Genomic DNA, 57,352 nt, shown 5'->3' with positions numbered 1-57,352 from the left:
AGGCGATCCAGTCAATTGTGTAATCAGTGATTACATTCACGATACGGTGATGCTATGCTGGCGCATGTCCAAGTCCGCAAAGCCGCCGTCCAGATCGGCATCGAAGCTGCCTGCGCGAAAACGAGCCGCCCGGCCATCGGTCGTGCCACGTGCCGCGAAGGGGCGAACGGCAACATCGCCGAAGACCTATCATCACGGCGATCTGCGCCGTGTGCTGATTGCGGCGGCGCTTGAACTGGCCGAGGAGGGCGGCGCGGATGCCGTCAGCGTGCGCGAGGCTGCGCGCCGTGCCGGAGTTTCGCCGGGAGCGCCGTTCCGGCACTTCCCCAGCCGCAATGACCTGATGAGCGCGGTGGCCGAAGAGGCTCAGCGCCGCTTCCGAGTCTCGATCGCCGCGGCCATCGCCGGCACGTCCGCCGACGATCCGCTGGCGCGGTTTCGCGCCTTTGGCATGGCCTATATGCGCTGGGCGATGACAAACCCGGCGCATTTCGAAGTGATCTCGAGCGGCAAGTATTTTTCCCACGACCAGTCGGAAGCGTTACGCGAGGACAATGATGAGCTGATCGCCATGACCGAGCAATTGCTAATGGATGCCCTGGCGCAGGGACAACTGCGCTCCTCCGATCTGCGCGTGATAAAGATTGCCGGCCGTGCCTTGGTCTATGGGTTTGCCCGCATGAATATCGACGGGCATTTTCCGCGCTGGGGCATCGCGGATGCCGAGGCCGATCAGATGGCAGAGGCGATCATCACGCTGTTCGTTGATGGGATCGCAAGGCCTGTCTGAGCGGCGAAATCCGTTCGGATACTTATCAAACCTGGCGGCTTGCTGTCGCAGATAGACAAGAGCGCGCCGATCGTCAAAAACCAATGAGGCCACGATCCGTAACTTTCGCCGTGAGCGCGGCTATGCGGTCTCGGTCCCGGCCGAATTTACGGGCCGTCACATCTCAGGTGCTTTTCATGCGATCCATCGTCATCACCGGCGTCTCCACGGGCATCGGCCACGCCACGGCGAAGCTTCTGCTCGCGCGCGGCTTTCGCGTATTCGGCAGTGTCCGCAGCAAGGTCGATGCTGAGCGGTTGCAAGCCGAGTTCGGCGCGAACTTCGTCCCGCTGCCGTTCGATGTCACGGACGAGGCCGCTGTGTTGGCCGCCGCTGCGCAGGTCCGTGCCGAGCTGAACGGCGAGACGCTTGCAGGGCTCGTCAACAATGCCGGCGTTGCGGTGCCTGGCGCGCTGCTCGATCTGGCGGTGGACGAGTTTCGCCTGCAGATCGAGATCAATGTGATGGGGCCGGTGATCGTCACCAAGGCCTTCGCGCCGCTGCTCGGCGCCGATCCGGCGATGACGGGCGCGCCCGGGCGCATCGTGATGATGAGTTCGGTGTCCGGCCAGTTCGGCAATCCACTGCTGTCGCCCTATAGCGCGTCGAAATTCGCACTGGAGGGGCTGGCCGAGAGCCTGCGGCGCGAATTCATGCTGTTCGGTATCGACGTGCTGGTGATCGCGCCGGGGGCCGTGCGCACGCCGATCTGGGACAAGGCCGAGGCGATCGATATGGCGCGCTTCGATGCGTCGCCGTTTGTGCCGGCGCTAACGAAGCTGCGCGAGATGCTGATGAAGCTGGCGAAGAACGGGCTGCCGCCGGAGCGGATCGGCGAGCTGGTGCACCGAGCGCTGACCGCATCCCGGCCGAAGCTGCGCGTGGTGGCGTCGCCGCAGCCGGTGCAGACGTGGATCGCTGGTTGGCTGCCGCGACGCTGGCTGGACCTGATCATGGCGAAGCAGTTGGGGCTGCGGCCCAAATAGCGGGGCCATTTGTAGCCTCGACAGGGCCGCTAAAGTTGGCTAACTGGTACTACCAGATTGGTAGGGTCAGCCCATGCTCGCTGCGGTCAGCACTGATACGTCCGACGCCGTTCGGAAAACGCTCCAATTCGTTCGGCACCACCGGCTGTCGAAGGGCGACCGGCTGCCGTCCGAGCGGGACCTGTCTGAGCGGTTCGGGGTGACGCGCAGTTCGGTTCGCGAGGCGCTGGCGGTGCTCGATGCCATGCGCATCACCGAGCGGAAGCCCAAATCCGGCATCTATCTGCGCAACACGCTGGAGGACAGCGGCCTCGATGCACTGGTGCTGCAGGCCGATCTGGGTGTCACGTTCGATGCGCAGGTGACGCGCGATGCCATCGAGGCGCGGATCATCTGCGAGGAGCAGGCGTTCCGGCTCGCTTGCCAGCGCCGCACCGATGCCGATCTCTCAAAGCTGCACGGACTGCTGGACACCTATGCGGCGCTGGCCGCCAACGGCCGCAACATGGCCGACGAAGACGTTGAGTTTCATCTTGCCGTGGCTGCCGCGAGCCAGAACCGCATCCTCGTGCGCACGATTACGCCTTTGATGCTGATGAGCACGCGCGGGCGTCGCCGTTATTTCGAGTCGGCGGCGCTACGCCAGCGCTCGCTCGACGATCACCGCGCATTCGTCGCCGCCATCGCGGCGCGTGACGAAGTCGCTGTCACCGCGCTCGTCCATAGCCATGTGCAGATCGCTGCCGCCGACATTCAGGCGCTGGCTGATCAGGCCGCGACCGACCTCGATCATTCCGACACCGACCGCAAGGACTGAGGTTCACGAACAACACACGCACCTGACGAGCCGCTCGACAATCCCGACCAACGGGAAGGCTCGGATCGAATACGGCAACGGCCGTAGCGGCACCACCGCACGCACTGGAAACGCAAAAGAAGGACGTATGATGCGTATGAAGACAACTGCCATGACTGCAACTTCGATGGCCGCTTGGGCGGTCGCCGTCGCGATGGTCGCAAGCCCGGCGCTGGCGCAGAAGAAGTATGGCCCCGGCGCCAGCGATACCGAAATCAAGATCGGCAACACCGTGCCCTATAGCGGCCCGGCGTCTGCTTACGGCATTCTCGGAAAGTCCTATGCCGCCTATTTCAAGAAGATCAATGACGAGGGCGGCATCAACGGCCGCAAGATCGTCTTCATCAGCTATGACGACGCCTATTCGCCGCCGAAGACCGTGGAACAGACGCGCAAGCTGGTCGAGAGTGACGAGGTGATGGCGATCGTCGGCAATGTCGGCACCGCCGCGAATGCCGCGATCCAGAAATACGTCAATGCCAAGAAGACGCCGCAACTCTTCCTCGCAACCGGCGCCACGCGCTGGAACGATCCGAAGCAGTTCCCGTGGACCATGGGCTGGCTGCCGAGCTACCACGCCGAGGCTGCGGCCTATGCGAAGTATCTCCTGAAGGAAAAGCCAGATGCCAAGATCGGCGTGCTCTATCAGAATGACGATTTCGGCAAGGACTATCTGAAGGGACTGAAGGAAGGTTTCGGCGACAAGGCGGCGTCAAGGATCGTGGCTGAAGCGAGCTACGAGGTTTCCGAGCCGACCATCGACTCGCAGATCGTCAAGCTGAAGGCCGCCGGCGTCGATACGCTGTTCTCCTTTGCTGTCGGAAAATTCGCCGCACAGTCGATCAAGAAAGTCGCCGAGCTCGGCTGGAAGCCGCTGCACATCGTGCCGAATGCGAGTTCGTCGGTGGGCAGCGTGATCCGTCCGGCAGGCTTCGAGAATGCGCAGGACGTTTTGTCCGCGACCTTCGCCAAGGATCCGACCGATCCGCAGTGGAAGGACGATCCGGGCATGCAGAAGTTCTACGCCTATGTCGAGAAGTACATTCCGGAAGGCAAGGCGATGGAGAGCACTGTGCTGTCCGGCTACAGCATCGCCCAGACCATGGTCGAGGCGCTGAAGCAGTGCGGCGACGATCTCACCCATGAGAACCTGATGAAGCAGGCGGCCAACCTCAAGAACGTGCAGCTCGACGGGTTGCTGCCAGGGGTGACCGTCAACACCAGCCCGACCGACTTCTCGCCCATCGACCAGTTCCAGATGATGAGCTTCAAGGGCGAGCGCTGGCAGCGCTTCGGCGAGATCATCAAGGGCGAGACGCCGACCGCGGTGCGGTAGACGAGGTCATCAAGGGCGAGTTTGCCGCGACGGCTGAGCGCTGACATCCAAAACTCCGTCGTGCCCGGCCTTGTGCCGGGCATCTACGCCTTGGCCAAGAAAGAAGACGTGGATGGCCGGGACAAGCCCGGCCATGACGCGTTTATCTTTCATCTTTCCGGAGCACGTCGCCCCGGACCGGCACCACCTGCGTCGAAAGGTTCATTGTCCGTTCATGACGTCTGTATTACGATTTTGTGACATTCCGCAGGGTCCGGGCGCGGCGTGAGCCGGCTGGCCGTTGCCAGACAGGGCAGTTGTCTTGCCGGGTGTTCGCAGGCAAGTCATGCTGCCGTCGCCGATCTCAGTCTCTCCGGCGCAAGCCGGCCGCCGCTTCAAGGAGCGATTGGCGGCGGCTTGGCAGTATGTTCGGCAGTGGCCGCTGCGCACGGCGCTGATCGCTGCGATCCATACGCTCGGGATCTATGTTCTCGCCTCGGTCGAATATGGCCCGTTCGCCATCACGCTGGCGCTGTTCACCTGGGGTTTGCTGAATTTCCTGTTCCTCGCGCTGTTCAAGCGGCCGGGGATCAGCGCGGTGCTGTCGCTGCTGCTGGTCACGACGCTGATCGTGCTGTCGCAGTTCAAGTTCGGCATCACGCAGCTCACGCTGACCTTCCTGGATTTCCTGATCATCGATCGCGACACGATCTCGTTCCTGCATTCGATCTTCCCGCAGCTGCGGACCTGGCTCCTTATCGCCGCTGCCGTCGCGCTCCCGATCCTGTGGCTGATCTGGCGCGCCGATCCGTTCCGCCTGCGCCGCCGCAGTGCGCTGGCCGGTGCGGGTGTCTGCCTGGCGGGGATCGTCGGCCTGTCGGCAGCCAATCCTGAAAAGCCATGGGAGCCGTTCCAGGGCGTCAATCACATTTCCAATCTGGCGCGCTCGGGCGTGGTTTCGGTGTCGCATCTGACGGCAACCGGCTGGATCGAGGCGGACTCCAAGAGCCTCGTGAGTTCGGCGCAGGCCTCGCCGATGACCACCTGCGAGCCGGGCGTGAAGCGGCCGAACATCGTGATGGTGCTGGACGAGTCGTCATTCGACATCTCGGCGGCGCCGGGCATCAAGGTGCCGGCCGGCTATCACGATAACTTCAAGTCGGCGGATGGCCAGCAGCGCGCGCTGATCACCGAATCCAGCGGCGGTCCGACCTGGTACACCGAGTTCAATATCTTCACCGGGCTGTCGGCGCGCTCCTTCGGTGCGCTGAAGTTCTATGTCACCCGCATTGCCGCCGGGAAGATCTCGCGCGGCCTGCCGCAGGCGCTGCAGCGCTGCGGCTACAAGACCTTCTCGCTGTATCCGACCTACGGCAATTTCCTCAGCGCCCGCAGTTTCCAAGAGGGCGCGGGCATCGACGGCTTCATCGACATGGCGGCGATGGGCGTCAGCGAGGACATGCAGCCCGACAGGTTCTATTTCGACCAGGCCAGGGATCTCATCGCGCGCGAGAGCAAGACCGACCAGCCGGTCTTCGTGTTGGTCTATCTCACTGCCAATCATTTCCCGTGGACCACGACCTATCGCGACGACCTGACGCCCGCCGGCTGGCAGGCGCCGGGCAATACGGCGGAGGTGGATGAGTATATCCGCCGCCAGGCCATGACGGCTGCGGACTACAAGGCCTTCGTCGCGCAGCTCCAGAAGGACCATCCGACCGAGCCGTTCCTGCTGGTGCGGTTCGGCGACCATCAGCCCGCGATCGCGCAGAAACTGCTCGAACCCGATCTGCCGCAGCCGAAGCGCGCCGACCGGATCATGACGCATGATGTCAGATACTACACGACCTATTACGCCATCGACGCGCTGAACTACCGCCCCGAACTGACATCGGCACTGTCGACACTGGATGCTGCCTATCTGCCTGTGATGGTGCAGGAGGCCGCACGCGTCCCGCTCGATCCGTCCTTTGTCGAGCAGAAGAAGATCATGCTTCGCTGCAAGGGCGTGTTCTACGGCTGCAAGGGCGGCGATGAAGCCAGCCGATTCAATCGGTGGCTGATTGATGCGGGGCTGATCAAAGATCTCTGACCCGGCCGGTTGCAGCAGTGAGGGCAGGGTGTCTGTCCATCCCGTTCAGGCCAAGGTCATTGCCCGTTCATGACGATTACATTACAAATTAATGACATATCGCAGTTTCCGGCTGCGACATGCGCCCTCTGGCCGTCGCCAGCCCAGGCCCGAGGCCTCGCCGGTGGTGTTGCGTGCCGCCATGGCGCCTCCGCTCAATCCAGTACCCAGCGTCTCGCCAACTGCTGTCGCCGCGCCGACCAGCGTGTGGCGGCTGTTGGCCGTGGCTGCGCCGCATTTTGGCGCGCTGCTGGTAATGGTCCAGACCGAGACCGATCTGGTGGGCCGGATCGGCTTCGTGCTGGCCTGGGCCATCCTCAACTTCTTCTGGATTGCGCTCTTGCGCCGTCCCGCGCTGTCGGGGGCGCTGTCGCTGACCCTGGTCGTCATCTTGGTGCTGCTGTCGCGGCTGAAGCACGACGTAGTCCAGATGACCGCGAACTTCGTCGACCTGATGGTGATCGACCGCGACACCGCGGCCTTCCTGTTCACGATCTTTCCGAACCTGCGCTGGTCCGCCATTGGCGCCGCCGTCGTGGTGGTGCCACTGATGTATGCGCTGTGGTGGCTCGATCCGTTCCGCATCCGACGGCTGCCGGCGCTGGCCGCGCTGACGGCCTGCCTCGCCGCATTGACAGGCTATGCGTTGGCGTGGCCCGATGAAGCCTGGCGCGGCTATTACGATGACGGCTATCTGTCGAAATTCGCGCGCTCCGGCGTCACCGCCGTGTCGGACTTCAGCAGCCACGGTTTCATGGAGTCCGACGCGGTCATCACCGAGCGGCTGAAGTTGCCGCTGGAGGATTCCTGCCATCCGGCGGGACGTCGTCCGCACATCATCATGGTGCATGACGAGTCGTCCTTCGACATCCGTCAGGCCGCCGGCGTGAAGACGCCGAAAGGCTATGGCAGCCACTTCGATTCATGGGACGGCAAGGCGCGCAAATTTCTCGCCGAGAGCAATGGCGGGCCGAGCTGGTTCACCGAATACAACGTACTGGCCGGACTGTCGTCGCGCTCGTTCGGGCCGTTCTCCTATTTCGTCACGCGCATCGCTTCAGGCCGCGTCGAGCGCGGATTGCCGTTGGCGCTGCGCCGCTGTGGCTACAGCACCATCTCGCTCTATCCGGCCTTCGGCGCCTTCATGAGCGCGCGCGGCTTCCAGACCACCACCGGCGTCGAGCGCTTCTATGACGCCAAGGATCTCGGCGCCAAGGGCGTCGAGCCCGACAGCTTCTTCTACGATTCAGCGGCGCGCCTGATGGCCGAGCAGCCGCCGGCCAATCCGCTGTTCATGTTCGTCTACCTCGCCGCCAATCACTTTCCGTGGGAAACCAGATTTCGCCCCGACATGACGCCGGGCTGGCGTGCGCCCGGCAACGTGCCGGTGGTTGATGAATATCTGCGCCGGCAAGCGATGAGCGTCGATCACTATGGTGCGTTCGTCGCGAAGCTGAAGAAGCAGTTTCCAGCGCAGCCGTTCCTGATCGTACGCTATGGCGATCATCAGCCGGAATTCGCGCCGGGCATTCTCGATCCCAACATGGATGAAGCGGGCCTCGGCAAGAAGCTGCAGAGTTACGACCCGCGCTACTACGCGACCTACTACGCCATCGACGCGATCAATTTCGAACCGGTGAAGAGCGCGACGGTGATGGACACGATCGACGGGCCCTATCTGCCGCTGGTCATCCAGGAAGCTGCAGGCATTCCGCTGGACCCGTCCTTCGAGGAGCAAAAGAAGATCATGCTTCGCTGCAAGGGACTGTTTTACGCCTGCAAGGACGGCGCGGAAGCGCGACGATTCAATCGCCTGCTGATCGATGCGGGGATGATCAAGAATTTGTAGTCTCTCTTTCTTCCCCTCTCCCCCGCGAAGCGAAGCTTCGCAAGGTGGGAGAGGGTGGATCGACCGCTCTAGCGAAGCTTTGCTTCGCGCGGGCGGTCGAGACGGGAGGGGGGCGCCACGCGCGGCGCACCTTGCGGCTACCCCTCTCCCGCAAGGGGAGAGGGGAAGAAGAACACTCTACTTCGTCCCCATCTTCTCCCACATCCACCGCGCCACGCTCTCCGGCGAACTCGTCGCATCATTGCCTGCCGCGCGCAGGTTTGCCTCGCGCATCAGCGGTAGATCGATCCTGCCAAGCAACGGCTGCAACGCGCTGCGCAGCTTCTCATCGTCCGCGCGTTTCGGCGCCAGCAGCATGATCGCGTCATAGGGAGGGATGGCGTGTTTGGGATCGGCGAGCGCCACGAGATCGTATTTCGCGATCAGCCCGTCACTGGTGTAGCCGGCGATGACATCGACCTCGCCGGAGGCGACGGCGGCATACATGAAGTCCGGCTGCATGGTGCGCTGGGCCTTGAACGACAGGCCATAGGCTGCCTTCAGCCCCGCCCATTCCGGCCGCGAAAAGAACTCGTAATCGCCGGCAATGGTCATGTTGCCGCTCCGCGCCGCGAGATCGGTGGCGGTCCTGATGCCCAGCGCTTGGGCCTTCATACGCGGCATCACCAGCGCATAGGCATTGGCGAAACCGAGCTCGCCGAATAGCGTGATGCCCTGCTTGGCAAGCGCCGTCTTCAGCTCGGTGAGTAGTTGTTCGCGCGGCAGGATCTCGGTGCGGTGAAACTGGTTGGCCCACAGCGTGCCCGAATAGTCGATGTAGACATCGATATCGCCGGAGGCCAGCGCATCGTAGATCACGCTGGAGCCGAGACCCTGCCGCGTCGTGGCGGGCAGGCCGGCCGCTTGCAGCCGCTGCGACATCAGCGCGGCCAGCACATATTGTTCGGTGAAGGTCTTGGCGCCGACCACGATGCGTGTGCCGGAGCGGGCGAATGACGGCGCGAGTGTGACGATCACCAGCGCCGCGATACCGAGCACGCCGATGGCGGTGCGGATACGGCTGCGCAGGCGGATGCCGGTTTCGATCAGCGCCAGCAATTGATCGACGGCCAGCGCAAGAATTGCCGCGGCGACGCAGCCGAAGATCACCAGCACCCAGTTCTGCGTCTGCAGTCCCGCGAAGATGTAGTTGCCGAGTGAGGTCTGGCCGATCGGCGTGGAGAGTGTGGCAGTGCCAATCACCCACACTGCGGAGGTGCGGATGCCGGCCATCATGACGGGCAATGCCAGCGGCAGTTCGACCATGGTCAGCGATTGCCGCGGCGTCATGCCGACGCCTTGCGCGGCCTCGGTCAATGCGGGATCGATGCCGTTCAATCCGGTGATGGTGTTGCGCAGCACCGGCAGCATCGAATACAGCGCCAGCGCCAGCATCGCGGGCAGGAAGCCGAAGGCCGAGAAGTTGAAGCCGAGCCACTGCGCCGACAATGCCGCGAGCGCCAGCAGCAGCGGATAGAACAAGGCCAGCAATGCCAGACCCGGAATGGTCTGCACGATGCTGGCGACGCCGAGCAGCGCGCTGCGCAGCACCGGCCGTTGCCGTGCCATGATGGCTAGCGGCAGGCTGATGATGAGGCCGAGCGCCAGCGCGGCGAGACTGACGCGCACGTGGCTACCAAGATAGTCCGGCAGATGCCCGAGCGCGTCGCTCCAGCGCGGATCGGTGAACAGGCTCATGCCGCACCGTCCTGCGGCGCCGCACCATCCTTCGGCAGCAGCATCTGAAGTCGTTCCGCTTGCCGGCGCGGTGTGCCCAGCAACTCGCCGACATATGGATCGGTGCTTTCGGACAACTCAGTGGGCGTACCCTCCGCGAGCAGTTTGCCGGAGCGCATCACCGCGATACGATCAGCGAGCAGGATCGCCTCCGTCATGTCGTGGGTGATCATGATGGTGGTGAGGCCCAGGCTGCGATGCAGCGCGCGGTAGTCGTCGCCAAGCGCATCGCGGGTCAGCGGATCGAGCGCGCCGAACGGTTCATCCATCAGTACGATGCGCGGCTTCGCAGCCAATGCTCGCGCGACGCCGACGCGCTGGCGTTGGCCGCCGGAGAGTTCGTGCGGGAAGCGGTCGCGATGCTGTGTGCGGTCGAGGCGCACGAGATCGAGCAATTCATCGACGCGCCCGGCGATCTCCTTAGGGGGGGTGCCAAGCAGTCTGGGCGTGATGCCGATGTTGTCTTTGATGCTCATATGCGGAAACAACCCGCCGCTTTGGAACACATAGCCGATGCGCCGGCGCAGTTCGATGGGATCGACCTGCGCGACGTCCTCGCCGGCGATGGTGATGTGTCCCGCGTCCGGCGCGATCAGCCGGTTGGCCAGCCGCATCAGCGTGGTCTTGCCTGAGCCGGAGCTTCCGACCACCGCGAGGAACTCGCCCTCGGCAACATCGAGCGAGACACCGTCGACGGCGTGAATGCGGCCGCCGTCGAAGCTCTTGCTGATATGGGAGAAGCGGATGAGGGGACTCATGCGCCGGATATCTTACGCGGTGCGTCGTCGCTTACCCTCCCCTGGAGGGGGAGGGTCGCCACGTGCGAAGCACGTGGCGGGGTGGGGTGAATGGGAAGCTCCATGGATGAACATGTCACCCCACCCCGGACAACGCGACCGCTGCTGCGCATCGTTCGCGTCGCCCGACCCTCCCCCTCCAGGGGAGGGTGAAGATGGGGCGCCATCGATGTACCGAGTTCTGAAATCATCGCTGCAAAGCTATCATGCAGCATCTGGCCCACCAACCCGGCCCCACCGTTGAATTATCAACCCTGCAGCGCTAAGCCAGTCCCGGAACAAAAACACTCTGGGGGACGCGCGTGCAGGCAGGTGGGGCCGCGGCATCGATGGCGGTGGCGCTTGATGACGCGACAGTGGCGTTCGGTATTGCCGACAATCGCATCTATACGGCGGTAGAGAAGGCGACGCTCCGGGTCGCGGATGGCGAGTTCGTTGCCATTGTCGGGCCGACCGGCTGTGGCAAATCTACACTGCTCAATGTCGCTGCCGGTCTGCTGGCGCCAGCCTCCGGCGCTGTCCGGATCTTCGGTCAGCCGCTGGGCGGACTGAACGCACAGGCGGGTTACCTGTTTCAGGCCGACGCGCTGTTTCCCTGGAAGACCGCGCTCGACAATGTCGCCATCGGACTGGAGATCGCCGGCATAGCACGCGACGAGGCGCTAACGCGGGCGCAGGACTGGTTGACCTCGGTGGGTCTCGGCGCCTTCGCCGGGCGCTATCCGCATATGCTGTCGGGCGGCCAGCGCAAGCGCGTCGGTCTTGCGCAGGTGCTGATCCGCAATCCGAAAATTCTGCTGATGGATGAGCCGTTCGGGCCGCTTGACGCACAGACCCGGCAGGTGATGGGCAACCTGTTGCTGGACCTGTGGAGCAGGGATCGCAAGGCGGTGCTGTTCGTCACCCACGATCTCGAAGAGGCAATCGCGCTGGCGGACCGCGTCGTCATCATGTCGGCGGGGCCTAGTTCGCGCATCATCGGCGACTGGAAAGTGCCATTGCCGCGGCCGCGCGATATTTTCGAAGTGCGGCTCGACAAGGAATTTCACGCGCTTCACCGCGAGATCTGGAGCGTGCTGAAGGACGAAGTGATGAAGGGCTATGCGCAGTCCGCTGGTATGGGAGCCGCGTCATGACGCGTCCTGTATTGCTGCTGTGTCAGGTACTCGTCGCCGTGGTCGTCATCGGGCTGTGGCACCTGCTCACCACCGTGCCGGTGTTCGGCCGCATGCTGCTGCCGCCGTTCTTCTTCTCTAACCCCTGGGATGTCGGCAGCCAGATTGTTAGCTGGTTCGCGTCAGGCATTATCTGGAAGCATCTCGGAATCACGCTGCTTGAGTCGGTATTAGCCTTTGTCATCGGCTCGACGCTGGGCGTGCTGATCGGCTTCTGGTTTGCGCGCCAGCCGCGGCTCGCCGCGATCTTCGATCCCTATGTGAAGATGGCCAATGCGCTGCCGCGCGTGGTGCTGGCGCCCATTTTTGCGCTTTGGCTCGGGCTCGGCATCTGGTCGAAGGTGGCGCTCGGCGTCACGCTGGTATTCTTCATCGTCTTCTTCAACGTCTATCAGGGCGTCAAGGAAGTCTCGCCCACGGTGCTCGCCAATGGCCGCATGCTGGGCATGAGCGAGCGGCAATTGATGCGCCATGTGTTCTGGCCATCGGCACTGTCATGGATGTTCTCGTCGCTGCACACCGCGGTGGGCTTTGCCGTGGTCGGCGCCGTGGTCGGTGAATATCTCGGATCGGCGGCCGGGCTCGGTTACGTCATCCAGCAGGCGGAGGGCACGTTCGATGTGGCCGGCGTGTTTGCCGGCATGTTCGTGCTGTCGGCCTTTGTCATCGCCATCGATGTGCTGGTGTCGGTGGTAGAGAAGCGCTTGCTGGTGTGGAAGCCGGTGGCGAGCGAAGGGCGGAGCTGAGACGATTCCCTCGCCCCGCTTGCGGGGCGAGGTTAAGCAGAGCCCGTGGCTTACGGCAGCGGCTTGGTGTCGTCCGGCGCCTGCGGCGGGGTCTTGATGGCGATGGCGCGGAACGGCTTGCCGTCGGGCTTGGTGCCGCCATGGGGCGTGCCCTTCGGGATGATGATGAGGTCGCCGGCCTTGACCTGAACTTCCTTGTCGCCCAGCCACACGGTGCCGGTGCCTTCCAGGATGTACTGGATCTCGTTGGTGTTGGGATGCATGTGCTTCACCACATTGCCGTCCTGCACCGAAATGGTGGCGCCGTCGGCGGACATGAACATCTTGGAGCGGAAGCCGGTGGGCGAGGCGGGGCCGAGTGCGTCGCCGACGAGTTCGGGGACGTGGATGACCTGGGCGGTGATGTTTTCCGCGGCCTGTGCCGGCGTGATGCCCTCGGGCACGAGATGCGTGATGAGACAACCGGCGGCGAAGGCTGCGGTGATCGAGAGTGTCGCAGTGATGCGCTTCATGAACGTTCCCCCTGGATGACAATGATTTGCCGCGCGGATGCTATGTCGCGGAATGTGCGTTGACCAGTGCCGCCTTTCCAACCGGCGGAGGCTCCTCTATCCTCCGCGCCTGATAGCAGCGGAGGAAACAATGACAACAAACATAAAAACCGGCTTGAACCGTTTATTCCCCACACGTCTTTTCCTTGCGGGTCTTCTGTCGCTGTTTCTCGTTCATCCCGCTGCAGCGCAAACCAAAGTGACCATCGCGATCGGCGGCGGGGCGTGCCTGTGCTATCTGCCGACCGTGCTGGCCAAGCAGCTCGGCGAATATGAGAAAGCGGGTCTCGCGGTCGAACTGGTCGATCTCAAGGGCGGCTCCGATGCGTTGAAAGCCGTGCTCGGCGGCAGTGCCGATGTGGTCTCCGGCTATTTCGATCATTGCGTCAATCTCGCTGCCAAGAAGCAGGAGCTGCAGAGCTTCGTGGTCTATGACCGCTATCCCGGTCTCGTGCTGGTGGTGTCGCCGAAGCACACCGGCAAGATCACGTCGATCAAGGATCTCGCCGGCAAGAAAGTCGGCGTCAGCGCGCCGGGCTCGTCGACAGACTTCTTCCTGAAGTATCAGCTCAAGAAAAACGGTCTCGATCCGGCCGGTACCGCTGTGATCGGCGTCGGCCTCGGCGCGACGGCAGTGGCGGCGATGGAGCAGGGGCAGATCGAAGCCGCCGTCATGCTCGATCCCGCCGTCACCGTGCTGCAGGGCAGCCACAAAGATCTCACGATTCTCAGCGATACCCGCACGCAGAAGGACACGTTGGCGGTGTTCTCCGGCGAATATCCCGGTGGCGCGCTGTATTCGACGACCGCATGGGTCAAGGGACACGAGAAGGAAGTGCAGGGTCTGACCAACGCGATCATGAACACGCTGAAGTGGATCCACAGTCATACGCCGGAAGAGATCATGGCGAAGATGCCCGAAGGCATCGTCGGCAAGGACAAGGAGCTCTATCTCGCGGCGCTGAAGAACACGCTCCCGATGTATTCGGAGACGGGGCTGATGGATCCGAAGGGCGCGGCTGCCGTGCTCGCCGTGTTCAGCGAGGGCTCGCCGGAGGTGGCGAAAGCCAATATCGATGTCAGCAAGACTTACACCAATAAATATGTCGAACAGTTCGCCAAGACGATGGGGACGAATGCGAAGTAGGTTTTGCGCATGATGACGCCGGTCATTCACCGCGTCACGCAACTCGACCTCACACGCAGCGATTGGCAGTGGCCATTCGCGCGTGAGCGGCGGGAGGAGATCGACGCTCACTTCGCAAGCAAGCGCGCCGAGAAGCCGCAACTGTTCAATGGGCGCGTGTTGCTGGCGCGCAATGCGCAGTTCACTGGCAACCAGTTTAGCGCGGAATATTTCGAGACCGATTTTGCGAGCTTTCTGGCGTGGCGGGATTGGCGTTGTCCCGATCCGGATGTGTTCAATGGCTTTGGTATGGGCGCGCTGCGTGCCAGCGACGGCGCCTTCGTGCTCGGCGAGATGGGGCAGCATACATCCAATGCCGGACGCATCTATTTTGCGGCGGGCACGCCCGATCTGGACGACCTGCGCGGCGACGTGGTCGATATTGCCGGCAGTGTGACCCGTGAAGTCGAGGAAGAACTCGGTCTGACGGAAGCCGATTACCGCGCTGACGCTGGCTGGTCCTGCGTCGTGACGGATTTCTCGGTGGCGATGATGCGTCTTCTGGATGCGGATCAGCCGGGTGAGACGCTGCGCAGCACCATCGAAGCCAATCTTGCCGGTCAGGCGTCGCCTGAGCTGAGCGGAATTCATCTGGTGCGCAGCGAAGCTGACTTCACCCCGACGATGCCGCTGTTTGTGACAGCGTTTATGACAGCGCAGCTGACGCCAGCGACGTGATCTGCTGGTATTGCCGGGATCGGCACGCTACGCTTGCAATCCCCGTGTCCCGGAGTTGCCGATCTCATGTCTGCCAAGCCAGTTGTGTCCGCGTTGAAGTCCTATATCGACCCGTATCGGGTCGACGGTTCGAAAGCTTTCCACCTCAAGGCGCATGACACCAATGGCAGCGGCGGGCTGCACAAGGAAACCGGCAAGAAGATCATCGAGGCCAACCGACGCCGGCTGCAGGAACTGCAGGAAAAGCTCTATGCACAGGATCGCTGGTCGTTGCTGCTGATCTTCCAGGGCATGGATGCCGCCGGCAAGGACAGCGCCATCGAGAGCGTGTTCGACGGCATCAATCCGCAGGGCTGCGAGGTGCATTCGTTCAAGACGCCGTCGTCGAACGAACTCGATCACGATTTCATGTGGCGCCATACCATCGCGCTGCCGCAGCGCGGACGTATCGGTATCTTCAATCGCTCTTATTACGAGGAATGTCTTGTCGTCCGTGTGCATCCGGAGATTCTCGCCAAGCAGAAAATTCCGGCGGAGCTGGTGACAAAAGATATCTGGCGCGAGCGCTTCGAGGACATCACCGCCTTCGAGAAATATCTCGCGCGCAACGGCACCGTGGTGCTGAAGTTCTTTCTCAACGTCTCCAAGGAAGAACAGCGCGAGCGCTTCCTCGATCGTCTCGAGCAGCCGGCGAAGAACTGGAAGTTCTCATCGGCCGATATCGCCGAGCGCGCGTTGTGGGACAAGTATCAGGAGGCCTATGAGGACCTGATCAAGCATACGTCCTGCGAGGAAGCGCCATGGCATGTGGTGCCGGCGGATCGCAAATGGTTCTCGCGCGTGGTGATCGGCTCGGCCATCGTCAACGCGCTGGAGAAGCTGGACCTGCACTTCCCCACCGTGGACGGCGAGGCGAAGAAGGACTTTACGCTGATCCGCGAGGCGCTGGAGAAGGAAGGGCCGCCGCGGGAAGGCAAGCCTGTGGTGAAGAAGGTCGCGAAGAAGAAGGTGGCCAAGAAGAAAGCGGCGAAGAAAACGTGATATTTTCTGGCTGTCATCCCCGCGAAGGCGGGGATCCATACACGCCGAAGAGGCCGTTCGTACGTTGTCGTCGCGACTTTGCCGTTTTGATTAGTTCGACCGTGGCTATGGGTCCCCGCCTTCGCGGGGACGACAGCTACGGCGGGCTAGTTTAACTCAACTTCAATTCCTTCAACACCGCGGCGACCTTCTCTTGCGCCGCATCCGTCAGCGGCAGCACCGGGCGCGGTGGTTTCGCATCCGTCAGCCCGATCTGCTCGGCAGCGGCATACATCACGCGCAGGCTGGAGAACTGCTTGAACAGATCCCACAGCGGTTGCATCGCGCTGTTGAGGCGGCGCGCTTCGTCGGCATTGCCGGCCTGCGCGGCGCGGGTGATGGCCAGACAACTCCTTGGAAACAGGCCCGCCGCCACGCAATACCAGGCGTCGCCGCCGGCCAGCAGCGTCTCCATCGAATTCCAGTCACCGGCATAGCCGACCGAGAAGCCTGATGGCACGGCAGCGCGCATCTGCTTCAGGTGATCGGCGGCGAGGCTGGCTTCGGGGGAGGTGCCTTTCACCGCGACGACGCCGGGAATACGTGCGATGCGGCCGACGAGGTCGGGCGTGAACTTGAAATGCGTGGTGGCGAAATTGTCGTAGATCACGATCGGCAGTTTGCTTGTCTCGGCAACCGTCCTGAAATGTTCGAATACCTCGTCCTCGGTGAGCGGCGTATAGGACACCGGCGCCAGCAGGCCTGCGGCAGCGCCGGCCGCCTTGGCATCGCGGGCGAGTTCGATCGTCTCGTCGGTGCGTAGCGCGCCGATGCCGACCAGCACGGGGACGCGGCCGTTGACCTCCGCAATGGCGGCTTCAGTGGCGCGCCGGCGCTCGTCACGGCTGAGAAACGGGTACGATCCGGTGCTGCCGAGCAGCCCGATGGAATCGACCTTGGCCGCCGCCAGCGGCGCCACCAGCCGCCGCAGCGCGGGCGTATCGACCCTGCCATTCGTATTCATCGGCGTGATCGGGAAAGCGGATAATCCCTTGGCGAAAGTCATCGTCCTGTCCTCGCAATTGCCGTTCGGTCTTAGGGCAAAAGGATTGCTGCGAAAACGTCCAGTTGGCGATGTTCTGGCTAGGCCAGTCGGCCACGCACCTCAGCTTCTCCCAGGAGGATTTAGGTCAGCATTCCTGACCCTCTTAGCCGTTGCAGCCTCCCGCAATTGTCGTCTAGAACGACCGCAGGCCCTCGTCGGCAACGAACCATCAAGGGTTTTCCTTGAGACTGGTTTTGGCCGAGGATGTGGGCCTGAAGGTGTGGCAATGCTGATTCGCAGCGACATGGTTGGAGTTTCCGGGGGAGTGGCTGTTGCCGCTGGTCCCGACGCGATTCCGGCTGCGCTGCGCTCGAACCTCCTTCTTGGCGGGCTGCTTCTGCTTATCTGCCCCTGAGCGCCGTCTGGGCCGTTTGGCCTGGGTACTCAGGGGATCATGACATTCAGAACCATCAGCTCCCTCTGGCGCCCAGACAGATGCGCCCCGACCTAAGGAATATCTCATGACTTCGACCACCCCGTCCGTTCAGGACAAGTCCGACAAGGACCGCGTCATCATTTTCGACACCACCTTGCGCGACGGCGAGCAGTGCCCCGGCGCCACCATGACCTTCGAGGAAAAGCTGGAGATCGCCGCGATGCTCGACACCATGGGTGTTGACGTCATCGAGGCCGGCTTCCCGATCGCCTCCGACGGCGACTTCGAAGCCGTCAACGAGATTGCCAAGCGCACCAAGAATGCCGTGGTCTGCGGCCTGTCCCGCGCCGGGCAGAAGGACATCGACCGTTGCGCCGAGGCGATCCGTCCCGCCAAGCGCGGCCGCATCCATTCCTTCCTGTCCACCTCGCCGGTGCACATGAAGTACAAGCTGCAGATGGAGCCCGACGCGGTCCATGATCTGGTGATCTCGTCAGTGACCCGTGCCCGCAACCACACCGATGACGTCGAGTGGTCGTCGGAAGACGGCACCCGCACCGAATTCGACTTCCTGTGCCGCTGCGTCGAGTCGGCGATCAAGGCCGGCGCGACCACCATCAATATCCCCGACACCGTCGGCTATTCGGTGCCCGAGGAGTATTACGACCTGTTCAAGCGCGTGCGCGAGAACGTGCCGAATTCCGACAAGGCGATCTTCTCGGTTCACTGCCACAACGACCTCGGCATGGCCGTCGCCAATTCGATGGCCGGCATCCGCGGCGGTGCGCGGCAGATCGAATGCACCATCAACGGCATCGGCGAGCGTGCCGGCAATGCTGCGCTGGAAGAAATTGTGATGGCGATGAAGGTGCGCAATGACAGATTGCCGTACTGGAACAACATCGACACCACGATGCTGATGCGCGCCTCGAAGGAAGTCTCCGCCGCAACCTCGTTCCCGGTGCAGTACAACAAGGCGATCGTCGGCCGTAATGCCTTCGCCCATGAGAGCGGCATCCATCAGGACGGCATGCTGAAGAACGCGCAGACCTACGAGATCATGCTGCCGGAGACGGTGGGCGTGAAGCAGACCTCGCTGGTGATGGGCAAGCATTCCGGCCGTCATGCCTTCATCCACAAGCTGGAGGAGATGGGCTACAAGCTGGGTCAGAACCAGTTGGAAGACGCCTTCGTGCGCTTCAAGGCCTTGGCCGATCGCAAGAAGGACATCTACGACGAGGATCTGGAAGCGCTGGTCGATCAGGAAATGACCGCCGCCCATGATCGCATCAAGCTGGTGTCGCTGACGGTGATCGCCGGCACCCACGGTCCGCAGCGCGCCACCATGAAGCTGAACATCGACGGCGTAGTGAAGATCGAGGAGGCCGAGGGCAATGGTCCGGTCGATGCGGTGTTCAACTGCATCAAGGCGCTGGTCCCGCACGAGGCCAAGCTGGAACTGTATCAGGTCCACGCCGTCACCGAAGGCACCGACGCACAGGCGGAAGTGTCGGTGCGTCTGGCCCATGAGGGCCGCTCGATGACCTCGCGCGCCGCCGATCCGGATACGCTGGTCGCTTCGGCCAAGGCCTATCTCGGCGGGCTGAACAAGATCGTCATGAAGCGCGCGCGCGACATGCCGACAGCGGTTGCTGCCGCGAGCTGATCTGGGATAACCTCTCCCCGCTCTGCGCGGGGAGAGGTCGCGCGCTCTTACGCGCGGGTGAGGGGCGGTTCGTTGTCCTCTCATCCCTCACTTACTGACGGGTCGCACCCGCACGATTCCCCACGCTGTTAGGCCATTGCCTCGCCCCTCACCCCGCCCCTCTCCCCGTGCAGAACGGGGAGAGGGAGCAGGCGCTCCGCGTTTTGCGTTGCAGCATCGATTTCATGTTGCACCCCTGCGAAGGGGCAATGGCGTTTGCGCATTGATCTCTGTATTGCTGCAACGGCATACAAGCGGGGGGCCGCTCAATGAGCTCCCACGTCATACGGGAGAAACACATGCGCAAATTGATTTTCGCAGCAGCATCGGTTGCCGCGCTTGCATTGATAGGACCGGCCGCCGCGCAGGCGCCTATCATCATCAAATTCAGCCATGTCGTCGCGCCGAACACGCCGAAGGGCCTCGCTGCGGAGAAGTTCAAGGAACTCGCCGAGAAATACACCGACGGCAAGGTCAAGGTTGAAGTCTATCCGAACTCGCAGCTCTACAAGGACAAGGAAGAGCTGGAAGCATTGCAGCTCGGCGCGGTGCAAATGCTGGCGCCGTCGAACTCGAAGTTCGGGCCGATCGGCGTCAAGGAGTTCGAGGTTTTCGATCTCCCCTACATCCTTCCGGACCTCGCCACCCTGCGCAAGGTGACTGACGGCCCGCTCGGCGCGCGGTTGCTCAAGCTGCTGGATTCCAAAGGCATGACCGGCCTTGCCTATTGGGACAACGGCTTCAAGCAGATGACCGCGAACAAGAAGTTGCTCACTCCCGCGGACTACAAGGGCATGAAGTTCCGCATTCAGTCGTCAAAGGTGCTGGAAGCTCAATTCCGGACGCTTGGCGCGATTCCGCAGGTGATGGCGTTCTCCGAAGTGTACCAGGCGCTGCAGACGGGCGTGGTCGATGGTCAGGAGAATACGCCGTCGAACATCTACACCCAGAAAATGCATGAGGTGCAGAAGTACACTACGCTGACCAACCACGGTTACATCGGTTACGTGGTGGTGGTGAACAAGAAATTCTGGGATGGCATTCCGGCGGATACTCGCGGTCTTCTGGAAAAGGCCATGAAGGAAGCCACCGCCTATGGCAACGGCCAGTCGGCGAAGGAAAACGACGACGCACTCGCCGAGATGAAGAAGAGCGGCAAGACCGAATTTGTTACACTGACGCCGGAGCAGGATGCCGGCATGCGCAAGGCGGTGGAGTCGGTTTATACCGATGTGGCAGGCCGGGTAGGCAAGCCACTGATCGACGAATTTCTCAAGGAAACGCGCGGCGCCACCAACTAGGATTGACGATGTCAGCTTCCGCGCCCTCGGGTGCGGAAGCCACTGACGCCCCGGGGGCCGCAGTTGCCTGACTGCGGAATGGGGTTAGCGCAAGGTCACGCCGCGATCAGATCAATTGCCGGTTGACCCGCACTGGGGGACTAAATGTTTCTTCGCATCCTCGATCGGCTTGAGGAACTGCTGATCATGACATTGATCGCGGCCGCGACCGTGATCATTTTCATTGCTGTGGCACATCGCTACCTCGTCGGCATCCCGTTCTTCTATCCGTTTTTGTTCCCGATCCACCTGTCGTGGGCGCAGGAGCTGTGCATCTTGATGTTTGTGTGGATGGCGAAGTTCGGCGCCGCCTACGGCGTGCGGACCGGCATCCATGTCGGCGTCGATGTGTTGGTGAACCAACTCGACCCGCCCTGGCGCAAGACGGTGGTGATGTTCGGTCTGCTCTGCGGCGCGCTCTTCACATTTGTGGTCGGCAGCATGGGCGCGAAATTCGTCTACGGGCTGATGTACACCGATCAGGTGACGCCCGATCTCGAACTGCCGAGCTGGATCATCTATCTCTGTGTTCCGCTCGGCTCCTATCTGATGTGCTTCCGCTTCCTGCAGGTTGCTCGCAAGTTCTGGCGCACCGGCGAACTCCCACATCATGACGAGACCGACGTGGAGGGGATCGATCCCGAAGCCGCCGCCGCCAGCGCCGCGAGGATCATCCGATGATCGCTGCCATTATTTTCGGACTGCTTGTTGTGCTGATGCTGACGGGCATGCCGATCTCGATCGCGCTCGGTCTCACGGTGCTGACGTTCCTGTTTTTCATGACCAACGTGCCGATCGAATCCGTCGCGCTGAAGCTGTTTACCGGCATCGAGAAGTTCGAGATCATGGCGATCCCGTTCTTCATCCTCGCCGGAAATTTCCTCACGCATGGCGGGGTCGCCCGGCGAATGATCGAATTCGCGCGGACGATGATCGGCCATTGGGCCGGCGGACTGGGCATTGCAGCCACGATGGCCGCCGCGCTGTTTTCAGCGGTGTCGGGGTCGTCGCCGGCAACCGTGGTGGCCATCGGCTCGATCATGCTGCCGGCCATGCTTTCGGTCGGTTACCCGAAGCGCTTTGCCGCGGGCGTCATCGTCACCGGCGGCGCGCTCGGTAACCTGATTCCGCCTTCGATCATCATGGTGATCTACGCAGTATCGACCAGCGGCGCGGTTTACTTCGGTCCCGCCGGCGAGAAGGTCTCTTCCGCCTCGGTCGGACAATTGTTCATGGCCGGAATGGTACCGGGTGTGATCCTTGCCATCATGCTCTCCGCCACCACCTGGTATCGCGCGTGGAAGAACAACTATCCGCGCATACCGAAGGCAACCTGGGCCGAGAGCTGGCACGCCTTTCGGGAATCAGCCTGGGGCATTTCGCTGATCGTTATCGTGCTGGGAGGCATCTATCTCGGCTGGTTCACGCCGACGGAAGCCGCCGCCATGAGCGCCGTCTACGCGTTCCTGATCGAGATGTTCATCTACAAGGACATGAAATGGAAGGACGTGCCCAAGGTTCTTCTGATCTCGGCCAGCATGAGCGCGATGATCCTCTACATCGTCACCAACGCGGTGCTGTTCTCGTTCCTGATGACCAGCGAGCAGATCCCGCAGGCGATGTCGAACTGGATCACGAACAGCGGCATCAACTGGATCACGTTCCTGCTGGTGGTGAACCTGCTGCTGCTGCTCGCCGGCAATGTGATGGAGCCATCCTCGATCGTTCTGATCATGGCGCCGATCCTGTACCCGATCGCAGTCAAGCTCGGCATTCATCCGGTGCACTTCGGCATCATCATCGTGGTCAATATGGAAATCGGCATGTGTCATCCGCCGGTGGGGCTCAATCTCTACGTCGCCTCCGGTATCGCGAAGATGGGGATCACCGAACTCTCCATTGCCGTGCTGCCGTGGCTGATCACGCTGCTGATTTTCCTCGGCCTCATCACCTACATTCCGGAACTCTCGCTGTGGCTGCCGCGATTGCTCGGGATGCTGTGACAAAAGAATTCTGAAGTGTGTTCCATCGTGAATGCATATTCAGAAACCGAACACATCCGGAAAATATATGGCCAAAGCGTAAGTTGAAGCCGCGGCAGCGCAGGATCATCTTCAGGTGACTTTCCAAAGGAGGTTGCCATGAAGAAGATCTTGCTCGCCGGTGCCGCTGTCGCCGTGATCGCCGGTTCCACCGCGGTCTATGCCCAGCACCGTCCATGGATGCATCATCACGCCCGGATGAATCCGGAAGACCGCGCTGCGTTCGCCGATGCGCGGATCGCCGCGGTCAAGGCCGGGCTCAAGTTGACGCCGGACCAGGAGAAGATGTGGCCGGCGGTAGAGAGCGCAGTGCGCGATTTCGCCAAGCTGCGGATCGACCGCGCCAATGCGCGCATGGAAGAGCACAAGAACCGCGACGACGACGCGAAGCGGACCGACGCGCCGGACAATCCGGTCGCCCGCCTGCAGCAGCGCGCCGGCGACATGGCCACCACGGCCGCCGCGCTGAAGAAGATCGCCGATGCCGCCGACCCGCTCTACAAGACCCTCGATGATGGCCAGAAGCGCCGACTGGCGGTGCTGACCCATATGGACCGTCGCTTTGGCGGCGGGGAGGGCGGCTGGCGTCATCGCGGCCCGCGGCCGGGCTATGAGCGCGGCAGCTTCGAAGGCGAGGGATTCGGCCCTCCCGGCGTCGATCGCCCGCGTTTCGGCGATGACGACGATCGCGGTCCCGGCGGCCCCGGCGACAGATTCGACCACGACGCCGCACCGGGCGCCGAACGGCTCTGATCCGGAGCAGTTTTCCACGGTCGCAATGACGAAGAAGCCGCTGAAATCCAGCGGCTTTTTCGCATTTTTGCGATTGCGAAAAACGGTGCAATTTTTGTGACAGCGTCGCTGGACATCCCCGGATCGCTTTGCTAAACGACGCCGTCCCCACGGGGATATCCGGATCTGGATCCGGGCGCATAGCTCAGTTGGTAGAGCAGGTGACTCTTAATCACCGGGTCCTAGGTTCGAGCCCTAGTGCGCCCACCAATCAAATCAAACACTTAGCCTTTTCGCGAAGTGTCATTCCGACACCAGCTTTGTGGCCTATTCCGACAAATTCCCCTTCTTTGTTCTCAATGCCAATCGCTTACGTGCACCTTCGCGTTGTTGATCAGGCGTTTCTTGCGCATATCTGATCATGGTGCCCGCGTTCTTGTGACCGCTCAATGAGCGCAGCTGCGCTTCGGTCAGTCCAGCATTTGCACCTTCAACATTCCCGCCGTGGCGAACGCCCATAAATGTTATGGTTGAATCCAGCCCTGCCTTTTCTCGTACCTCGGCGATGCAGTGACGAAAGTAGTCCTGCTTCCATGGCAAAAAAATCTTCCTGTTGCGATCAGGCTCGTCACGGGTGACGATTAACAGCCCATTTCTTGGTGTAGAATCCAGCCTTGCCGTCAACTCCGGATAAAGCGGCGATCCGTCATCATCAAACAAAGGCAGATCGTGAAGTACCTTTGTCTTATGGTGGAAAATCCGAACGCATTCTGGTGCGTCGGCTGGCTTGTAGTGGCTCCAACTGAACCGCGTAAGAATGTCCACTTGGCGCTGGAGCCAATGAAACGCGATCATCGCAGCCGTGCCGATAGAAGGCATTTTCAGTTCGTCGGCGGCTTTGACAAAGGCTTTGAGCTCTTCGTATTTGACGGGACGCGTACGCTTCGGTGTGTATGAAATCTCCATCTTGGTGAACGGATTCTCGGCCGGCACTAAGTTTGGCGTTGAGCGGTAAGCAACTCCCCACGCGCGTCGAGCAGCAACCATGACTCCTTTCGCGGTTCGCGTTCGTTCGGATCCGTCGGCGTTGGTCTTGATGCGATCGAACAACGCGTCAGCTGTTCCCGGTTTAATGCTTGGAAGCTTCAAGTCACCGAAGCATCGGCCATCTTTGAGAGGGTGCGCTGACGCAATCTTCAGCATCCGATCTTGATACTTGCGATACTCGGCCGATTTGCCGGTATATTGTGGAGACTTCTTGAAGCTTGATACCATCCAATCAAATGTTCCGACTTGCAAAGCCGATTGTTTCTCAGTCGGTGTTTCCCGACCGCGCCAGGCGTCGAACTGAGGATTTAGCACTTCATCGCAACGCTTCTTGGCAGCGCCGTAATCTTGCCCGAGGGCCTCTGGCTTCACATTACAACCTGCGTTCTTAGCCCATGTTGGTATAGCCCAATAATAGGCGACACCCTTATTCCCTAACGGTTTGCCTCTCATCAACTTGGGCCATCCAGCTGGTTTGCGCGGTTTCATGCGATAAGATCCGTTGCGTCTTCAACAATTTCAGAAATTTCGAATTTGAGATTGTGCCTGCGGGCGATGTCCGCTGCGAGTTTCAATTGGTGCCATTTGGGAAGGCAGCCGGGCGTTTCTGCCGGCGCGCAATAGATTCTTCGGCGCACCTTTGTGAGAAATGCTTCAACGCTCGGCTCGCCGCAAAACGCGGCAGCCATGTCAGACATCATCTCAAGTGGCCAACCACCTGGAGGAAAGCGAACGGGACGAGTCATTCTTTTTCACAAACATTCGGTTCGAAATAGGCAGCCCAGCGGATGAAGGGTCGCTAAGCCAAACGATCGCACTTGCTTGAGGTCGGGCTTCACGCGACCGCCCGGCGCGCCCTCAAAGTCCTGCAGTGACGCAACGAATTCCTTGGCAGTGTCTATCGTCGGCACATAGTCTATTGTCGTTTGATGAAGTAATTCTCGGATGGGCTCGAACACCGGATTTAGAAGGTCCCGACCTGGAACAAGTTCGGCCCGTTCTTGAAATGCGCTGATGGTTACCCGCGCCTCCGGAAATGGAAATCTCATTTCGATTGAAACTTCGATGACGTCATCCTGTGGATCAAAGCGCGTGTCGACCGAAGTCCTTCCAGCCTTCCAGATGTCTTGAACTCTTTCAAAGCGACCACGCGCAATTTTATCAATTAGCGCGGCTGTGGCATCTTGCAGCGAATGGCCTTCGGCAAGTTGGTCTAAATCCCACAGTTCAGGGTAGCTCACGGGGTAGATTTGGTCGGTGGCCTGCAAGTCAGCGTATCGACGATAGTGAATGACGGTTTCGGCGATCGCAGGTCCCGAGATCGGCGTCGCCGCTACGGCGAGCAGCACCGCTGCCGCATCGTTGCAACTCACACTGGCGGCCCGGCCGCGGCCGGAGAGCTGCCGATATCCCTCTTTAACTAACAGCCTATCCTGCATCGCAACCGTCGCCCTGGGTATGCCTAGATGGCGGGAAACCATGTCGATGACTGAGGCAGGGGGGATAGGCATGCATTTTGACTCCGTTTATCTGCTTTTTAATCAGATAAAACGGCCTGTCAAGTTCATCTGATTAAAATTCAGATGAACGTCTTAGAGCTCGGTGACGGTGCTCTGCGATGCTGTGAGCGGCGAACGACCGATAAGGCAACATTATCACTCGTTTTTATTAACCATAACCTGGGGCGGTTTGGGCAGATTCTATGGCGCAAAGCGCCGCGGCGACCTACGCTGCGGCATGTCCTCCCGCGTCCGCATGATTCCCGCATCGCCCCGCCGCTTCCCGCCGATGCCGGGCTGGGCGCGGCTGCGCGATGTCCCGGGCGGTGCCGACGATGCGCCATTTGTGGCCGGCGCAGCGCTGGCGGCGCTGCATCCGATCGCGCGCGACGAGCATCTGCTCGGCGCGTTGTGGCGTCAGCGCCTCGCGCTGACATGCGCTGCCAGGCTGGCCGGGCAGGGCGGTCGCAGCGAAGACGAAGCGATGCTGCGGGATCACTGGTATCTGCGCCAGAGCAGCGATGATCCGGGTCCCGCCGGCCGGCTGCTCGACGCCTGGCGCCGACTCGGGACCGGCAAGGCGCTCACGCTGAAGGAGACTTGGCCAACGATGCTGCCGGCGCTGCTGGCGTGCCGCGACGACGAAGCGCTGCAGGAGGGGATTGCATGTGCCCTGGCGCAGTGCATCGGCGGCGGCAATCCGGTGCAGGCCGCCGCGGCAACGGCGGCGATGAGCTTGCGGCTGCGACCGGATTGCCGGCCGCTGGCGCTGTGGCTGGCCGATGCCGTGCTCGCCCATCACCTCAGCTGGCCGGCGCCGGTGCCGCTGCTGGCGGCGCATCTCACCGGCAATGGTCTGCGCCGGGCAACAATTGACGGCGATGATCAAGGCTGGATGCAGGTCTGCAGCCTGGCTTATGCGCGCGCCGCCGCGGCCGCATGGGATCGCTATGCCGAGCTCGGACACCGCGCCGATCGCCTGCTCGGCGCGGCGCCGAAACTGCGCGGCAAGGATGCCGACACCATGGTGGCGACCTTGCTCAGCGAGGACGCGCAACCGGCGCGGGGAGGGCAGACCGCCAGCGATCGTTCCAGCCGACGGCTGTTCGAACGTCTGGTGTCGCTCGGCGTCGTCCGCGAACTGACCGGCCGCCCCACGTTCAGACTGTACGGGCTGTAAGATGGGACGCCGCGCCAAAGCCAAACTCACGCTGGACACCACACTCACGGATCTGCCGACCGCGCTGCGCTGGCGCGAATGGATGGGCCGCGTCGAAGCGGTGATCTTTGCATCGCGCGAACCCGTCACCCGCGCCATGCTGGCGAAGGTCGTCGGACCCGATTGCAATCTCGATCTGATCATCGACGACATCCAGGCCGAACTGCGCGGCCGCCCCTATGAGCTGGTCGCCGTCGCCGGCGGCTGGCAGCACCGCACCCGCAAACAGTTCGCCGACGCGATCCGCACCGCGACCGGGGTAGGGGAGCCGGGCAGCGCGCTGTCGGCGAGCGAGATGCAGGTGCTGCTGTGTGTGGGATATTTCCAGCCAATCACCCGCGCCGAGCTGGGGAAATTTTTCGGCAAGGAGATCAGCCGCGATGTCATCGGGCATCTGCGCAGGCTGGATTTGATCGGCTTTGGTCCCCGGGCGCCGCAGCCCGGCGCACCCTACACCTATGTGACGACCAAGACGTTCCTGACGCAGTTCGGGTTCGATACGTTGCGCGACCTGCCGGACATCGAGGCGCTCGAGGACGCTGGACTGCTCAGCAAGGACAAGCTGTTCGCGGGTGACCTGTTGCCGGATGAATTCATCGATGAGGGCGGCGAGTATCCGAAAGCTTCGGGTTAGCGCAAAAGCGCGAATCTAGCTAAGCGATCGCGCCCCTGACGGCGAGTTCGCAAAGCTTTAGCTTTATAAGCCTTGCAAGAGCATCGGTGTCAGGAAGTGCGAGCAGTTCAGCTGTCGCTATCACAATAAATTTCCGCTTTTCCTTCAACGCGTGCGCAACCGTTAGGTGCGCTGCTGTCAAATGAGCTGCGTCCCCCGTAATTCCTAGCGGTGAAATCAGTATTCCAAAGTCGAGGCCGTGGTTCTTCAACTTCGTATCGAACCAACTCACTTCGTTGCTGCTTACCGCACTGGACCAGTTCTTAGCTTCGATTAATATGGTATAAGGCAGGAAACTGAAACCGTTGCCGTCCTGATCATTCCACAGTGCAACATCGATTTCTTCAGTATTGAACTGGTTCATCACATTTCGATGGGTGATCGAAATCCCCGGGACGAGCCCAAATAGGTAACAGATCAAATCTTCTAATGCGCGGCCCTTAACTGCCGCATTAGGCGCATTTGCGCCCGTGTCGATGAAGCCTTGCAATATTGTCGTGTCGATGGGGGGCATTAAAGATCCCCTCCATGAACGCGTTGGTTTCTAAGTCTCAAGATCGCGTCGTCGAAAGAGCCTTGCCTAAGCGAGGAAAGTAGAGACTCGACCGAGCTGATTAGTATCGTTGGCGGCAAGCCTTTGATGTTTGATATGTTAAAACGGGCCTCGCCGTAGAGCAGCAGACCCCAAATATTTCCCCGCTCGGCAACGGCCTCTGACAGGCGCTTAGCGGCTTGTTGAAGGGCAGCCGGTCCAGCGAAGCGGGTCTTCACTTCGATCAGAAGCGGGTTGCCGACGAACGACTGCAGACCATCGGACCAAACAGCAATATCGAAACCGCGATCGTCAGGAGAGTTTGTCGATTCCGCGACAATGTCCGTCCCGGACATCTTCAGAGCTTCGACGATCGAGCGCTCCAGTTGTCGCGGATCGGTACGTTCGGTAGCAATCTTTGTGTCATGAATAAAGCGGTCAGTATCAAGTCCGAGCGAAGAATGCCCTCGTTGCGGCGGAGTCCTATGGAAGCTTTTACGCTCTGGGGCTGCTGTTATCTGGTCAAGCGCGAACCCTATGGCCTTTCTATTATATAAAGTCGCGCGAACGATAAGCGCCGCGTTGAATGTTGCCGGTATTGTGCTTTTCGGCGGAACGATCAACATAAGTTGCCGGTTGAAAGCCGCGGCTTGGCCAAGTTCGAATAGCACCCAGTGGGACTGCTTTTCCGATGTCATGACGCCGATGACGAGGTCAGCATTCTGAATCTGCGAGCGGATAAGCTCGGCTATTGGTTGTCCAAGGGCACGCTCATCCTGCGGCACCGTCACCGCTATACCGCGGGCCGACAGTTCACCACGCAGTACGTTTAGATCTGCTCCGGCTTGACTCGATATGAAGCAGGTTCTGATCCGTCCCATTTCCATCCCAATAGTTGTAGAGAGCCTAGCTGTTCGCGTGCCACGCTAAAAGCCCCTGGCGGGCCTTATGTCGCGAAGAGAAGAATATATACCGAGCTGTTGGCAGGTAATTGCCTTGCAGCGACTCGAACACTCAACTAATAGTAGAACAAGCAAAAACGGCCGAACGGCCGACCAAAATATTACGAGGAGACGAAGATGGCTGATAAAGTTGTATTCATTGCGTTTGCAATCGAAGATAAAACACAACGTGATTTTCTAAAGGGTCAGTCGCTTCATCCGAGGCAGCCATTCGAATTCATCGATATGTCAGTGAAGGAGGCGTACGACTCCGGGTGGAAGGAAAAAGTCCGCACGCGCATTCGGCGCTCAGACGGGGTTATCATACTCGTAAGCAAAAACTCCAAAAATTCCACAGGACAAAAGTGGGAAATCGAATGCGCGAAAGAAGAGAAGAAGAAAATTCGCGGCATCTGGGCATACACCGACGATCGTACGACAATAGACGGGGTCTCTACCGTCGCTTGGAACGACAAGAACATTACCGATTTCATCGACTCGCTCTGAGCTGTCCATGCGAAAGGCGCTTGTCATAGGGGTCGATTACTACACAAATTTCAAACCATTGAAGGGATGTGTGGCGGACGCCCGCTCAGTCGCCGAAGTGCTGGAGCGACACTTCGGTGGCGCGGTTAATTTCGCGACGCCCAAATTGCTGTTGGCCGCAGATCATTATTCGCCGGTCAATCGCGACGTTTTGCGGCAATCAGTGAAGGAGCTTTTCGAGGGCGATGCGGAAATCGCGTTGCTATACTTTGCGGGGCACGGACACATTGAAGAAACGGGCGGCTTTCTTTGCGCCAGTGACTGTCGTGATGGCCATGAAGGCCTGCCCTTGTCTGATGTCATGACGTGGGCGACCGCATCAAAAGCAAAAAACAAGATTGTCATTCTGGATAGTTGCCATGGCGGCATTATCGGTGATGGTGCGGTAAAAAGGGGATTATCTGAGATTGGCGAAGGGATGACGATCCTCACCGCCTCGACGGCTGAGCAATATGCATATGAGGGCGCAAACGGTGCGCCTGGCATTTTCACCAATCTCTTGATCGATGCGCTTGATGGCGCCGCTGCTAATTTGGTCGGGGATGTGACGCCTGGCAGCATTTACGCTCATATCGACCAATCACTTGGCCCATGGGCGCAGCGGCCCGTGTTCAAAACCAACGTGCAAACCTTCGTATCCCTGCGGAAGGCAGAGCCTCCGATTCCATTGGAAGACTTGCGGGCATTGGCCACGCACTTCCCGTCATCCGGTTACGAGTTCAAACTTGATCCGGCCTACGAACCAGAAAGATCGGAAGAACAGAAGAAAGATCAGAACATTCCAATGCCCGACCTCGCGAAGACGGAAATTTTTGCCGTCTTGCAGCGTTACGTGAGGGTCAACTTGGTTCGTCCTGGTGGCGCAAGTAGGCCTCACATGTGGCATGCGGCCATGGAATCAAAGTGGTGCAAGCTGACTGTGCTTGGCGAGCATTATCGCGATCTTGTTGCGAAAAAGCTCATTTGAAATGAGCCTCTGATGCATCGAAACAAAATTGAAGATGCCCTGAACAATCTGGTCGAGATTTTGGCCGCAAAAGAACACGAGCGCTGGTCTCATTGGCAGAAATATATGCATTCGCACGGCATTAAACAAACCGATGGGTCAGTATTGATGCCTGCCGATCTCGTAGCGAGATGGGAGCAGCAGATGAGCACTGAATATTGCTGTTTGACCGAGCAGGAAAAGGAAAGTGACCGCGATCAGGTTCGGAAATATCTTCCGGTCATCGCTGATGCGATTTCGAAAGCTTCGGATTGATAACTATGGAAAAGTTTGACACGTTCAAAGACCACTTCCTATCGCTTTACCAATCAGCTGTCAGCGATGTCGCACGTAAGATTGATGAAAAGCCAACGCTGACCTCACGCGCGGCGCTGCAACGATCTGCTAGAAGTGTCCTGCCTGATGTTGCTGCTGACATCGCTCGTCGAGAGTTTGCGCGTCAGCGCGGCTTGCCCGTCCCGCCGATCGGCATGACCACACGGGAGCTCACCAAACCTGAAATCGCAGCAGTCTGCGCTAACTTGGCCTTCCAATATCTCAAGGCTCGCCTATCGAACGACGCGGTTGCACTGTCGGAACTGAACGATGAATTTAAGGCAGGCACTTGCGACCCGGCCTGGCTGAGCACGATTGATGAATACGTTCAATATTTCGGAAAAGGCGGGGGTCGAAACGAAATTCCGTACATTCGTGCCGCAACGGTCGGCGCCCACATCATCGAAATTAAGCCAGACGCCAAGATCGCGATCGTAGGTGACTGGGGCACCGGCGCGCAGCCTGCACTTCGCGTACTTAAGCATATCGCGGATGATAAGCCGGATGTCTTGATCCATCTCGGCGACATCTATTATTCAGGAACGCCGCTGGAATGTGAAACGAACTTTTCTGACCCCGTCAATCGAATTGTGCGTGCTAGCAATCCGGACACGAAAATATTCACGCTCTCAGGCAATCACGACATGTATTGCGGAGGTGTCGGCTACTACGAGCTCATTAAAACGCTCAATCCCGCTCCATTTGTTCAACCCGCCAGCTTCTTCTGCCTGCGCACGTCGGACCTCCGGTGGCAATTTTTGGCAATGGACACCGGGCTGCACGATTACAGCCCCACCAGCGTTGCTGAAACAATCACCTATTTGGAATCTGATGAACTTGACTGGCATGTTCAGCGCGTCAATGAATTCCCCGGCAAGACTATTCTATTGTCGCACCACCAGCTTTTTTCGGCCTTCTCCGCAATCGGTTCAGCCCCCAACGGGCAACGTTCGTCGTTAAATCCAAAACTTTACGAAGCGTTTCAAAAACTGAACCATTCGAACAAGATTGCCGCATGGTATTGGGGCCACGAACATACGCTGAGCATTTACGATCCCTATGCAGGGCTTCAACGGGGCCGGTGCTTGGGCCATGGCGCTGTCCCGACCAGCACGGCTGATAGAATTTATCGGCCGTTACCCGATTTGACTGATGCCCCCTCCATAAAAGATCGAACGCAACTTGCTCAAGTTGGTGGCGTTTATGCCCATGGCTATTCGGTGCTTGCACTTCAGCCTGATTTTTGTTCAGCCACCTATTTTCAGGACATGGCCGGCCGGAAAAATCAAATGTTCGAAGAGCGCATAGATTGAGGCGTTGATCGCCTCGTGACGGGAGTGGCTCTTTAGCTGGCTGCCAATTGCGCAGGTGGATTCAAGAGTTCGAATAGCCTGCGTCCGCGGCGACCGATCAGTTGTTCCAAGCTCTCCGGTGAGAGTCGCTTCAAAGCAGCTTCAGTAAGGTGGCCTGCGCGATATATCGCAAGCAACTCACCGCGATTTAGGACTAGTGGCAGCTCTATCAGCGGTAAAGCCTCTGACGGCAAGCCTAGCTCAAGCCGTTTCAGTAGAATCTCGATAGCTTCCGGTGTCTCGGCGCGTTCGAGTACGATAGCCGCGATGCGCAAAGCGGAGTCTAGGAGAAATCGAGCGCCATCCGCGTAACCTTGTACATCGCCGTGACCAACCCGGACAAAGGCGTTGCTGGAGTATTTACTCTCGATTGCGTTCGTTGGCACCCCCGAAATCCAATCATTCACGACCAGCGCGCGCTTACATCTAGCGTAAAATTCTCTGTCACTGGTGGCGCGGTGACGTAGCGAACGTGCGACGCCAAAACCGAAACGACCGCTGGCTTCCTGCTGCCATTTTGCTTCGCCGTTACGCATCTGCGGTGTGTAATCTTCATCGCGTTCTGGCAACGACTCTACAAGTACAACCAGGTTTTCAATGGTGGCGTCCGCGGAAGACGTCTGGCGGACGATTTCTACAAGTCGCATTGCGGATTCCAGCCGCAATGGGGATTCGCCACAGGCGCGACCAAGCATCGTGAGCCGCAGCTTTTCACCCTCTTGCTCAATCAAACCATCGGCAATCATTCGATTAAGTAAGCGCTCAAGTGTCTGCGTCATACGGGCGCGCCATTGTGGATCGCGCATCGCCGCTAAGAAACCTCCGTACGTGTTTGCAATAAGATCTACGACTGACGTGCCGGGGATGTCCTTCACCTGCGCAAGAAGACGGATGACCCACGTGCCGGGCTCATTTTCATCGAACGACGAACTAATAGCCTCTGGCCGCCCTTCGACGTAGCGTTTAAAGAGCGCATTGCGTTCGGCTCCATTCTCGGCGATCGCAATCGCTTTGCCTTCGGCCTCAAATCCAAGACGTCCGGCGCGGCCAGCCATATTCTTGAACTGCGCGATGGTATACGGTGTAGGTTGGGCGCCGGGGAACGCAGTCTCTACTATGATGACGGTTGACGCTGGCGTGTTGATACCAGCAGCCACAGTGCTTGTAGCCACAAGCACGTGAATGCCTCCGTCCGTGCGACGAAAGCCACGTTCGACAGCAACTCGTTCATCACGATTCAAATCACTATGGTGAAAAGCGACGCCCCCGTGCAGCGCATTGATCAGACGTGGCGACATTGTTGACGGATCGCCTTCCGGCAGAGCATCGATAACGCTTTGCGCGGGACCAAATCCAAGTTCCCTTGCGAGATATTCCGCACACCCAGCCGTGGAGCCTCGCGCATTGCGAAAAACAATTATTTTTTCGCCGTTTTTTACGAGATGCCGAACGAGCGGGACAATGATGTCTTGAGAGGAAGGCTTCTGACCGCGTTGCTGAATGGCCGCGCGGTCCAGTAATTGTGCGGAATGCACGCCAATTGCATCCTTGTAACTCCACGACCCGGCCCTATCGAGCACGCCTTCCGTCAATGGGACTGGGCGGACGGTAGTCATAAACAGTCCGCAGTTGAGCCACCGATCGAACCCATTTGTGTTGCCGATAACAGCACTGAGGGTAATGAGTTGCGGCGCAACGCCACGCTGTCGAGCGCTAACGAGACCAGTCAGCAACAATTCCACCACCATACCGCGGCCCGGCTCGGTAATGAACTGCGCTTCATCTAAAACCACCAATCCAATCTGATTGAGGACATGCGGCATAGAAACGGCGATCGACAGAAACTTTTCGTAGGTAAAAAACGCAATGTCATATTTGCCGCGCAAGACATCCGCAACTTGGTCCTGCCAGTCTCCGCTGCAGCGGGCAACACGTAGGCCGAGTTTTTCGCCATAAAGCGCAGAGAAATCTTCGTACTTTTCGTTGACCAGCGCCTTGTAGGGCAGAAGAAAAACGGCCTTACGGCCTTCCGCGATTGCTTTAAGAGCTGCCATTTCGCCGACGAATGTTTTGCCCGCGCTTGTCGGGGCAATCACGAGCAACGAGTGTCCGTCGAGAACGCCATGGTCGTTAACGGCGGCGATTTGGAGCGGGTTCAGGCCGTTTTTGAATTGTTCGGCCCATGCAGCTACGGCCTCTTGCGGCAAACCGTAGGCAGCAAGTTCTTCAATTTTGCCCGTGGTCTTAATCGAAGCGTATTCGGGGAAGGCCGCGCGATAGTTATTGCCCTTTCGGCAAGCCGGGATGGAGAATTCACCTTCGACGAGCCCGAAGAGGGTAGGAGTTTGTTCGTAACCGAAACGTGCGGCATCCGCGCGAACAAGTTTGACAACTTCGTCTACCAATCCAACGAGACTCACCGGCTGCCGCGAATTGATCAGGCAGCCGAGAACGGCTTTCGTGAAAAGTCCGTGTCGCGTCTGCGGATCTTCCAACGCGGGTTCACTTGGCGACGACGCCGCAAAGAGGATCCTTCCTTTTCCTGATACCTCGGCCAGCGGAATTACAGGGTCGCGCGGCGCCAAACCGATGTTGAGAACTCGAGCCGTCGCTCCGCCGCTAAAGCAGCAGTCGAGCAATAGAAGCACGGCACGTGCCCTGGATTCACGAAAGCGTGTAGCAAGGTCTTGCATACTAAGCGTCGTACCGACCAAGTCTGCTGCTTGCGTATCGGCAAGAACAAGCCGGTGGTCAGGTGTTCCATGGCCTGCGAAACTCAAAATGACGGTGTCTTCTGGCCCCGCGGCTCCAAGCGTCAGGTCCAGCACGGAACTCACGGAAGCGAGGGTCGCGTGCTCGTTGACGAGCAATGAGTTGGTCATTCCAGGAATAGAATCCGACAGGACAGCCCATAGCGCTGTGGCGTCCCGAACAGCTCCATTGAGGTCGCTGACGAGCGGGTCGGTATATCGGTCGATTCCAATAAATGCCGCGCGTATCATCGCTGAACGGTCCACTTCCCAAAATACCTTGAACGACACGAAGGGTATTCAGCCAGTGGCTTCCGCGCAAATGGATTTGCGCATGAAGCGAGCGTGTTTGGTCGCGGCTGTACGTAAGCTGGTGGGCCCGGTCGGACCCGAATCCGCAACCGGACTGTTATGAACGGACAGACTGCAGCAGATGCAAGATAGGTCGTATCGGTCGGGGTCGCGGGTGCAGGACACATTCCATAACACCCGAAGTACGAATGTCCGGTGCTGGCGGTGCGTTGTCAAAGCGCCCGTGGAAAAGAACCCGAGTATCTATCTCACCGAACGCCTAAGCGAATCGTCCGGCATCCTCGAAGGAAAGACGCGGATCGCGCGGATGCAGCGACGCGGGATCGCCGATACCTATGCTGCAGATGAAATTCGATTTGACGCGTGTGCCGTGAAAGAAGGTTTCGTCGACGGCTGCGTTGTCGAACCCCGACATCGGCCCGCAGTCGAAGCCTAACGCGCGAGCAGCCATCATCAGATAGGCTCCCTGCAACGCCCCGTTGCGCGCCGCATTTGCCTCGGCCACAGCCGCGGATGCGAAATGCTCATATATGCGCTCTGGGGCGTGCGGCAGGAGTTTGGATAGCTGCTTCGCAAAATCCAAATCGTAACCGATGATGGCGGTTAGTGGCGCCGCTAGGATCTTCTCCCGATTCCCATCCCACGCGAGTTCGGCGAGCTTGGCCTTGCTTTGTGGGCTGCGAACTCAGACGAACCGAGCCGGGCAGGAATTCGCCGAAGTCGGACCCCATTTCATGAGGTCGTAGATCTCGCGCGTTTTGTCCTCGCTAAGAGCATCACTGGTCCAGCTGCGGTAGGTACGCGCCGACCGGAACAATTGGTCAAGCGCGTGGGATGTCAATTTGCGTTTCACGTGTCCCCCCTATGGTTGCAAGCGGTCTGGATCGATGTTGGGTTGGTTGCCCTGCTGGGAAGGGGGGGGAATGGATTCCGAATTTGGCGGGCTGAAGCGCCAAACCCCGAAAGTTTTCTTGCTGGCGATCAATGGATATCGTTCAAAAAGCCGACCAGCGCCCTGTTAACGATCTCCGACGCCTCAAGCTGCGGCCAGTGACCTACGCCCTCGATGGGGAGAAGCTCCTTGAGATTGGGAATCCTTGCCGTCAGATCCTCCTTCTTCAGCCCGCCCCGCATCTTGAGCATGCCGTCCGCGGTGCCGAAAACGAAGAGGGCAGGTTGCTCGATCTTCTTCCCGACGAAAGCCTTTGCCTGATCGAAATAGGGCTCCATGGCGCGATAGATGTTGAGCGGTCCGTGAAAGCCGTCGCGTTGGAAGCCTGCGAGTGTGATCTCGGCGTCGTCGCGGTCAGCGAAGGCCGGAATGCCGATCGGCGACGGCCGCTGCATCGTCTTGCTCGGATCCATTGGCGTCCAACCTTCGGACGGATTGGGGAGACCCGACATCCAGTATAGGGCGCCAGGGTATGTCGTGGAGGCATCCGCCCATTCCTGGTCGGCCTGCGGCTTCATGTGCTGGAACATATAGAAGGCGTCTTCCTTGCCAGCCGCCCTGAGCATCTGAAACATGCTCGGCCCATCACTCGGCAGGACCGGCGGCACGGCCAGACCAAGTACGCCGTCGAAGATATCCGGACGCATCATCGCCGCGTTCCAACTCACCGATGCACCAAAATCGTGACCCACAAGGGTGGCGCACTCGATCCCAAATTTTGCTAAGATGCCGACCAGATCCCCGACATGGTAGAAGATAGTGTAGAGCGCGGAATCTTCGGGCTTAGAGGTGTCGCCGTAGCCGCGCGTGTCGAGCGCGATCGCGCGGTAACCCGCTGCAGCGACCGCGTTCATCTGGCTGCGCCAATCCCGCCAGCCTCCAGGAAAACCATGCACGAAGAGCACGGGCGGACCATCGCCTTGCTCGACCACGTTGAGCGTGACGCCGTTGGTCTCGACGAACGTCTGCTTTATTGAGCTGTCCCGATCTTTGAACGACATGAGGTTGTCCTTTGTCTGGTAAATCTGGCCCGCGCATCGACTGGAGCCGTTGTGAGGGATCGGATCCGAAGCTGCCCGACCTTGGCGGCGATGAACTGCGCGTGATGCTACCGACCGGACAATTCGATCTAGAGGACCGGCTGGTGCTCCTGCACTGCAGCTATCGCGATCGCCATCCCGTTCTTGCCATCCTTAGTATCAAGGATGCCCTTGACGAGTTGAGTGGTGATGACGTCCGCCGCCGGCCGGACGCGGCTTATTTTACGCAGGTAACTTGTTGAACATGTACCGCGCAATTTTCCACGCGCCATTGCCATTCTTAAGGACAAACAGCTCGCGATTCTTCTCGTTGCTGATAGCGTTTGCTTGCTTCACTGTGATCTGTACTTCTGAGTGCGTCAAAACAAATGCATATGCGCCGCTCAGGGTTATTTCGTCGAAGTTTATTTTCGCGGCGATCTTTAGCGCTCCGAAGCCATGAGCGAAGAAGGCGTTGATCTGTTCTGCGCCCTGGATCGTCGGCGCATCGACGGCCATCAGAATCCCGTCGTCCGTGAATAGAGACGCCAACACGTCGGCCTGTGAGCGACCCATCGCCTCAATATAGTTTTCGATGACCTGCTTGATGCGGTCCTGTTCCGTCCGGCTTTGTTCGTTTTGCATTATTTAACTCCATTGAAGCCACGAGTTGTTCAATGGCTTGCCGACAATAGATGGGCCCCCACCGACTGTTTGATTAGGGCGGATATTTCGATTAGACTTTTCGCAAAGGCGGATAATCGATGGATCTAAACGGTGCATTCATTTTTGTTCGGGTCGCACAGCTCGGCAGCTTCACAAAGGCAGCCCGGGCGTTGCGCCTGCCTAACTCGTCTGTCAGCGACAGGATTTCGGATCTCGAGAAGTCTCTCGGCGTGCGCCTACTTGTGCGCACGACCCGGAAACTTCACCTAACGGATGCGGGCTCAAAATTTCTGCAGAAAGCCGAACTCGCCGTGACCGCACTGACGGAGGCGGGGGAAGAAGCATCGTCATCTCAAAACCAGCCAACCGGCATTCTGAGAATAACAGCTCCGGTCGAATTTGATCTGTCGTCCATCTCCGCTGCTGTGACGGAATATCTTCGAAAATTCCCACAGGTCAGAATGCAATTCCTTCTAACCGAGAGAGTGGTCGACCTAATAGGCGAGGGTTTTGATATCGCCATCCGAGTGGGACAGGCAAAGCCATCAAGCCTGTCGACTGTAGGCCTCGGGACCACCGGCTTCGTCTTGGTTGCAAGCCCCGACTACATAAGCAGAAGGCCAAAGGTCAGTCATCCGCGGGATTTGACCGATCACAACTGCTTGTCGGTTTCAACCGAGAAGGACGCGACCAGCACTGCCATTTGGGACTTGATCTCCGCGGGCGGCCAAAAGGCCAAGGTAGAGATCCAGGCCCGCATCTCCTCAAACTCTCTCAGCGCAATCAGGCATCTCGCTTCGGTCGCCGAAGGCGTTGCCCTCATGCCCGCAACCGTCGTGCGCGATGATGTTTCGGCAGGCCGATTGGTCCATGTACTCCCGGAGTGGTCGACGGCTCCGCAGCCCGTCTACCTTGCGCACGCAGATCGAAAAAATTCATCCCGCAAGGTCAAGGCGATGCTCCCGCTTCTTGAGCCCCATCTTCGCGACAGCCTTGGAACGCCTATGAAGGCCGCCAAGCCGACGCGCAAACCGCGCTGAACGGTTTGGCATATCTAAGCCGAATTCAATGATGCCTGAATGACCGCTCATGGCGTTGCAAAGCGGACGTCGGACGATCTTGCCATTCGAGATACTCCATAACATTCGAACGACGAATGTCGCGTGACGGCGCAAAGCCCGTCAGACGCCGCCGCTGTCCATGCGGTCAGGGTTCGAAGAATGCTAGCGTGGCGTCCGATGTGCGCTACTTACGAATCATCGCGGCAAGTGCTGACCATGTAGATTGTGAGTTCATTCGTGCCGATGACGGCGTACGGATCATCGACGCCCTGCTCGCGCAACCACTTCATTTGGAGGTCGTAGGCCTGCCGTTCAAGCGCGGCCTTACAGGGCGCCTGAATATTGTTCTCTCGCTGCACATGGTGCACGAGCTCGTGCAACAGCGCGCTCCTGTTCTTCAGGCTATCGCTGCGCCAATTGTCCGGCAGATAAATTTTGCGATCCTCGTGATTGTATAGCGCTTGGAATTCCAATGCGTTGCTCTCCGGCGCGCCATATCGCTGCGCCATCTCTGCGGGCGTTACGGACTGGACGGCAGGATGATCTGGAGCGGTCAGCCCGGTTTGAGAGACGATCCAGGCGAGGTACGCGGCAATCAGGCTGGTCAACGGCTAACCCCCGTTATTCGCGAAGCGCGATTCCGGGCAATCGTTCGTCGCTTGGTTGGTGGGATCCTCAAAGGTCGCGCTCCCGCTACTCGCTCAAAGCAGCGCGCCGGGTGCGCGCGTAGATCCTGGGAGCCTGCGGCACCATGCAGGACACCAGGTTGGCCTAGTCGCACAGCAGACACGTCGCTTCAGACGGGTAATTCGCGCTCTCGCTCCTCGACCTGTGTTCGTAGATTATCGACGCGGCGACGTGCACGAGGAGAACCGCGATACCCGCTGACCAGAGCAAGCCCATCCCAAGGCGGGACGGGAATCGAGGCATTAGATTTTCTCGCGCCGTTGTCTCTGTGACGATCATGCTTGTCCTCCGATATTCAATTGTTCATCACTCGCGATTAAACGCGCGTATTCGCTTATGATGCGACGTGCCTGCCGACGGCGCGACGCATGCAGCGCGGACAAGATGAAACCGATCATGCCTCGCTCTTGTGGCTCGGCGAGACGATCGGCGACTGCTTTGAGTGGCTGCAACACGTTGCTCATTTGCGATCTTCACGAATTCGAAAAGCGCGACACTGAGGTCCAATCCTCCGGCAGCGGCAGGACACAAACAATCCATACGCCCCGATGCCGTGGTCCATATCGCGCCTCCCGGCGGACTTGGGAACTACCTAGAAAGGTGGTCCAATGTCCTTTATGTTCGGGCTGTGGTCGATGACCTGCACACTTTGGAAAAGCGGATATGCAGCCAACCATCGACACGACTGACCTGCAGCTTCAGAACGTCTACGCTCTGTGGGATCATCTGGCCGAGTACTCTGTCGGCGACAGCGACGCCGCATTGACACACCTGCTAGGCTCGTTGGCTACGATGCTGTCGGCGAGCAATGTCCTGTGGTCTGTGGTAGTGCGCCTGCCTTCGCCGAAACGCGACGACCCCTTGCTGGGCTGGCGTCCTCGCCTCGTCCGTCTCTTGGACCCGAAACCTGCAGTGGCGGCATCTGTGCAGCAGCAGTTCGATGCTCTGTGGTCGAGGAAGCTCGACCTTTCCCAGATACTCTCAGCATCAGGAGACGAGCCGTTCCGGGTCCGCCTGCTGTTCGAAGCGCTGCCGCCGGAGTGGTTCGAGGGCGAGCACTATCAGAGGCACTATCTGGATGTCGGTCACGCCGACAGCATCTCAGTGCGCATTGCGCTCAATGATGATGTGAGAATTCGTCTGTTCGTCTTCCGCGATGCCCAATCTCGCCGGTTCTCGACCGAGGACGGCGAACGTCTGGGCTTCGTGATGCGTGGCTTGAGATGGTTCCACCGACAACAGCTGCTCAGCCACGGTCTTCTCATCGCCAACGCACCGCTAACCCCTGCGGAACGCAGGGTATTGCTCGCGCTCCTCGACGGACAGATCGAAAGGCAGATCGCGCAGAAGCTTGATCAGAGTCCTAACACCACCCACTTTCACGTGAAGTCCATCTACGCCAAATTCGGCGTGCGCAACCGCGCGGCGCTCGCTGCGCTGTGGCTCGGCAAGCTTCGATGACCAGGGCCGAAGCTGTAACCTGTCGACAACACACCGCCCGCCCGAAGGCCAGTCTGCGCGAAGGCAGGTCGATGGCCTCAATTGGCATTCATAGGGGGCAAGGGACCACCTTTTTAGGTGGTTTTCAGGCGCATCAAGTCGCGCGATATTCAACCCGGGTGCTGGGAAGACGGGTCCTCTCACCGTAACGATATGGGAGAAAAACGATGCGCGGCGATGCACGCCGCAACTTGCACCAATTCACTCCCACACGAGAATTTCTAACGCTGAAATGACGGTCCACTAACGCCATCGACGTATCGCAATGCGCTTATGCGCACACCTTCTGCGGGTTAGCTCTGTGGCGCCGCGTTCTTTGGCTATTCGTAAGACTGGGTTAGCCGTCTTGCCGCCGCTCTTTCGAGGCGTCTGACGGGACTTCTTGTCGAAAGCAAATGCGCTTGGCGCGTGGGATTTAAGTTATGAAGTGCGGGCTCGGTTCGAAGACGTTGCTGCAGACTGTGCTATTGCTTACCGGGAAGCACGTAGTCAATGACCCTGAGTCTTGCGGCGAAAGGTCGAGCCCCCCGACCGCGTCCGCCGCATCAAAAACTATTCGCCCCGTCACTTGGCTTGGTTCAACCGCGCTCTTGGCATCGCTGGCCGTGACGGTCGTGCCGTCCGAGGCTCTCGCGGCCTGTGTCGGCGAGAACACCGGCAACGTGACATGCGATGCGGCCAACCCGGCGACCGGCGGCACGCTCGAGTCGATCTTCGCCGGCACTACAGTCGTCACCGTCAATCCGGGCGCAAAGATCGATGGCTTTGCCCTGTTTGGAAATGCCACCTTCGGCGGCGCAAGCGTGACCGTCACGGCGCCCGGCAGCCTGACCTTCACTCACAGCGACACGATCTTTGGCATCGCCAACATGGTGAACCTTCGCAACGCTTTCGGCGATATCAGCTACATCGGGAATGCTGCGACGTTCGGTATCGGCGCCGTGGGCGCCGATGGCACAGTCAGCATCTTCAATTCTGGGGCTATCGGGGCAGGGGGCCTTCAGGCCCTTACGACAGGGAACGGCAGAATCGCGATCGACTCCAATTCTGCCGTTGCTGGCCCAATCAGCGGATTCGCCAACGGCGCAGGCGACGTGTTCATCAGAGGATCCGGCAGCGTCACGTCCACAGGCGCCGGCATCTCCGCCTCAACTGCCGGCATTGGCAATGCGACCATCACCTTCAACGGCTCTGTTACATCGACAGATGCCGCCCTGTCTGCGTCGAGCTTCGACGGAAACGCCACGGTGACCGGGTCCGGCAGCGTGACGAGTACCGGCGCTTTGAGTGCCATCGCGGCGTCGTCGACGAACGTTAACGGAAGCGGCAACGCGCTGATCTCCTGGAACGGCGCTGTCAACCAGACAGGCAGCGGTGACGGCCTTGTTGCGGGTGCCCAACAGGGATCGGCCACGGTGAACGTCCTGGGGAACGTCACAACGAACAACAACGCCGCCAATGTGTCCGCATCCAGCGCTGGCGGGACTGCCACCGTGACTGTTGCCGACCGCGTGACGCTCAGCGGAGGGTTCCGAGCCATTGACGTCGGCGCTCCTTTCGGCAACGTCAATCTCGCAGTCGGCAATGGAGCGTCTATCAGCGCAGATATTGACGCGATTTTCGTCCATACAATCACTGGTAATGCGACGGCAAGCATTGGGGCCGGAGCCATTGTTAGCTCTCTCGGCATGGGAGGAGGTCTTGGCCTGCAGGCACCCGGTGGCATCACAACGGCGACGATCGGCGCCGGAGCCATTGTCAGCGGCGAAGGAGGCATCAGCATCGACACCCGCAGCGGCTCGCTGACGATTGACATAGGCGCGAGGGTCGTTGGAACGGGAGCCGGCGGAGTTGGCGTCTATGTGCAGAGCAAAGCCGGCTTCGAGCTGTTTAATGCCGGTAACATCGGCGGTCCAGCAGCTGCTATACTTTTCGTACACTTTGCACCGAACGACCCCCCTATGACCCTAACGCTGGCGCCGACGTCTGTCATCATGGGCCAGGTGATTGGCGGCGCCAGCTCGTTTCAGATCGGTCAGGGCAACGTCCCGGGTACTGCCGACATCTTGCAGCTCGGCGGCACCGGAACAGGCAGCTTCGACATCTCGCAGGTCAGCGACGCCGGGCAGTATTCGGGCTTCGGCACTTTCAACAAGGTTGACTCGTCAAATTGGATCCTGACCGGCACCAGCAGCTTCGCCGGTCCGATCGCCGTTAACGGCGGCACGCTGTCAGTCGACGGCGACATCACCTCGGCCGGCAGCCTGACGGTGAATGCCGGCGGCACGCTGGGCGGCGCCGGCGTCGTCGGCAACACTGTCGTCAATGGCGGCACGCTGGCGCCGGGCAATTCGATCGGCACGCTTACCGTCAGCGGCAGCCTGACGATGACGGCGGCATCGACCTATCTGGTGCAGGTTTCCGGCACGACCTCCGACAGGACCAACGTCACGGGCACCGCGGCCTTGGCCGGCAAGGTGACCGTGGACCCATTGACACGCCTCGGCCAGACCACGACCTATACGATCCTCAATGCGGGCGCGCTCAGCGGCACCTTCGACACGGCGGCGGTGGCCAACAATTTCGCCCGCAATGCGCGGTTGAGCTATGTCGGCAACGACGTGTTTCTGACGCTCGATCCCGGCCTGCTCAGCCCGATTCTGCCCGGCAATGCCAGCACCAACCAGAAGAGCATCGCCGCAGCGATCGACAATGCCTTGATCGGTGGCGCCGTGCTGCCTGCAGGCTTCAACGGGCTGTTCAACCTGTCCGGCAACGAGCTGCTAACTAGACTGACGCAGGCATCCGGCGAGACTGCGACCGGATCTCAGCAGACCACCTTCGATGCGATGACCCAGTTTACGGGCGTGATGACCGATCCGTTCACCGCTGGTCGCGGCACGCCGCAAGCGGGCGCGGTGGGTTACGCCGACGAGACGCTGACTTATGCCGCGAAGCGCTCTCCGAGCGATGCGCTGGCGGCGATTTATCGCAAGGCGCCGCCGATGGCACCTGCGTTCCAGGAACGCTGGAACGTGTGGGCAGCGGCCTTCGGCGGCTCGCGTAACACTGATGGCAATATAGTGGTCGGCTCGAATCACACCCGCTCGAGCATTGGCGGCGTCGCGGTCGGGGCCGACTATTGGTTCTCGCCAAATACGCTGGCGGGCTTCTCGCTGGCTGGCGGCGGTACCAACTTCTCGGTGGCCAACGGCGGTTCGGGCCGCAGCGACCTGTTCCAGGCCGGTGCATTCGTGCGCCATACGGACGGATCCGCTTACATCACAGCGGCAGCGGCCTATGGCTGGCAGGATATCACCACCGATCGCGTTGTCGGCGGCGATCGGCTGCGCGCGCAGTTCAATGCCAACAGCTATTCGGGTCGCATCGAAGGCGGCAATCGTTATCTGACGCCGTGGCTGGGCGGCGTCGGCCTCACGCCTTATGCAGCGGCGCAGGTCACAGCACTCGATCTGCCCTCCTACGCAGAGACCGCCGGCGGCGGCCCCAACACCGTCGCACTGGCCTATGCTGGCAAGACGGTGACCAGCACACGCAGCGAACTCGGCTTGCGCACCGACAAGTCGTTTACCGTGACGGATGCGATCTTGACGCTGCGCGGCCGCGTCGCATGGGCGCACGATTTCATCACCGACCGTTCGGCTTCGGCGACGTTCCAGACGTTGCCCGGTGCGAGCTTCGTCGTGAACGGCGCGGCGCAGGCGCGCGATGCTGCGCTCACGACCGCATCCGCGGAAATGAAGTGGACGAACGGTTGGGCGGTCGCCGGCACCTTTGAAGGCGAGTTCTCCGATGTCACGCGAAGCTACGCCGGCAAGGGCGCGGTGCGGTATGCGTGGTGAGGAGCTGACTTTCGAGATATTTCCATAACACTCGACGGGCGAATGTCCGATGTCGGACGCAAAGGGGACACGTCTACTCACGCCCGCGCGCAGCCGATTTCCGTCGTAGGTAAATCTCGGGTCTCGACCGCGTAGATGACTTCAGGTCATCGCGGGTGCGCGATCTCCCAGCGCCCCATGATGGCCCAGATGAGCCAACTGGAGCCGCGGTCACGCATCAATGATAAGGCCGGTGCCGGCCGGGACGATAGGCGGAATCGCCACTGCACCGTGCAGACGCATCGCATGCGCGACTAACCCGCGCATGACATTCGCGCGTGCTGTTCGTGCGATAAGATGACGCACTGAGGTGAAATAGACATACTCGAGTGCATTGCGGACGCCGATAGAGCCCGCCGCGGTCAGCGTCTTCTCCACGGCCTCTGACAGCGGCTGATCGGCCGCCGTCATCGTCATGCCGATCATCACGACAAGCGCGGGGCTGTGAGGGATATCGTAGGTAAAGTTGCTGGCGGCACCGAGCGCGCTGCGATCACCCGACGCCAGCAACGCGATGCATTTCAGCACGCGCATATAGAGCAGGAACGCGGACTCCGGTTCGGCCATCTCGATGCCGCGGTCGAACAGGATGACGGCTTCCTTGAAGTTGCCCCGTGCCTGCCGCAACTGACCCATCAGGGGCAGTGCGGCCGCGAAGTCGGCCGTGCGTGCGAAGGCGCGTTCGGCGAGATCCTCGGCGAGGTCGAGATGACCGCGATGGACGAAATACAACACCTTGGCGGCCGCCAGCATCAGCAGCGGATTGTTCTCGATCGCCGGCAGACAGTCTAGCGCCGTGGCCTCGATCTCGCCCTCGATCTCGGCGCGTTCTTCGCTGCTGATGCCGGTAAAGGGATCCGCGAGCACGAGGCGCGCGAACAGATGCAGGCACCATTGCAGCGCAATGTCGGGATCGGCCGGATTTTGCGCACGCGCTGCGCTGAGCTCCTGGCCCTTCTTGAGCCAGGCCGGACTGGACGACGACAGCAGGGTCGACGCCTTGCGCAGGCGGACGTCCAGCGGTTGGTCGGACGGCGTGCCGAGGCCCGCCGATGCGTGGGTGAGCGCGTTTCGTAGCTCGATGATCGTGCCGTGCGAAACCCGGGTCGCTTCTGACGCAAAGGATGCACTGTCGGCGAGATCGAGGCGAAACGCCCTGACGATGCGTTTTGACGGCATCTCGCGCAGCGTCGCCGTGCAATCGAGGCGATCGCCGGCGGTCTGAAAGCTCACCTGCAATAAATAGCGCAGCCCGCTCGAGACGCCGTGGCGCCAGTCGTCGACGATGACGATTGTCTGCGCGGGCGACAGGTCGATGGCGATTCCGTCGCGCAAGCGATCGAGTAGTTGTGAAGCCCGCGGGTCGATGCGCGCGCCTTGTTCAGCAAAGGCCGGAACGATGGCGAGATAGGCATCGATCGGTCCCGTCAGCGGCGCTGCGACCGGCACCGCCGACGGCTCGGCGATCCAGACATAGCCCTCACCATATTGCGTAGCGATGTAACGGGGCATCTTGGCGCTGTCGTTGAGTTTGGTGCGCAGACGGTTGACCAGGAAATCGATGTTGCGATCGGAAGACTCGTTTTCCGGCGACGCGATCTCCTCGATCAGCCGGCTGCGCGACATCAACTGGTGCGGGTTGCGCGAAAAGGCAAGCAACAGGGCGCGCTCGTTGCGGGTGAACTGGATGGTTGTGCCGCCGCGTCGCGCGAACAGGCAGGTCTCGTCCAGGATCAGCTCTCCGAAAGTGGGACCTTGCGCTTTGCTCATACCAACTCCAGTCGCGCTTTTCGACCTGACACCGAAACCGAGCATCGGTTTCGCAACGGAAGATTCTGCGCTTATCTACTCTTTACCCTGCCACCGTCTGGATGCGCCACCGTCAGGATGCGGCCAGTTGTCCTGCGCACTTGGTTCTAAGTCGACAGGAAGGCCGCCGCCGGTTCTGTTGCTCGGCGCTCGCTGCTCGCAATAACGGGGATAAGCACGGGCCCTACAGCACATGCAGCACGATGGCGCCGACAAAGGCGATGGCCGCATAGACTGCGACAAGGTTCAGCTGACGGACGCACGCGGTCATGGCGGTGCCACCCTGTTGCGTGTGTCAGCGCGCGTCGATGCCGAATCGAGCCGAGGTTCCGTCAGGCATGCACAACAACGACATATCGGTATTTTCACGCCTTTTATTCTCTACACGCATAGCGTGCGGAATGTTGCGGCAATGTTCTGAATTGTTTAGTAATTGTTAGAAAGTGAGCTTTTTCAGTTACTTATGCCGTTTGATTCAGCGGCATGTTATCATTTTTGGTTGTGAAGGTGCCCCGCTCCGGTGTTGAACTGCCACCGCGATGCGCCGCAGGCGCGGAATTGATGGGGGCGAGCGTGCAGTTTGACCGGGGACAAAAGTGGATGCAGGGCGCCGCAAGCGCGGCTTTGGCGATCGGCGTGACGATCTCCACGGCAACACTGGCGCAAGCCACGTGTGTGCCCAACGCCGTCGATGCAACGAACCCTGCGCCGGGCACCACGGTGACCTGCGACCTGACGACCACCGAACAGAATTCGCCCAATGGCTACGGCACCGGCAATCAAACGGGCATCACGATCAACGTCCTGAATAACGCGTCGGTGCAGGGATCAACGCTCGGAGCCAGTCACGGCATCTGGGTCGGCGATGCCGTGATCAACAACGGTGTCGGCTCCACGATCCTGGGCTGGACGAACGGCATCACCGCTGCGACCGGACCTCTCACTGTGACCAACAACGGCACGATCACAGGCACGAACGGTATCGGCGTCAGCGCGAACGCCAACATAACGCTGACCAACAACGCCGGCGGTGTCATCTCCGGTGCAACCGAAGGCATCAGGTCGGCCACCGGCGCCATTACGGTGGATAATACAGGAAGCATCACCGGGACGACCGGCGCGGCCATCGATGCTCTCACCGACATAACAGTGATCAACCGCGCGGGCGGTGTTATCACTGGTGGACCGATCGGCTTGTTCGCGCGCTCTGGCAAGCTCACCCTTGACAATGCGGGAAGCATTACGAGCACAGGCACGACGACGGCTTCCGCCTTTGATAGTTTGACCGTGATCAACCGTGCCGGTGCAAATATCAGCGGCAACGTCGTCGCATTGAACGCTGTTGACCTGCTTAACTCTGGAAGCATCGGCGGTGTCAGCGCCGGGGATCTGAAGGTGGTCAATACCGCCACGGGCACGATTGGCGCCATATTCGGTACGGGTGTGGCCGAGATCGATAATTCCGGTACTATTTCGCAATTTTCGGGGGCTGGCAGTCTGGTCAATCGGGCCGGCGGAAACATCACCAGCATTTCTGCCGCAAGCATGTCCGTCAATAATTTCGGAACGATCGGGGGCATAGGGGTCAGCGGCGACCTGCAACTCGTCAACAATGTGGGAGCGAGTCTCAGCATTTTGTTCGGGAGCGCCACATCCACTGCTTCGATCTTCAACGCGGGCACTATCAGCGGCAGCTTCGGAGTTGCGATGTTATTCACCGGCGGTGGTAACACGCTCACGCTTGCGCCAACCTCCGTCATCAACGGCACGGTTACAAACGCCGTTCCCGGCAACGCGTTGCAACTCGGCGGCACCGGCACCGGCAGCTTTGATATCTCGCTGCTCGGCTCTGCCGGAAGTCAATATGTCGACTTCACCGCCTTCAATAAGGTCGATAGCTCGCTGTGGTCGCTGACCGGTACCTCGCTTTATAACGGCGCTGTCAGCGTCAATGGCGGCACGCTCGCGGTGAACGGCAATCTCGCTGCCGCTAGTCTGCTCACGGTCAATGCCGGTGGCATAATCGGCGGCAGCGGTGTGCTCGGCGCCACCGTCATCAATGGAGGCACGCTGGCGCCGGGCAATTCCATCGGCACGCTCACCATGGCCAGCCTGACCATGACCGCGGCCTCGACCTATCTGGTCGAAGTGGCCGGCACGTCGTCGGACAATACCATCGTCACCGGCACTGCGGCGCTTGCAGGCAAAGTCGTCGTCAATCCGCTGACGCGTCTCACATCGACCACTACCTATACCATCATCAATGCCGGCACGCTGAGCGGCACATTCGACAGCGCCTCATTCGCGAACAATTTCGGACGCAATGCACGGCTGAGCTATGTCGGCAATGATGTGCTGCTCACCATCGATCCCGGCTTGCTCAGCCCGATCCTGCCGGGCAATGCCTCAATCAACAACAGGAACGTCGCCGCAGGCATCGACAATGCGCTGGAGGGCGGCGCCAACATGCCTGCGTCCTTCAACGGGCTGTTCTTGCTGACCGGCAACAATCTCTTGAACGCACTGACGCAGATCTCCGGCGAGACGCCCACCGGCGCGCAGCAGACCACCTTCGATGCCATGACCCAGTTCATGGGCGTGCTGTCCGATCCCTTCACGGTGGGCCGTGGCGGCACGGCGCCGGCTGCTTTTGCATTCGCCGACGAGACCGACACGCTCGCCTACGCACCTGATGGACGCAAGCGCACGCGCACCGAGCGCGACGCCTTCGCCATGTTCACCAAGGCGCCGCCGCGCGCCTATGAAGCGCGCTGGAATGTCTGGGCCGCCGGCTTCGGCGGCTCGCGCACCACCGATGGCAACACCGCCCTTGGCTCTAACCGCACCACTGGTAACATCGCCGGTGCCGCCGTTGGCGCGGACTACTGGTTCTCGCAGGACACCGTTGCTGGCTTCGCGCTGGCCGGTGGCGGTACCAGCTTCTCCGTCGCCAATGGTGGCAGCGGCCAGTCCGATCTGTTCCAGGCTGGCGCCTTCGTCCGTCACAACATCGCGTCGTCCTATATCACCGCGACGGCTGCCTACGGCTGGCAGGACATCCGCACCGATCGCCTGATCACCGCCGTCGGCACCGAACGCCTGCGCGCCGACTTCAACGCCAATGCGTTCTCCGGCCGCATCGAAGGCGGCCATCGCTGGCTGGTGCCGGAACTCGGCGGCATTGGCCTGACGTCTTATGCGGCTGTGCAGGTCACAGCGTTTGATCTGCCGTCGTACGTTGAAACGTCGGCCAACGGCGCTGGCGGCTTCGCTCTGAATTACGCGGCGAAGACCGTGACCTCGACGCGCACCGAACTCGGCCTGCGCGGCGACAAGTCCTTCGCCGTCAACGACGCGCTTCTCACGCTGCGCGGCCGTGCCGCATGGGCGCATGACTACAACAACGACCGCAACGTCAGCGCCGTGTTCCAGTCGCTGCCCGGTTCGACCTTCACCGTGAACGGCGCCCGCGCTGCCCACAATGCGGCGCTGACTTCGGCCTCGGCTGAAATGTCCTTCAACGGCGGCTGGTCGGTTGCGGCCACCTTCGATGGCGAATTCTCCGACGTCAGCCGCAGCTACGCGGGCAAGGGGGTGGTGCGTTACGCCTGGTAGCGCTAGCAGCCCGCTTCGCGGGCTCCCACCGCATTGCCAAATTACAGCTAGATCGGGCAGCCTGCCCCGGAGCGCTTCCGTCCACTTGGCTCGGCGAAAACGCTCCGCCTGTTTTCGCCGCTGAGCTGTCGCTGTAGGACCGCGCCAAAATAATCTCGGACCGTATCCTTAGCCGTGCATTCCATAATACTCGATCCCCGAAAATCACCGTGGCCTCGCCCGTTCGATCTGGCGCGAATTGGCTAACGGGCGCTCCATCCGACAGCCGGCCCGGCGTGCGGTAACGCCCGCATGAACTGGGCTTGGTGGATAGTACTTCGATGCCCGGGCTCGTCCCAGGCATCTCTTTGCGAATCCTTCTTTAAGACTTTAAGCGCATGCTATTCAAAGGCGGATCAGTAATGCGTACCGCCAGCTGCTAGACGACACGACAGACCCGCCGAAGCGACCCGGCGGGTTTTCTTTGGAGGCGGCAGTGGCATCAGCAATCGAGCTTATTGTCAGCGCATACGTCCAGGTTGGTGATCGGGCCGCGCTGGTCGGTCTGCTAGATCATCGAAAGAGCATCGCGAAAGACCTGCGAAGCCGGACCGGATTCGATTTTCGAGTGCCGTTAGATGCTGTCGAGACTGAAATCGAGGTCATAGAGGCGGGCGTGGCCACATTCGACAACTCGCCGTCCTAGAACGTCTGCGATAAGTACCAGCGACTACATCGAGTGGCTTTCGCTCAATAGTCGAGATCCGATAGAGACGTCGTATTTACGATCTCTAGCTTCTTTGACTGCCAATGCTCGAACATAGCAGCACGTCGGGTTTCATAAACTGTTGCGAGGTATTCGAAACACTGTACGCCAGTGTGCTCTATTCCGAAGTACTCAACCTGAACCGCAAAGCTCTCTTCGCGATCTTGGCGATCCGCGATCTCCGCATAATAGACTGTTTGGTCGTAAGCTCCTAAGACCCAGCACAACTGATGATGGGATGGAACAGTTGTCGTCGCGGCGAGCGAAGGTGTCGCAGCAAAGGAGAGCAGTAGAGCCGCAGCGCTGTGCCGTTGTTGCCAAACTCTCATACGTTTGTCATCTCACCGGGCTTGGCGTAAAGACGGCGTCTGCGACTTTACGAGATTGGCGGCTTCACGTTGAGCGTGACCAGTCGGGGATAGCGTCGATGCGACGACGAGTGCAAGGATAACGGCCGCCGTATAGAGCGCAACTACGGATACGGCCCACTTGCGGTGCGTACGACGGTCCTCTGGCGAGAGGTTTTGTAGAAAGCGCTTCATGGAATTCCTCCACGGCTTGCCATGGTTATAGCGAGCGCTTGGAGCGACCACTGTGACCGACGTCACATCATTTGTTGTGATTTTGTAGCCTCGCGAGACGAGTTCGGCGGTCGTCCCACGCCGCCCGGGCGGCTTTTCGGTTCAGCCAACCGTCGCGCCTTGGGAACCTTCGCCGCTGGAGCACGTTGAGCAACGGATAATCCTGACAATCTGTAGACCAATGTAAGGTGCTTCGACACGAGCGCCGGCTAGAAGGGCGTTTCGTGTTTTCACCAGTTCGCTGTGCAGCCGCGTTTTCACCGGCCGATGTGGAGCAGGTGCTCCGCCCGCTTGAGACCCGCTGGGACAAACATATCGCGGCTGATCTCATTTCGGAGATGGAGCCATACTTGGGCAAGGTCGGGAGCTTGCCGGAGTTGCGCGCCGCACTTGCTATCAAAGGCTATAGCGGGCTTCAAAGCCGAATAGAAAGCTCGGTTAGCCAATTGTCCGGGACTGCAGCGTTGCGTGCGATGGCACACGCGATGAGAGGATTTGCTCTGGCTAATCCGGGCCTGGCTGCGGCGTCGTTTCGCAGCTTAGATGTAACCACTTCAGAATGGGAGGTCTCCGGTAAAGCACTCGCGAGAACAGTCGTCGAGGTCTTTACTTCCTGTGGGATCCATGGCGATAAGGCAATCAGTGGTGCGCTCATACTGCGAAGTCTGGTTCGAGGCTTCGTCGTAAATGAAATGTCGTCGCCGAACCATTCGCTGGATTTCCAACGCAGCTTCTCAGTAGCCGTCGAAATGTTTATAGCCGGACTGGGCGAGTTGCGGCTCGATAGAAGCTTTGCAACGGAAGCGATCGGATAGCACTCCAGATGCGGGCTTAATCCATCGCGTCGCTTCGTGGCTGCGCTGGCACGGGGTGATCGAGGACGCAGCATGAATAAGGGATCCCCATAACGAACCTTTGCGAGCATTTGCCACGTGGTAGATTCGCAACGCGGCATCAGAGCAGGGCTTTGCCGCCCGATTGATCTTATCGTCAGATCCGAGTGCCACGGTTATACGCCTCAATTAGCTGGTTGTAGTCGCGCAGCAGACGGGCCGGGGACCCTTCGACCATCCAAGCGCTGCCCGGGCTCATCATCATTTTCTGGCCGGAAGTATAAGGCACCTTGTCACGAATCCGGCGCATCAATTGTTTCGCGGTAACCAGTACGGACTTGGCGTTGCTGGCAAACATTGAGCCAATCTTCTCGCCGCCGGCGGTAGAGACCTCCTCCAGCGCCTTCACATTCGCTTCATAGTCGCTCACTGCTTTGGTGATCGCCTCAATGTCGGGCTTGTCGGTATCCTGCAGGCGGACCACACGCTTGGCGTCGATCATGATCGCTTCTACATAGTAACGGGTCTTCTTGCCTTCCTTGGCCTCGATAGCAACCAGTTCCTCGGCCTTACGTCTGTCGTTGATAGCCTCGACGTTGGCGCGTAGCTTCTTGTCGGCGTCAGCGAACGCATCCCATGCCGTGATGAGACGGGGATGAAGCGCGCGGCCTTTAGCCATCTTGTCGTCCTTGTAATTCTCCTGCGTGTAATAGTCGTCCACCTCTTTGAGCAGCGGGCCGAGCGCCGTCAAAGCACCGACATAGGCGGACGCCGCAGCCTCCAAGGCACTATCGCGCGGCTCCAGCGTATTGGCCGCTGCGACGTTCTTTGCGCAATCAGCGGTGTCATAGATGGTATAAGTCCCGTAGATGATACGCTCTTTGCCGGTCGGCCCGGACTTCGGTGCCCAGCTGAAATAGCGCGACTGCGAGTCATAGGCACGTGCCGAGAGCCGATTGATGCAGCCGACATAGGCGTTGAGCTTTTCGGTCGCTGGAGAAATTTGCGCCGCTGCGCGCTCGGTGCCGGCTGGTGTCATGACAAGTGTAGCCGCAGCAATGGCGAATGCGCGAAAAGAAATCATCAACCGGGTCTCCAGCGTCTTGAGGCGATATGCTTCGTGATCGCGCCGACCATAGTGGAGACGCCTAATTGCAGCCAGTACTCGCCACGCATGCCGCTATGAGCCGTCGAAGGCGTTGATTTGGCGCCTCCCCATGAGCTAGCTACCGGCAGTCGACCCGCTCTTGAGGCACTTTCGATCAAATTTGATAGTGTTCTTTGGCTACGAGGTGCCCCCAAGTCGCAACGTCCGGGGCCTATTGGAAAGTTTGAGCGAGATGAATGGGGTCATCGTCAAGACTACGCTCCAACTGATCACGCCCGGAATATTGTTCGTCTTCGGGATTACTTTCGTCTGCGCGTGGCTCGTGGAGAAAAAGCGTGACTACCTGCTTTTGCTGGCCGGCGCGTGCGTCCTGTTTGCCCTCGGCGCGATGTCGCAGATCCTGAGTTTGCCGCCCAGCGTGGGACCCAATGCCATCGTGTCGGGTGCGCTCTATACGTCGGCGGTGATCGCCGCAGTGGAGGGCATCCTGGTGCGTTCGGGAAGGGGGCTAGGTCCGGTCATCGATATGGCGATCCTGGTCGGCTTCGTTTGTCTGCTCGCTTATTTTTTCTATGTCGATCGTAATCTGATGACCCGGGTTTACATCCAGAATTTCGGTTACGGCCTCCTGATGCTGATCGCAGCGGCACGGCTCACCGCTTTGGCGCGCGGGCCCTATGTCGACCGGGCTCTGTTCTGGGTGCTGTTACTGTTCGGGTTGCATTTTTTTCCACGAACCCTGCTCACGGTCGGATTTTCCGCGCCGATCGACAAGATCACTTTCGGCAATTCGATGTTCTGGCAGGCACTCCAGCTTTCGCTCGCCGTGCTCGGCGCTGGCCTGGCGCTGGCCATCCTCGCCGCAGCGGTGTCCGACATGATCGACGATCTCCGCCGCGAACGCGATCTTGATCTATTGACCGGCATCCTGAACCGGCGCGGCTTTCAAGAAAGGGTATCCGCCCATCTGCGCAAACACGGGTCGAGCCGTGCTACGCTCGCCTTGTGCGACATCGACAACTTCAAGAGCATCAACGACACCCTCGGTCATGACGTCGGAGACGATGTCCTGGGGGAGGTGGGACACATGCTGCGCAACGCGTCGCGCAAACGCGACATCGTCGGGCGGCTGGGCGGCGAGGAATTTGCGGTGTTCCTTCCAGATACCGACGAACAGGAAGCGATTGATTATGCTGAACGGCTGAGAATCGCCATCGAGCAGAACAGCTTTGCCGTCCTGGGGCGAGCGAGGCAGGTCACTGCGAGCTTCGGCGTGGGGACGCTACAGCCGGAAGATAGCTGGCCGAGCCTGTACAAACGGATTGATGGGCGACTTTACGAAGCGAAGCGGACCGGCCGAAACCGCACGATTTCGTCAGCGTCACCGAGCGCTGTGACCGATGCACGCGCTCGCGCAGAACGTTTGCGATTGGACCGGGCAACGTAGTCAGGATTGGCTCGCACCGGAATTCGAACCAGGATCAGAGGGAGGCCACACAGTTTTCGGCATGCCTGCCAAGGAGCCAGCTAGGCACGATCCGCTCCGAATCGCATAACTTACATTATGGGGGAGAGCCGCAGGTAACAGAGCTCGCTTGAGCTGTAGCTGCCGTCGTCACAGCAGCGACGCGTTTTGCCGCTGCGGTTTGCGGAAGCAGCATACAGTTTCGCTGGCTCAGAACCGCCAGATCAGCGTCTATCGACACGCCAAGATACAGCCGTGGCTGCTGTTGGCGCTAAGGCGCCATTTAGCCCTATAGCGTAGATTCCTCTTGCTCGATGGGAGCGGTGGGGCTGGGACGGGTGGCATGGAGCTTGGCTATGCCTGTCTGGAATAAGGGGCAGATCGTTGGTCAAAAACTTCCGTTAAAACCGAAAGAAGTCTGGGGAATACGAACCAGATTGGAGGTTGCCTCGAATCTCCGAGAGCTTGCTCTCTTCAACCTTGCGATCGACAGTGAGCTTCGCGCTTGTGATTTGACGTCGATCAAAGTGAGCAATTTGACGATATCGGGCGTCCTACGCGATCGGGCGACGGTCATCCAAAGAAAGACCGGACGGCCGGTCCAGTTCGAACTCTCCGAGCACACAAGGTCCGTATTGGAGAAATGGACCGTTGAACGAGAACTGACATCGGCAGACCACCTTTTTCCAAGTCGGATGTGCTCAAAACTTCATTTGTCCACCCGACATTACGGGAGAATCGTAGATCGATGGGTCACCAGTATCGGGTTGGACCGAAGACGCTATGGGACGCATTCGATGCGTCGGACAAAAACACCTTAGATTTATAAGAAAACCGGAAATCTTCGAGCGGTGCAATTGCTCTTAGGCCACACAAAACTCGAAAGTACGGTGCGGTATCTTGGAATTGAGGTAGATGATGCACTTGTCATGTCTGGGCAGGTGGACCTCTAAAGGGATCTAAGGCGCATCATGCAGTGACGCGCCTTTTTTGGCGCGAAGCAGCCACTACGAAATAGTCGCTTGTGAATCAAGACGGGGATGCAGCTCAATCCGTCTTGAATTCATTTGAAAGAAGCGGAGGCCTCGGCGCGAGGTTCGAGCTATCCTGGAGTTGGCACAACTTTGGTCGGTAATTGTTCGCGCGGTTTGGCGAGACACGATAGACCGCAGTAAGTCGCCTACGACATAGTGCCGTGACCGATCATTCAAAATCGATGACTTCCAGACAAGACGCTGTCCGCCATTCTCGCGCACATAGCGTGGAGACTTCGCGGTCCAGACCGGTCGCTCGTAAAACCAGAAGTAGCGCCCGTCATCAGCTGAAGAAAATTCGCCTGCGGCGTGCGCGAGTTTGAAATCGTCACATCTTTTCACGGAGAACCAGAATGTCATTTCAGGAAATGCTGACCCCGCAGAATAGCGCCATCGCGCTGATCGATTTTCAGCCCGCGATGTTCCAGGGCGTCCAGTCGCACGATCGCCTTGTCACATTGAACAACGTCCAGATTCTTGCAAAAGCCGCGAAGCTCTTCAAGATTCCGACCGTTCTGACAACCGTTGCGGCAGAGTCGTTTTCCGGCCCGTTCATCCCCGAGGTGGTGTCGCTGTTTCCAGGACAGGAGATCATCGATCGCACCTCAATGAATTCGTGGCTCGATCCGAACTTCCGCAAGGCCGTCGCCGCCACCGGCCGCAAGAAATTCGTGATCGCCGGTCTGTGGACCGAAGCCTGCGTGATCTTCCCGACCCTAGACATGCTGCGCGAAGGCTTTGAAATCTACATTGCTGCCGACGCCTGCGGCGATCTCTCGCCGGAAGCGCATGAGCGCGCCATGCAGCGCGCCATCCAGGCTGGCGCGGTGCCGATCACGTCCTCGCAATACGCTTATGAGCTGCAGCAGGATTGGGCGCGCAGCGAGACCTATGAGGGCATGATGGACATCCAGCGCGCGCATTCGCCTTACGGCATCCAGATCCGCTTCTCGAAGTGGGCGCTCGGCGAGCACGCTTCCGAAGGCGG

48 protein-coding genes, 1 tRNA gene and 2 pseudogenes (1 of these 51 running past the window's edge) are annotated in these 57,352 nt (G+C 59.9%); 34 read left to right on the top strand and 17 right to left on the bottom strand.

All coding sequences use genetic code 11. The annotated features are described in order from the left end of the window. The first annotated feature begins 64 nt into the window (after window positions 1-64). From AB8A23_RS25500 to AB8A23_RS25475, 6 genes are all read left to right on the top strand, one after another. Window positions 65-790, top strand: a complete 726-nt coding sequence (locus AB8A23_RS25500) for a TetR/AcrR family transcriptional regulator (protein ID WP_439057716.1) — start codon at window positions 65-67, stop codon at window positions 788-790. 176 nt (window positions 791-966) lie between these two features. Next, on the top strand, window positions 967-1,815 hold the full coding sequence (locus AB8A23_RS25495; protein ID WP_439057717.1) for an SDR family NAD(P)-dependent oxidoreductase: 849 nt from the start codon (window positions 967-969) through the stop codon (window positions 1,813-1,815). Window positions 1,816-1,888: 73 nt separating this feature from the next. Next, the gene (locus tag AB8A23_RS25490) at window positions 1,889-2,632 is read left to right on the top strand and encodes a FadR/GntR family transcriptional regulator (protein WP_184514884.1); all 744 of its coding nucleotides are present in this window, start codon (window positions 1,889-1,891) and stop codon (window positions 2,630-2,632) included. Between the two features lie 151 nt (window positions 2,633-2,783). Further along, the gene (locus AB8A23_RS25485) at window positions 2,784-4,007 is read left to right on the top strand and encodes an ABC transporter substrate-binding protein (protein WP_231077546.1); all 1,224 of its coding nucleotides are present in this window, start codon (window positions 2,784-2,786) and stop codon (window positions 4,005-4,007) included. A gap of 325 nt (window positions 4,008-4,332) precedes the next feature. Beyond that, entirely contained in the window at window positions 4,333-6,078 is a 1,746-nt protein-coding gene (locus tag AB8A23_RS25480) for a sulfatase-like hydrolase/transferase (RefSeq protein ID WP_175366850.1), read from the top strand. A gap of 181 nt (window positions 6,079-6,259) precedes the next feature. Then, window positions 6,260-7,966 carry a sulfatase-like hydrolase/transferase gene (locus AB8A23_RS25475; protein ID WP_439060455.1) on the top strand — a complete coding sequence of 569 codons (1,707 nt, stop codon included), beginning with the start codon at window positions 6,260-6,262 and terminating at the stop codon, window positions 7,964-7,966. A 177-nt stretch (window positions 7,967-8,143) separates the two neighbouring features. Here the strand turns inward: AB8A23_RS25475 and AB8A23_RS25470 are convergent, their stop codons facing one another. Further along, the gene (locus tag AB8A23_RS25470; RefSeq protein ID WP_439057718.1) at window positions 8,144-9,703 is read right to left on the bottom strand and encodes an ABC transporter permease/substrate-binding protein; all 1,560 of its coding nucleotides are present in this window, start codon (window positions 9,701-9,703) and stop codon (window positions 8,144-8,146) included. Further along, window positions 9,700-10,500, bottom strand: coding sequence for an ATP-binding cassette domain-containing protein (locus tag AB8A23_RS25465; RefSeq protein ID WP_439057719.1), 801 nt, complete (start codon window positions 10,498-10,500; stop codon window positions 9,700-9,702). Before AB8A23_RS25465 ends, AB8A23_RS25470 begins: the two co-directional genes overlap by 4 nt. Before the next feature lie 368 nt (window positions 10,501-10,868). Between AB8A23_RS25465 and AB8A23_RS25460 the strand changes: the two genes are divergently transcribed. Further along, window positions 10,869-11,675: an ABC transporter ATP-binding protein gene (locus AB8A23_RS25460; protein ID WP_439060456.1), complete on the top strand. Its 807-nt coding sequence runs from the start codon at window positions 10,869-10,871 to the stop codon at window positions 11,673-11,675. Then, window positions 11,672-12,460: an ABC transporter permease gene (locus AB8A23_RS25455; protein ID WP_439057720.1), complete on the top strand. Its 789-nt coding sequence runs from the start codon at window positions 11,672-11,674 to the stop codon at window positions 12,458-12,460. The genes AB8A23_RS25460 and AB8A23_RS25455 overlap by 4 nt, the downstream gene beginning before the upstream one ends. Before the next feature lie 50 nt (window positions 12,461-12,510). Here the strand turns inward: AB8A23_RS25455 and AB8A23_RS25450 are convergent, their stop codons facing one another. Beyond that, window positions 12,511-12,972: a cupin domain-containing protein gene (locus AB8A23_RS25450; protein ID WP_315841376.1), complete on the bottom strand. Its 462-nt coding sequence runs from the start codon at window positions 12,970-12,972 to the stop codon at window positions 12,511-12,513. 130 nt (window positions 12,973-13,102) lie between these two features. On the opposite strand from AB8A23_RS25450, the gene AB8A23_RS25445 reads away from it, so the two are divergent. The 3 genes from AB8A23_RS25445 to AB8A23_RS25435 all read left to right on the top strand — a co-directional run bounded on the left by AB8A23_RS25445 (window position 13,103) and on the right by AB8A23_RS25435 (window position 15,916). Continuing rightward, window positions 13,103-14,158 (top strand): ABC transporter substrate-binding protein, encoded by a 1,056-nt coding sequence (locus tag AB8A23_RS25445; RefSeq protein WP_439057721.1) that lies wholly within the window; start codon window positions 13,103-13,105, stop codon window positions 14,156-14,158. A 9-nt stretch (window positions 14,159-14,167) separates the two neighbouring features. Then, complete coding sequence (locus AB8A23_RS25440) at window positions 14,168-14,875, top strand: NUDIX hydrolase (RefSeq protein ID WP_439057722.1); 708 nt, start codon at window positions 14,168-14,170, stop codon at window positions 14,873-14,875. Between the two features lie 66 nt (window positions 14,876-14,941). Next, a complete protein-coding gene (locus tag AB8A23_RS25435) occupies window positions 14,942-15,916 on the top strand; it encodes a polyphosphate kinase 2 family protein (protein WP_439057723.1) in 975 nt (324 codons plus the stop codon). Between the two features lie 151 nt (window positions 15,917-16,067). Here AB8A23_RS25435 and AB8A23_RS25430 read toward each other — a convergent pair whose 3' ends face one another. Then, complete coding sequence (locus AB8A23_RS25430) at window positions 16,068-16,961, bottom strand: dihydrodipicolinate synthase family protein (protein WP_439057724.1); 894 nt, start codon at window positions 16,959-16,961, stop codon at window positions 16,068-16,070. A gap of 500 nt (window positions 16,962-17,461) precedes the next feature. Between AB8A23_RS25430 and AB8A23_RS25425 the strand changes: the two genes are divergently transcribed. From AB8A23_RS25425 to AB8A23_RS25400, 6 genes are all read left to right on the top strand, one after another. After that, entirely contained in the window at window positions 17,462-19,042 is a 1,581-nt protein-coding gene (locus AB8A23_RS25425) for a 2-isopropylmalate synthase (RefSeq protein ID WP_439057725.1), read from the top strand. A gap of 338 nt (window positions 19,043-19,380) precedes the next feature. Next, complete coding sequence (locus AB8A23_RS25420) at window positions 19,381-20,382, top strand: TRAP transporter substrate-binding protein (RefSeq protein WP_068738418.1); 1,002 nt, start codon at window positions 19,381-19,383, stop codon at window positions 20,380-20,382. A 144-nt stretch (window positions 20,383-20,526) separates the two neighbouring features. Further along, complete coding sequence (locus AB8A23_RS25415) at window positions 20,527-21,102, top strand: TRAP transporter small permease (RefSeq protein WP_068738416.1); 576 nt, start codon at window positions 20,527-20,529, stop codon at window positions 21,100-21,102. Beyond that, the gene (locus AB8A23_RS25410) at window positions 21,099-22,424 is read left to right on the top strand and encodes a TRAP transporter large permease (RefSeq protein WP_068738414.1); all 1,326 of its coding nucleotides are present in this window, start codon (window positions 21,099-21,101) and stop codon (window positions 22,422-22,424) included. Before AB8A23_RS25415 ends, AB8A23_RS25410 begins: the two co-directional genes overlap by 4 nt. Before the next feature lie 138 nt (window positions 22,425-22,562). Then, window positions 22,563-23,216 carry a Spy/CpxP family protein refolding chaperone gene (locus tag AB8A23_RS25405; protein WP_439057726.1) on the top strand — a complete coding sequence of 218 codons (654 nt, stop codon included), beginning with the start codon at window positions 22,563-22,565 and terminating at the stop codon, window positions 23,214-23,216. A 173-nt stretch (window positions 23,217-23,389) separates the two neighbouring features. Beyond that, window positions 23,390-23,465: transfer RNA gene (locus tag AB8A23_RS25400), tRNA-Lys, on the top strand. A 57-nt stretch (window positions 23,466-23,522) separates the two neighbouring features. Here the strand turns inward: AB8A23_RS25400 and AB8A23_RS25395 are convergent. The 3 genes from AB8A23_RS25395 to AB8A23_RS25385 form a co-directional block, all read right to left on the bottom strand. Beyond that, complete coding sequence (locus AB8A23_RS25395; RefSeq protein ID WP_439057727.1) at window positions 23,523-24,731, bottom strand: hypothetical protein; 1,209 nt, start codon at window positions 24,729-24,731, stop codon at window positions 23,523-23,525. After that, on the bottom strand, window positions 24,728-24,931 hold the full coding sequence (locus AB8A23_RS25390) for a hypothetical protein (protein ID WP_439061204.1): 204 nt from the start codon (window positions 24,929-24,931) through the stop codon (window positions 24,728-24,730). Before AB8A23_RS25390 ends, AB8A23_RS25395 begins: the two co-directional genes overlap by 4 nt. A 63-nt stretch (window positions 24,932-24,994) precedes the next feature. Then, a complete protein-coding gene (locus AB8A23_RS25385) occupies window positions 24,995-25,681 on the bottom strand; it encodes a hypothetical protein (RefSeq protein ID WP_439057729.1) in 687 nt (228 codons plus the stop codon). 298 nt (window positions 25,682-25,979) lie between these two features. Between AB8A23_RS25385 and AB8A23_RS25380 the strand changes: the two genes are divergently transcribed. Together AB8A23_RS25380 and scpB are read left to right on the top strand one after the other, a co-directional pair. Continuing rightward, window positions 25,980-26,921, top strand: coding sequence for a DUF1403 family protein (locus AB8A23_RS25380; RefSeq protein ID WP_439057730.1), 942 nt, complete (start codon window positions 25,980-25,982; stop codon window positions 26,919-26,921). A 1-nt stretch (window position 26,922) separates the two neighbouring features. Continuing rightward, window positions 26,923-27,594 carry an SMC-Scp complex subunit ScpB gene (gene scpB, locus AB8A23_RS25375; protein ID WP_439057731.1) on the top strand — a complete coding sequence of 224 codons (672 nt, stop codon included), beginning with the start codon at window positions 26,923-26,925 and terminating at the stop codon, window positions 27,592-27,594. 19 nt (window positions 27,595-27,613) lie between these two features. Here the strand turns inward: scpB and AB8A23_RS25370 are convergent, their stop codons facing one another. Both AB8A23_RS25370 and AB8A23_RS25365 read right to left on the bottom strand, forming a co-directional pair. After that, window positions 27,614-28,147, bottom strand: coding sequence for a restriction endonuclease (locus AB8A23_RS25370; RefSeq protein WP_439057732.1), 534 nt, complete (start codon window positions 28,145-28,147; stop codon window positions 27,614-27,616). Further along, window positions 28,147-29,046: a hypothetical protein gene (locus AB8A23_RS25365; RefSeq protein ID WP_439057733.1), complete on the bottom strand. Its 900-nt coding sequence runs from the start codon at window positions 29,044-29,046 to the stop codon at window positions 28,147-28,149. The genes AB8A23_RS25370 and AB8A23_RS25365 overlap by 1 nt, the downstream gene beginning before the upstream one ends. A 198-nt stretch (window positions 29,047-29,244) precedes the next feature. Between AB8A23_RS25365 and AB8A23_RS25360 the strand changes: the two genes are divergently transcribed. From AB8A23_RS25360 to AB8A23_RS25345, 4 genes are read left to right on the top strand one after another with little or no spacing between them, the layout of a single operon-like run. Continuing rightward, on the top strand, window positions 29,245-29,613 hold the full coding sequence (locus AB8A23_RS25360) for a TIR domain-containing protein (RefSeq protein WP_439057734.1): 369 nt from the start codon (window positions 29,245-29,247) through the stop codon (window positions 29,611-29,613). Window positions 29,614-29,620: 7 nt separating this feature from the next. After that, window positions 29,621-30,619, top strand: coding sequence for a caspase family protein (locus AB8A23_RS25355; protein WP_439057735.1), 999 nt, complete (start codon window positions 29,621-29,623; stop codon window positions 30,617-30,619). Window positions 30,620-30,631: 12 nt separating this feature from the next. Continuing rightward, window positions 30,632-30,913: a hypothetical protein gene (locus AB8A23_RS25350; RefSeq protein ID WP_439057736.1), complete on the top strand. Its 282-nt coding sequence runs from the start codon at window positions 30,632-30,634 to the stop codon at window positions 30,911-30,913. Window positions 30,914-30,918: 5 nt separating this feature from the next. Continuing rightward, the gene (locus AB8A23_RS25345; protein ID WP_439057737.1) at window positions 30,919-32,286 is read left to right on the top strand and encodes a metallophosphoesterase family protein; all 1,368 of its coding nucleotides are present in this window, start codon (window positions 30,919-30,921) and stop codon (window positions 32,284-32,286) included. A 32-nt stretch (window positions 32,287-32,318) separates the two neighbouring features. Here AB8A23_RS25345 and AB8A23_RS25340 read toward each other — a convergent pair whose 3' ends face one another. The 3 genes and pseudogenes from AB8A23_RS25340 to AB8A23_RS25330 form a co-directional block, all read right to left on the bottom strand. Further along, window positions 32,319-35,366: a DEAD/DEAH box helicase gene (locus AB8A23_RS25340; protein WP_439057738.1), complete on the bottom strand. Its 3,048-nt coding sequence runs from the start codon at window positions 35,364-35,366 to the stop codon at window positions 32,319-32,321. A gap of 280 nt (window positions 35,367-35,646) precedes the next feature. Further along, window positions 35,647-36,240: pseudogene (locus tag AB8A23_RS25335) on the bottom strand (malonic semialdehyde reductase). A 128-nt stretch (window positions 36,241-36,368) separates the two neighbouring features. Further along, the gene (locus tag AB8A23_RS25330) at window positions 36,369-37,340 is read right to left on the bottom strand and encodes an alpha/beta fold hydrolase (protein ID WP_439057739.1); all 972 of its coding nucleotides are present in this window, start codon (window positions 37,338-37,340) and stop codon (window positions 36,369-36,371) included. Between the two features lie 11 nt (window positions 37,341-37,351). Between AB8A23_RS25330 and AB8A23_RS25325 the strand changes: the two genes are divergently transcribed. After that, the gene (locus tag AB8A23_RS25325) at window positions 37,352-37,621 is read left to right on the top strand and encodes a hypothetical protein (RefSeq protein WP_439057740.1); all 270 of its coding nucleotides are present in this window, start codon (window positions 37,352-37,354) and stop codon (window positions 37,619-37,621) included. On the opposite strand, the gene AB8A23_RS25320 is transcribed toward AB8A23_RS25325, so the two are convergent. Beyond that, window positions 37,602-38,003, bottom strand: a complete 402-nt coding sequence (locus tag AB8A23_RS25320; RefSeq protein WP_439057741.1) for a YybH family protein — start codon at window positions 38,001-38,003, stop codon at window positions 37,602-37,604. The genes AB8A23_RS25325 and AB8A23_RS25320 overlap by 20 nt on opposite strands. Before the next feature lie 119 nt (window positions 38,004-38,122). Here AB8A23_RS25320 and AB8A23_RS25315 point away from each other — a divergent pair, with 119 nt between their 5' ends. Continuing rightward, a complete protein-coding gene (locus AB8A23_RS25315) occupies window positions 38,123-39,064 on the top strand; it encodes a LysR family transcriptional regulator (RefSeq protein WP_439057742.1) in 942 nt (313 codons plus the stop codon). Window positions 39,065-39,273: 209 nt separating this feature from the next. On the opposite strand, the gene AB8A23_RS25310 is transcribed toward AB8A23_RS25315, so the two are convergent. Beyond that, window positions 39,274-39,693, bottom strand: a complete 420-nt coding sequence (locus tag AB8A23_RS25310) for a DUF6647 family protein (RefSeq protein ID WP_439057743.1) — start codon at window positions 39,691-39,693, stop codon at window positions 39,274-39,276. 354 nt (window positions 39,694-40,047) lie between these two features. Further along, a complete protein-coding gene (locus AB8A23_RS25305) occupies window positions 40,048-40,236 on the bottom strand; it encodes a hypothetical protein (RefSeq protein WP_439057744.1) in 189 nt (62 codons plus the stop codon). A gap of 199 nt (window positions 40,237-40,435) precedes the next feature. On the opposite strand from AB8A23_RS25305, the gene AB8A23_RS25300 reads away from it, so the two are divergent. Continuing rightward, on the top strand, window positions 40,436-41,233 hold the full coding sequence (locus tag AB8A23_RS25300) for a helix-turn-helix transcriptional regulator (RefSeq protein WP_439057745.1): 798 nt from the start codon (window positions 40,436-40,438) through the stop codon (window positions 41,231-41,233). Window positions 41,234-41,862: 629 nt separating this feature from the next. Then, window positions 41,863-45,135, top strand: coding sequence for an autotransporter outer membrane beta-barrel domain-containing protein (locus AB8A23_RS25295; protein ID WP_439057746.1), 3,273 nt, complete (start codon window positions 41,863-41,865; stop codon window positions 45,133-45,135). Between the two features lie 210 nt (window positions 45,136-45,345). Here AB8A23_RS25295 and AB8A23_RS25290 read toward each other — a convergent pair whose 3' ends face one another. Further along, entirely contained in the window at window positions 45,346-46,944 is a 1,599-nt protein-coding gene (locus AB8A23_RS25290; RefSeq protein WP_439057747.1) for a winged helix-turn-helix domain-containing protein, read from the bottom strand. A gap of 232 nt (window positions 46,945-47,176) precedes the next feature. Here AB8A23_RS25290 and AB8A23_RS25285 point away from each other — a divergent pair, with 232 nt between their 5' ends. The 4 genes from AB8A23_RS25285 (at window position 47,177) to AB8A23_RS25270 (ending at window position 52,739) form a co-directional block, all read left to right on the top strand. Continuing rightward, the gene (locus AB8A23_RS25285) at window positions 47,177-47,404 is read left to right on the top strand and encodes a hypothetical protein (protein WP_439057748.1); all 228 of its coding nucleotides are present in this window, start codon (window positions 47,177-47,179) and stop codon (window positions 47,402-47,404) included. 179 nt (window positions 47,405-47,583) lie between these two features. Further along, a complete protein-coding gene (locus tag AB8A23_RS25280; protein ID WP_439057749.1) occupies window positions 47,584-50,598 on the top strand; it encodes an autotransporter outer membrane beta-barrel domain-containing protein in 3,015 nt (1,004 codons plus the stop codon). A 475-nt stretch (window positions 50,599-51,073) separates the two neighbouring features. Further along, window positions 51,074-51,283: a hypothetical protein gene (locus AB8A23_RS25275; RefSeq protein ID WP_439057750.1), complete on the top strand. Its 210-nt coding sequence runs from the start codon at window positions 51,074-51,076 to the stop codon at window positions 51,281-51,283. An 865-nt stretch (window positions 51,284-52,148) separates the two neighbouring features. After that, window positions 52,149-52,739, top strand: a complete 591-nt coding sequence (locus AB8A23_RS25270; RefSeq protein ID WP_439057751.1) for a TetR-like C-terminal domain-containing protein — start codon at window positions 52,149-52,151, stop codon at window positions 52,737-52,739. Between the two features lie 175 nt (window positions 52,740-52,914). On the opposite strand, the gene AB8A23_RS25265 is transcribed toward AB8A23_RS25270, so the two are convergent. After that, complete coding sequence (locus tag AB8A23_RS25265; RefSeq protein ID WP_439057752.1) at window positions 52,915-53,796, bottom strand: YiiG family protein; 882 nt, start codon at window positions 53,794-53,796, stop codon at window positions 52,915-52,917. Window positions 53,797-54,097: 301 nt separating this feature from the next. Here AB8A23_RS25265 and AB8A23_RS25260 point away from each other — a divergent pair, with 301 nt between their 5' ends. The 3 genes and pseudogenes from AB8A23_RS25260 to AB8A23_RS25250 form a co-directional block, all read left to right on the top strand. Further along, window positions 54,098-55,312, top strand: coding sequence for a GGDEF domain-containing protein (locus tag AB8A23_RS25260; protein ID WP_439057753.1), 1,215 nt, complete (start codon window positions 54,098-54,100; stop codon window positions 55,310-55,312). Between the two features lie 374 nt (window positions 55,313-55,686). Next, window positions 55,687-56,283, top strand: a pseudogene (locus AB8A23_RS25255) (tyrosine-type recombinase/integrase). A gap of 434 nt (window positions 56,284-56,717) precedes the next feature. Then, on the top strand, window positions 56,718-57,352 hold the 5' portion of the coding sequence (locus tag AB8A23_RS25250; protein WP_089267975.1) for a hydrolase. The gene runs 13 nt beyond the window's last position; 635 of the gene's 648 nt are visible here — the first part of the coding sequence; it begins with the start codon at window positions 56,718-56,720; its stop codon lies off the right edge, out of view.

The sequence above is a fragment of the Tardiphaga sp. 619_E2_N8_4 genome (genome assembly GCF_051810905.1).
GTDB classification, from domain to species: domain Bacteria; phylum Pseudomonadota; class Alphaproteobacteria; order Rhizobiales; family Xanthobacteraceae; genus Tardiphaga; species Tardiphaga robiniae.
This window is presented reverse-complemented; position numbering and strand designations above follow the sequence as displayed.

Excerpts from the sequence above, each read along its gene's own strand:
- AB8A23_RS25500 (WP_439057716.1), top strand. The coding sequence starts at position 65 with ATGTCCAAGTCCGCAAAGCCGCCGTCCAGATCGGCATCGAAGCTGCCT.
- AB8A23_RS25495 (WP_439057717.1), top strand. The coding sequence starts at position 967 with ATGCGATCCATCGTCATCACCGGCGTCTCCACGGGCATCGGCCACGCC.
- AB8A23_RS25490 (WP_184514884.1), top strand. The coding sequence starts at position 1,889 with ATGCTCGCTGCGGTCAGCACTGATACGTCCGACGCCGTTCGGAAAACG.
- AB8A23_RS25485 (WP_231077546.1), top strand. The coding sequence starts at position 2,784 with ATGACTGCAACTTCGATGGCCGCTTGGGCGGTCGCCGTCGCGATGGTC.
- AB8A23_RS25480 (WP_175366850.1), top strand. The coding sequence starts at position 4,333 with ATGCTGCCGTCGCCGATCTCAGTCTCTCCGGCGCAAGCCGGCCGCCGC.
- AB8A23_RS25475 (WP_439060455.1), top strand. The coding sequence starts at position 6,260 with ATGGCGCCTCCGCTCAATCCAGTACCCAGCGTCTCGCCAACTGCTGTC.
- AB8A23_RS25470 (WP_439057718.1), bottom strand. The coding sequence starts at position 9,703 with ATGAGCCTGTTCACCGATCCGCGCTGGAGCGACGCGCTCGGGCATCTG.
- AB8A23_RS25465 (WP_439057719.1), bottom strand. The coding sequence starts at position 10,500 with ATGAGTCCCCTCATCCGCTTCTCCCATATCAGCAAGAGCTTCGACGGC.
- AB8A23_RS25460 (WP_439060456.1), top strand. The coding sequence starts at position 10,869 with ATGGCGGTGGCGCTTGATGACGCGACAGTGGCGTTCGGTATTGCCGAC.
- AB8A23_RS25455 (WP_439057720.1), top strand. The coding sequence starts at position 11,672 with ATGACGCGTCCTGTATTGCTGCTGTGTCAGGTACTCGTCGCCGTGGTC.
- AB8A23_RS25450 (WP_315841376.1), bottom strand. The coding sequence starts at position 12,972 with ATGAAGCGCATCACTGCGACACTCTCGATCACCGCAGCCTTCGCCGCC.
- AB8A23_RS25445 (WP_439057721.1), top strand. The coding sequence starts at position 13,103 with ATGACAACAAACATAAAAACCGGCTTGAACCGTTTATTCCCCACACGT.
- AB8A23_RS25440 (WP_439057722.1), top strand. The coding sequence starts at position 14,168 with ATGATGACGCCGGTCATTCACCGCGTCACGCAACTCGACCTCACACGC.
- AB8A23_RS25435 (WP_439057723.1), top strand. The coding sequence starts at position 14,942 with ATGTCTGCCAAGCCAGTTGTGTCCGCGTTGAAGTCCTATATCGACCCG.
- AB8A23_RS25430 (WP_439057724.1), bottom strand. The coding sequence starts at position 16,961 with ATGACTTTCGCCAAGGGATTATCCGCTTTCCCGATCACGCCGATGAAT.
- AB8A23_RS25425 (WP_439057725.1), top strand. The coding sequence starts at position 17,462 with ATGACTTCGACCACCCCGTCCGTTCAGGACAAGTCCGACAAGGACCGC.
- AB8A23_RS25420 (WP_068738418.1), top strand. The coding sequence starts at position 19,381 with ATGCGCAAATTGATTTTCGCAGCAGCATCGGTTGCCGCGCTTGCATTG.
- AB8A23_RS25415 (WP_068738416.1), top strand. The coding sequence starts at position 20,527 with ATGTTTCTTCGCATCCTCGATCGGCTTGAGGAACTGCTGATCATGACA.
- AB8A23_RS25410 (WP_068738414.1), top strand. The coding sequence starts at position 21,099 with ATGATCGCTGCCATTATTTTCGGACTGCTTGTTGTGCTGATGCTGACG.
- AB8A23_RS25405 (WP_439057726.1), top strand. The coding sequence starts at position 22,563 with ATGAAGAAGATCTTGCTCGCCGGTGCCGCTGTCGCCGTGATCGCCGGT.
- AB8A23_RS25395 (WP_439057727.1), bottom strand. The coding sequence starts at position 24,731 with ATGAAACCGCGCAAACCAGCTGGATGGCCCAAGTTGATGAGAGGCAAA.
- AB8A23_RS25390 (WP_439061204.1), bottom strand. The coding sequence starts at position 24,931 with ATGGCTGCCGCGTTTTGCGGCGAGCCGAGCGTTGAAGCATTTCTCACA.
- AB8A23_RS25385 (WP_439057729.1), bottom strand. The coding sequence starts at position 25,681 with ATGCAGGATAGGCTGTTAGTTAAAGAGGGATATCGGCAGCTCTCCGGC.
- AB8A23_RS25380 (WP_439057730.1), top strand. The coding sequence starts at position 25,980 with ATGTCCTCCCGCGTCCGCATGATTCCCGCATCGCCCCGCCGCTTCCCG.
- scpB (WP_439057731.1), top strand. The coding sequence starts at position 26,923 with ATGGGACGCCGCGCCAAAGCCAAACTCACGCTGGACACCACACTCACG.
- AB8A23_RS25370 (WP_439057732.1), bottom strand. The coding sequence starts at position 28,147 with ATGCCCCCCATCGACACGACAATATTGCAAGGCTTCATCGACACGGGC.
- AB8A23_RS25365 (WP_439057733.1), bottom strand. The coding sequence starts at position 29,046 with ATGGGACGGATCAGAACCTGCTTCATATCGAGTCAAGCCGGAGCAGAT.
- AB8A23_RS25360 (WP_439057734.1), top strand. The coding sequence starts at position 29,245 with ATGGCTGATAAAGTTGTATTCATTGCGTTTGCAATCGAAGATAAAACA.
- AB8A23_RS25355 (WP_439057735.1), top strand. The coding sequence starts at position 29,621 with ATGCGAAAGGCGCTTGTCATAGGGGTCGATTACTACACAAATTTCAAA.
- AB8A23_RS25350 (WP_439057736.1), top strand. The coding sequence starts at position 30,632 with ATGCATCGAAACAAAATTGAAGATGCCCTGAACAATCTGGTCGAGATT.
- AB8A23_RS25345 (WP_439057737.1), top strand. The coding sequence starts at position 30,919 with ATGGAAAAGTTTGACACGTTCAAAGACCACTTCCTATCGCTTTACCAA.
- AB8A23_RS25330 (WP_439057739.1), bottom strand. The coding sequence starts at position 37,340 with ATGTCGTTCAAAGATCGGGACAGCTCAATAAAGCAGACGTTCGTCGAG.
- AB8A23_RS25320 (WP_439057741.1), bottom strand. The coding sequence starts at position 38,003 with ATGCAAAACGAACAAAGCCGGACGGAACAGGACCGCATCAAGCAGGTC.
- AB8A23_RS25315 (WP_439057742.1), top strand. The coding sequence starts at position 38,123 with ATGGATCTAAACGGTGCATTCATTTTTGTTCGGGTCGCACAGCTCGGC.
- AB8A23_RS25305 (WP_439057744.1), bottom strand. The coding sequence starts at position 40,236 with ATGAGCAACGTGTTGCAGCCACTCAAAGCAGTCGCCGATCGTCTCGCC.
- AB8A23_RS25300 (WP_439057745.1), top strand. The coding sequence starts at position 40,436 with ATGCAGCCAACCATCGACACGACTGACCTGCAGCTTCAGAACGTCTAC.
- AB8A23_RS25290 (WP_439057747.1), bottom strand. The coding sequence starts at position 46,944 with ATGAGCAAAGCGCAAGGTCCCACTTTCGGAGAGCTGATCCTGGACGAG.
- AB8A23_RS25285 (WP_439057748.1), top strand. The coding sequence starts at position 47,177 with ATGCAGCACGATGGCGCCGACAAAGGCGATGGCCGCATAGACTGCGAC.
- AB8A23_RS25280 (WP_439057749.1), top strand. The coding sequence starts at position 47,584 with ATGCAGGGCGCCGCAAGCGCGGCTTTGGCGATCGGCGTGACGATCTCC.
- AB8A23_RS25265 (WP_439057752.1), bottom strand. The coding sequence starts at position 53,796 with ATGACACCAGCCGGCACCGAGCGCGCAGCGGCGCAAATTTCTCCAGCG.
- AB8A23_RS25260 (WP_439057753.1), top strand. The coding sequence starts at position 54,098 with ATGAATGGGGTCATCGTCAAGACTACGCTCCAACTGATCACGCCCGGA.